47 protein-coding genes are annotated in these 48,425 nt (G+C 44.4%); 26 read left to right on the forward strand and 21 right to left on the reverse strand.

Annotated features, from left to right (window positions below; translation table 11 throughout):
- The first annotated feature begins 39 nt into the window (after positions 1-39).
- Positions 40-255 (forward strand): KTSC domain-containing protein, encoded by a 216-nt coding sequence (locus ACE5CV_RS16350; protein WP_374951266.1) that lies wholly within the window; start codon positions 40-42, stop codon positions 253-255.
- Between the two features lie 54 nt (positions 256-309).
- Here the strand turns inward: ACE5CV_RS16350 and ACE5CV_RS16355 are convergent, their stop codons facing one another.
- A complete protein-coding gene (locus ACE5CV_RS16355; protein WP_374951267.1) occupies positions 310-2,736 on the reverse strand; it encodes a TonB-dependent receptor domain-containing protein in 2,427 nt (808 codons plus the stop codon).
- 200 nt (positions 2,737-2,936) lie between these two features.
- Between ACE5CV_RS16355 and ACE5CV_RS16360 the strand changes: the two genes are divergently transcribed.
- The gene (locus ACE5CV_RS16360; RefSeq protein ID WP_374951268.1) at positions 2,937-4,223 is read left to right on the forward strand and encodes an alpha/beta fold hydrolase; all 1,287 of its coding nucleotides are present in this window, start codon (positions 2,937-2,939) and stop codon (positions 4,221-4,223) included.
- A gap of 132 nt (positions 4,224-4,355) precedes the next feature.
- On the opposite strand, the gene ACE5CV_RS16365 is transcribed toward ACE5CV_RS16360, so the two are convergent.
- A complete protein-coding gene (locus tag ACE5CV_RS16365; protein WP_374951269.1) occupies positions 4,356-4,829 on the reverse strand; it encodes a DinB family protein in 474 nt (157 codons plus the stop codon).
- A gap of 95 nt (positions 4,830-4,924) precedes the next feature.
- Here ACE5CV_RS16365 and ACE5CV_RS16370 point away from each other — a divergent pair, with 95 nt between their 5' ends.
- The 3 genes from ACE5CV_RS16370 to ACE5CV_RS16380 all read left to right on the forward strand — a co-directional run bounded on the left by ACE5CV_RS16370 (position 4,925) and on the right by ACE5CV_RS16380 (position 7,537).
- Entirely contained in the window at positions 4,925-6,697 is a 1,773-nt protein-coding gene (locus ACE5CV_RS16370; protein ID WP_374951270.1) for a DUF885 domain-containing protein, read from the forward strand.
- 4 nt (positions 6,698-6,701) lie between these two features.
- A complete protein-coding gene (locus ACE5CV_RS16375) occupies positions 6,702-6,896 on the forward strand; it encodes a DUF5808 domain-containing protein (RefSeq protein ID WP_374951271.1) in 195 nt (64 codons plus the stop codon).
- A gap of 251 nt (positions 6,897-7,147) precedes the next feature.
- Complete coding sequence (locus ACE5CV_RS16380; RefSeq protein ID WP_374951272.1) at positions 7,148-7,537, forward strand: hypothetical protein; 390 nt, start codon at positions 7,148-7,150, stop codon at positions 7,535-7,537.
- A 158-nt stretch (positions 7,538-7,695) separates the two neighbouring features.
- Here ACE5CV_RS16380 and ACE5CV_RS16385 read toward each other — a convergent pair whose 3' ends face one another.
- The 12 genes from ACE5CV_RS16385 to carA all read right to left on the reverse strand — a co-directional run bounded on the left by ACE5CV_RS16385 (position 7,696) and on the right by carA (position 18,210).
- On the reverse strand, positions 7,696-7,992 hold the full coding sequence (locus ACE5CV_RS16385) for a septum formation initiator family protein (protein WP_374951273.1): 297 nt from the start codon (positions 7,990-7,992) through the stop codon (positions 7,696-7,698).
- 153 nt (positions 7,993-8,145) lie between these two features.
- Positions 8,146-9,498 (reverse strand): DEAD/DEAH box helicase, encoded by a 1,353-nt coding sequence (locus ACE5CV_RS16390; protein ID WP_374951274.1) that lies wholly within the window; start codon positions 9,496-9,498, stop codon positions 8,146-8,148.
- Positions 9,499-9,665: 167 nt separating this feature from the next.
- Positions 9,666-10,187: a signal peptidase II gene (gene lspA / locus ACE5CV_RS16395; protein WP_374951275.1), complete on the reverse strand. Its 522-nt coding sequence runs from the start codon at positions 10,185-10,187 to the stop codon at positions 9,666-9,668.
- Positions 10,188-10,354: 167 nt separating this feature from the next.
- Positions 10,355-11,653, reverse strand: a complete 1,299-nt coding sequence (eno, locus tag ACE5CV_RS16400) for a phosphopyruvate hydratase (RefSeq protein WP_374951276.1) — start codon at positions 11,651-11,653, stop codon at positions 10,355-10,357.
- 162 nt (positions 11,654-11,815) lie between these two features.
- Positions 11,816-12,541, reverse strand: coding sequence for a DUF2490 domain-containing protein (locus ACE5CV_RS16405; RefSeq protein WP_374951277.1), 726 nt, complete (start codon positions 12,539-12,541; stop codon positions 11,816-11,818).
- Between the two features lie 16 nt (positions 12,542-12,557).
- Positions 12,558-13,670 carry an ABC transporter permease gene (locus ACE5CV_RS16410; RefSeq protein WP_374951278.1) on the reverse strand — a complete coding sequence of 371 codons (1,113 nt, stop codon included), beginning with the start codon at positions 13,668-13,670 and terminating at the stop codon, positions 12,558-12,560.
- A 94-nt stretch (positions 13,671-13,764) separates the two neighbouring features.
- The gene (locus ACE5CV_RS16415; protein ID WP_374951279.1) at positions 13,765-14,529 is read right to left on the reverse strand and encodes an ABC transporter ATP-binding protein; all 765 of its coding nucleotides are present in this window, start codon (positions 14,527-14,529) and stop codon (positions 13,765-13,767) included.
- A gap of 104 nt (positions 14,530-14,633) precedes the next feature.
- Positions 14,634-14,846, reverse strand: a complete 213-nt coding sequence (locus ACE5CV_RS16420) for a DUF2945 domain-containing protein (RefSeq protein ID WP_374951280.1) — start codon at positions 14,844-14,846, stop codon at positions 14,634-14,636.
- 295 nt (positions 14,847-15,141) lie between these two features.
- The gene (locus ACE5CV_RS16425) at positions 15,142-15,999 is read right to left on the reverse strand and encodes a hypothetical protein (protein WP_374951281.1); all 858 of its coding nucleotides are present in this window, start codon (positions 15,997-15,999) and stop codon (positions 15,142-15,144) included.
- A gap of 21 nt (positions 16,000-16,020) precedes the next feature.
- Positions 16,021-16,407 (reverse strand): VOC family protein, encoded by a 387-nt coding sequence (locus tag ACE5CV_RS16430; protein WP_374951282.1) that lies wholly within the window; start codon positions 16,405-16,407, stop codon positions 16,021-16,023.
- A 61-nt stretch (positions 16,408-16,468) separates the two neighbouring features.
- The gene (locus ACE5CV_RS16435) at positions 16,469-17,005 is read right to left on the reverse strand and encodes a hypothetical protein (RefSeq protein ID WP_374951283.1); all 537 of its coding nucleotides are present in this window, start codon (positions 17,003-17,005) and stop codon (positions 16,469-16,471) included.
- 101 nt (positions 17,006-17,106) lie between these two features.
- A complete protein-coding gene (carA, locus tag ACE5CV_RS16440) occupies positions 17,107-18,210 on the reverse strand; it encodes a glutamine-hydrolyzing carbamoyl-phosphate synthase small subunit (protein ID WP_374951284.1) in 1,104 nt (367 codons plus the stop codon).
- Between the two features lie 609 nt (positions 18,211-18,819).
- On the opposite strand from carA, the gene panB reads away from it, so the two are divergent.
- Both panB and ACE5CV_RS16450 read left to right on the forward strand, forming a co-directional pair.
- Complete coding sequence (panB, locus tag ACE5CV_RS16445) at positions 18,820-19,635, forward strand: 3-methyl-2-oxobutanoate hydroxymethyltransferase (protein WP_374951285.1); 816 nt, start codon at positions 18,820-18,822, stop codon at positions 19,633-19,635.
- Between the two features lie 98 nt (positions 19,636-19,733).
- Entirely contained in the window at positions 19,734-20,456 is a 723-nt protein-coding gene (locus tag ACE5CV_RS16450; protein WP_374951286.1) for an RluA family pseudouridine synthase, read from the forward strand.
- A 24-nt stretch (positions 20,457-20,480) separates the two neighbouring features.
- Here ACE5CV_RS16450 and yiaK read toward each other — a convergent pair whose 3' ends face one another.
- Entirely contained in the window at positions 20,481-21,467 is a 987-nt protein-coding gene (yiaK, locus tag ACE5CV_RS16455; RefSeq protein WP_374951287.1) for a 3-dehydro-L-gulonate 2-dehydrogenase, read from the reverse strand.
- Positions 21,468-21,562: 95 nt separating this feature from the next.
- Here yiaK and ACE5CV_RS16460 point away from each other — a divergent pair, with 95 nt between their 5' ends.
- From ACE5CV_RS16460 to rodA, 8 genes are all read left to right on the forward strand, one after another.
- Entirely contained in the window at positions 21,563-22,072 is a 510-nt protein-coding gene (locus ACE5CV_RS16460) for a DUF5004 domain-containing protein (protein ID WP_374951288.1), read from the forward strand.
- A gap of 45 nt (positions 22,073-22,117) precedes the next feature.
- A complete protein-coding gene (gene purN / locus ACE5CV_RS16465) occupies positions 22,118-22,696 on the forward strand; it encodes a phosphoribosylglycinamide formyltransferase (protein ID WP_374951289.1) in 579 nt (192 codons plus the stop codon).
- A 114-nt stretch (positions 22,697-22,810) separates the two neighbouring features.
- Entirely contained in the window at positions 22,811-24,337 is a 1,527-nt protein-coding gene (gene purH / locus ACE5CV_RS16470; protein ID WP_374951290.1) for a bifunctional phosphoribosylaminoimidazolecarboxamide formyltransferase/IMP cyclohydrolase, read from the forward strand.
- Positions 24,338-24,529: 192 nt separating this feature from the next.
- Complete coding sequence (locus tag ACE5CV_RS16475) at positions 24,530-25,552, forward strand: rod shape-determining protein (RefSeq protein ID WP_067054626.1); 1,023 nt, start codon at positions 24,530-24,532, stop codon at positions 25,550-25,552.
- 92 nt (positions 25,553-25,644) lie between these two features.
- Positions 25,645-26,478 carry a rod shape-determining protein MreC gene (mreC, locus tag ACE5CV_RS16480; RefSeq protein ID WP_374951291.1) on the forward strand — a complete coding sequence of 278 codons (834 nt, stop codon included), beginning with the start codon at positions 25,645-25,647 and terminating at the stop codon, positions 26,476-26,478.
- Positions 26,471-26,989: a rod shape-determining protein MreD gene (locus ACE5CV_RS16485; protein WP_374951292.1), complete on the forward strand. Its 519-nt coding sequence runs from the start codon at positions 26,471-26,473 to the stop codon at positions 26,987-26,989. The genes mreC and ACE5CV_RS16485 overlap by 8 nt, the downstream gene beginning before the upstream one ends.
- Positions 26,986-29,007, forward strand: a complete 2,022-nt coding sequence (mrdA, locus tag ACE5CV_RS16490) for a penicillin-binding protein 2 (RefSeq protein WP_374951293.1) — start codon at positions 26,986-26,988, stop codon at positions 29,005-29,007. The genes ACE5CV_RS16485 and mrdA overlap by 4 nt, the downstream gene beginning before the upstream one ends.
- Positions 29,000-30,268, forward strand: coding sequence for a rod shape-determining protein RodA (rodA, locus tag ACE5CV_RS16495; RefSeq protein ID WP_374951294.1), 1,269 nt, complete (start codon positions 29,000-29,002; stop codon positions 30,266-30,268). The genes mrdA and rodA overlap by 8 nt, the downstream gene beginning before the upstream one ends.
- Here the strand turns inward: rodA and ACE5CV_RS16500 are convergent.
- A complete protein-coding gene (locus ACE5CV_RS16500; RefSeq protein WP_374951295.1) occupies positions 30,259-31,305 on the reverse strand; it encodes a hypothetical protein in 1,047 nt (348 codons plus the stop codon). The genes rodA and ACE5CV_RS16500 overlap by 10 nt on opposite strands.
- 69 nt (positions 31,306-31,374) lie before the next feature.
- Here ACE5CV_RS16500 and ACE5CV_RS16505 point away from each other — a divergent pair, with 69 nt between their 5' ends.
- The 3 genes from ACE5CV_RS16505 (at position 31,375) to ACE5CV_RS16515 (ending at position 32,836) form a co-directional block, all read left to right on the forward strand.
- On the forward strand, positions 31,375-31,965 hold the full coding sequence (locus tag ACE5CV_RS16505) for a thymidine kinase (RefSeq protein WP_374951296.1): 591 nt from the start codon (positions 31,375-31,377) through the stop codon (positions 31,963-31,965).
- Between the two features lie 75 nt (positions 31,966-32,040).
- Positions 32,041-32,331 carry a putative quinol monooxygenase gene (locus tag ACE5CV_RS16510; protein ID WP_374951297.1) on the forward strand — a complete coding sequence of 97 codons (291 nt, stop codon included), beginning with the start codon at positions 32,041-32,043 and terminating at the stop codon, positions 32,329-32,331.
- Between the two features lie 136 nt (positions 32,332-32,467).
- The gene (locus ACE5CV_RS16515) at positions 32,468-32,836 is read left to right on the forward strand and encodes a PleD family two-component system response regulator (protein ID WP_374951298.1); all 369 of its coding nucleotides are present in this window, start codon (positions 32,468-32,470) and stop codon (positions 32,834-32,836) included.
- Between the two features lie 95 nt (positions 32,837-32,931).
- Here ACE5CV_RS16515 and ACE5CV_RS16520 read toward each other — a convergent pair whose 3' ends face one another.
- Both ACE5CV_RS16520 and ACE5CV_RS16525 read right to left on the reverse strand, forming a co-directional pair.
- Positions 32,932-35,112: a TonB-dependent receptor family protein gene (locus ACE5CV_RS16520; protein WP_374951299.1), complete on the reverse strand. Its 2,181-nt coding sequence runs from the start codon at positions 35,110-35,112 to the stop codon at positions 32,932-32,934.
- Between the two features lie 91 nt (positions 35,113-35,203).
- On the reverse strand, positions 35,204-35,755 hold the full coding sequence (locus ACE5CV_RS16525; protein ID WP_374951300.1) for a hypothetical protein: 552 nt from the start codon (positions 35,753-35,755) through the stop codon (positions 35,204-35,206).
- A gap of 190 nt (positions 35,756-35,945) precedes the next feature.
- On the opposite strand from ACE5CV_RS16525, the gene ACE5CV_RS16530 reads away from it, so the two are divergent.
- From ACE5CV_RS16530 to ACE5CV_RS16565, 8 genes are all read left to right on the forward strand, one after another.
- Positions 35,946-37,364: an alkaline phosphatase family protein gene (locus ACE5CV_RS16530; protein WP_374951301.1), complete on the forward strand. Its 1,419-nt coding sequence runs from the start codon at positions 35,946-35,948 to the stop codon at positions 37,362-37,364.
- 130 nt (positions 37,365-37,494) lie between these two features.
- Positions 37,495-38,298, forward strand: a complete 804-nt coding sequence (locus ACE5CV_RS16535) for a phosphatidylinositol-specific phospholipase C/glycerophosphodiester phosphodiesterase family protein (RefSeq protein ID WP_374951302.1) — start codon at positions 37,495-37,497, stop codon at positions 38,296-38,298.
- A 50-nt stretch (positions 38,299-38,348) separates the two neighbouring features.
- Complete coding sequence (locus ACE5CV_RS16540; protein WP_374951303.1) at positions 38,349-39,443, forward strand: YbhN family protein; 1,095 nt, start codon at positions 38,349-38,351, stop codon at positions 39,441-39,443.
- A gap of 152 nt (positions 39,444-39,595) precedes the next feature.
- Positions 39,596-40,261, forward strand: a complete 666-nt coding sequence (locus ACE5CV_RS16545) for an epimerase (protein ID WP_374951304.1) — start codon at positions 39,596-39,598, stop codon at positions 40,259-40,261.
- 1 nt (position 40,262) lies between these two features.
- Positions 40,263-40,961: a response regulator transcription factor gene (locus ACE5CV_RS16550; RefSeq protein WP_374951305.1), complete on the forward strand. Its 699-nt coding sequence runs from the start codon at positions 40,263-40,265 to the stop codon at positions 40,959-40,961.
- Positions 40,945-42,306 (forward strand): ATP-binding protein, encoded by a 1,362-nt coding sequence (locus ACE5CV_RS16555; protein ID WP_374951306.1) that lies wholly within the window; start codon positions 40,945-40,947, stop codon positions 42,304-42,306. The genes ACE5CV_RS16550 and ACE5CV_RS16555 overlap by 17 nt, the downstream gene beginning before the upstream one ends.
- A gap of 238 nt (positions 42,307-42,544) precedes the next feature.
- The gene (locus ACE5CV_RS16560) at positions 42,545-43,036 is read left to right on the forward strand and encodes a hypothetical protein (RefSeq protein WP_374951307.1); all 492 of its coding nucleotides are present in this window, start codon (positions 42,545-42,547) and stop codon (positions 43,034-43,036) included.
- Between the two features lie 21 nt (positions 43,037-43,057).
- Positions 43,058-43,990, forward strand: a complete 933-nt coding sequence (locus ACE5CV_RS16565) for a bestrophin family protein (protein ID WP_374951308.1) — start codon at positions 43,058-43,060, stop codon at positions 43,988-43,990.
- A gap of 227 nt (positions 43,991-44,217) precedes the next feature.
- On the opposite strand, the gene ACE5CV_RS16570 is transcribed toward ACE5CV_RS16565, so the two are convergent.
- From ACE5CV_RS16570 to ACE5CV_RS16580, 3 genes are read right to left on the reverse strand one after another with little or no spacing between them, the layout of a single operon-like run.
- Positions 44,218-46,125, reverse strand: coding sequence for a hypothetical protein (locus ACE5CV_RS16570; protein WP_374951309.1), 1,908 nt, complete (start codon positions 46,123-46,125; stop codon positions 44,218-44,220).
- 1 nt (position 46,126) lies between these two features.
- A complete protein-coding gene (locus tag ACE5CV_RS16575; RefSeq protein ID WP_374951310.1) occupies positions 46,127-47,341 on the reverse strand; it encodes a glycoside hydrolase family 88 protein in 1,215 nt (404 codons plus the stop codon).
- Between the two features lie 18 nt (positions 47,342-47,359).
- Positions 47,360-47,965 (reverse strand): YhcH/YjgK/YiaL family protein, encoded by a 606-nt coding sequence (locus ACE5CV_RS16580; RefSeq protein WP_374951311.1) that lies wholly within the window; start codon positions 47,963-47,965, stop codon positions 47,360-47,362.
- Between the last annotated feature and the right edge of the window lie 460 nt (positions 47,966-48,425).

Here is a 48,425-nt window from a genome sequence, read left to right on the forward strand (position 1 = left end):
TTTTTGAAAACCGTTTTTATTTTTAATTGCTTCTATCATATGCACAGGCATGAAGTAAAATCATCTGCATTGCAAAGTGTTGGGTATGATCCCAACTCCAAAATCCTTGAATTGGAATTTAAGGATAATGGCGGGGTGTGGCAGTACTTTGGGGTTGGCAAGGCTATATTTAAAAGGTTTATGACCAGCGACTCGCTCGGCAGATTCTTTGTTACGAAAGTGAAAGGTAAATATCCGGAGCTAAAAATTATCTGACAGCAACTGTTTAGCTAATACAGCTAAGTATTTGTTTTAATCCGTTGGTGACAATTACTTCATTCGCAACTGCTCCGACTCATTGCCGGTTTTGCGGTTTTCGGTAGGCGTTAATGTGGTTTTGCCAAAACGGTAGCTGAAATTTAACCTGATAATTCTCGATTCCCTTTTATCTGTTTGACGCAGGTCCAGTCCCTGGTAGTCAGTAGCGTACCTGTCGCGCAGGGTGTTGAAGATGTCGGAAACGTTTAGCCCCAATGAGCCGCGTTTGGCCAGTATCTTCGCCTTTAAACCTGCATCAACAGTATACTGTGCCTTAAAGTAATTTACCCCATAAGCATTTGGCGTTTCGTAGCTTCCGTAAACTTCTGCAGATAATACCTTATTTATGGCAAAACTTTGGGTTCCGGAAACCAGCATATCCCCGGTTTTTTGATTCAGGTTGCCGTTACCGGGATAAGCTTTGTAGCGCTGATAAGATGCGATCAGGTCATAATTGCTGGCCCACCAGCTGGTGATGGTAACAGGGATGTTAAATGTAACCCCAATTGCAGTAGTAGTGCCCAGGTTTCGAAAATTCAATACCGCTATTTTGTTAACGGCGTTTTGTGTATAAAACGGCAGGATAACATCCGTGCTTAACGACGCGTAAATTGATGACGATATACGGTCATTGTAAATATGGCCAAAAGACAGTGTGTTAGCGTATGAAGGTTTGAGGGTTGGGTTGCCCGCCTGATAATTATACAGGTCTATAAATGTAAAAAAAGGGTTCAGGCGCTCATACTCGGGCCGGGTGATGCCGCGGGTAAATGTAACGTTAAACTGGTTTTTGTCGTTACGGCGATAATTCAAAAGTAAGGATGGGAACAGGTTAAAATACTTCCGGTCTAGTACCTGGTTGTAAGTAATAAAAAGCCCTTCTGATTTGGTGTACTCGCCGCGTAGCCCCGCTTCCAGATCATATTTTCCAAATGTGTTTTTATAATTCAAGTAACCGGCGCCAACATTTTCGGTGTAGGAGAATTCACTGCTCAGGAGAGGACTTACAGTGTAGGTAGTACCAACCAAAGGCCCAAATACAAAGTTATTATCGCTTTTGGTGCGGCTGTATTTTAAACCGGCTTCTAACTTGCCCGCTTTTGAAAACGGTTTGCCATAATCAAGCAGGGCTGTAAAATTGTTACGGTGCGATGGCGACAGGTTTTGCAGCAACAGGGGTTCACGGTATTGATCACCAGCAGCATTAAAAAAGTTATTGCTGATGTATTCATCGTTACGGCGGTTAATTGGGGTGTAGTTAAGGCTGGCCACTATATTGTCGCCTGCTGCGCTCAGTTTGCCGTTGTAATTTATGTTATAGTTAACATTGTCTAATTCCCTGTCTATGGTTGATGTTGCCCTGATCACCGAATCGAGGTTACCCTGATTGGTGATATTTAAGTTGTTATGCTTATCTATATTCACATCACTTGCGGTACCATTTATCACAAAGCCGATTGTATGGTTGGCACTAATGTTATAATCGGCGCCAATTTTAAAAGTGTGATTTATAAATTTCTGATCGGTGTAGTAGCTGGAATTATAGTTGCTCAGCAGGCCTGCGTTAGTGATGTTTCGGTCGGTAAAAATATTACGGTATGTTTTGCGCGCCTCGAAGTTATAGTTGCCAAAAAAATTGATGTTTTTGTCGCGGCTGTTAAATAATATCCCCGTGTTGGTCTTATAGTATTTACCATAACCCACCATAGCAGTAAATACACCATTAGTGCCTACGTTTTTTCCTTTTTTTAGCACGATATTGATAATGCCCCCACTGGCTGCGTCGTACCTGGCCGAGCCTGCCCGGATGATCTCGATCCTGTCGATAGTAGTGCCTTGCGTGCTTCTCAGCAAGTTTGTAAGTTCGGCACCTGTTAAATTGGTTGTTTTGCCGTCTATTAGTATTAAAGTCCCCTGCCTGCCGCTTATGCTCACATTATCGCTGTTATCAACCTTAATTCCCGGAGATTGCTTTAAGATCTCCAATGCCGATTTGCCATCGGCAGTGATACTGGCCTGCGGGTTAATGATCACTTTACCGGGGCGGGTTTCAACAAAGGGGCGGTTTGCCGTTATGGTAACTCCTTTAAGCTCGGTATTGGCGGCAGTTAAAATAACGGGTGACAGGGTAAGTACCTGCCCGGGGGCAAGTTCAAAATTTTTGGAAAATGTGCGTTGGTAGCCCAGGCGCGTAGCAAGCAAAACGTACTTGCCAGGTTTTAAATTTAAAAAATTATACGTGCCGTTACCGCTAACCAATGCCGACGCCGCAACAGACGAATCGGGTTGGTTAAGTAAAACTACGGTAGCAGCCTGCGCCGTAACATTATCTGGTAAAAAAACGCTACCACTTACTGCTGACGGCCTTATTTGGGCGTAACTGAAACTATACAAACATAAAATGAACGCTACTAAAAAGCATCCGTATTTAACCCTCATTAATTTTTGGTAGAATTTTTTGCGATAGAATTGCTTTGAATGAAAGCTTTAAATATAACAACATTATTACAATGATGTAAATTTAACATTTCCTTTTACGCACATTTTTTATAAATGTTGCCGTAAGTAATAAGCAATTAGGAAACGGCGTTCCAATTTTTGTTATTTTCGTGCCAAACGTTTGTACACCTGATTATAAAATGAAGATATTTTACAGTGTTATTTTAGTATTGTTAACGGCTTTTACTGCCAGCGCACAAACCCCTCCGGCCAATTATCTGGTTGTGCTAAATAAGTTTAAGCAATTTTACAATGGCAACAAGCCAGACAGTGTATATAATATGTTTAGCCCCGAATTAAAGGCCAGCATCACTGCCGATAAGTGGAACACAACCACCAGCCAGTTAAAGGCGCAGTTAGGCACCTTAAACCAGGCGGAGCCGGTTGAATATATAGCACCTACCGCTATTTATAAAGCGGTATTTGCCAACGCGACTTTCCTGCTAAACATTTCGCTGAATAACCAGAATAAGCTTATCGGGATATTTTTTAAGCCATATAAAGATCCATTCGTAACCATTCCGGTTGATCCGTCTTTAACCGAGTCGCCGGTTGCCTTAAAAACCCTTTCCGGTACAGTTTCTGGTACGTTATCGCTGCCAAAAGATGCTACAGGTAAGCTTCCTGTAGTTCTTATCATTGCCGGCTCTGGCCCTACAGACCGCGACGGAAACAATAACCAGGGCAGCTTATCAGGTAACACTTATAAAATGCTGGCGAACGAGTTAGGCAAAAACGGCATTGCCTCATTAAGGTATGATAAGCGTGGCATTGGGCAAAGCGTGTCATCAACCAAACCTAAAGAGATGCGTTTTGATGATTATGTTGATGACGCCGTAGGGTTGATCAACATGCTGAATGATGATTCCCGTTTCTCTAAGATAGTTGTTTTAGGCCATAGTGAAGGGTCATTGGTAGGCATGCTGGCCTGCCGCGATCAGCCCGCGAAAGCATTTATATCTATTGCAGGTGCAGGCCAGCCTGCGGATAAGATCATGACCGAGCAGATGAAGGCCCAGCCGCAGTACATTGCTGATAATTTTAAGCTGATGCTGGATAGTTTGAAAAAGGGAAAATTTACAGATAAGATTGACCCGAAGATCTACGCAATAGCAGGGCCCGATATGCAGCCTTACCTTGCGTCCTGGTTTAGGTATGACCCTGCCCGCGAACTAAAAAAGATCAAACTGCCTATGCTGATCTTGCAGGGAACTACTGATATACAGGTTACCGTTGCCGATGCAGAGAAACTTAAGAAAGCGGCACCATCTGATGCCAAACTGGTAATTATCCCGGGCATGAACCACGTTTTGAAAGAAGCCCCCGCAGACAAGGCCCTAAACACTGCAACCTACACAAAACCAAATCTACCGCTAAAACCCGAATTGGTGAGTAGTATAGTCGATTTTGTGAAGGGCTTAAAATAGATCAGTGTAATTAACTGCAAGGAACGAAGCAATCTTTAGATTAATATAGCTGATATGAAATTTAAAGCCTGCTTCGTTCTTCGTATTCTCTGTTAAGTATCACAAAACTAATTTTCGTGTTTCTGCAAACCTTTACGATTTCCAAATCCCCAGCAGGCGTCTTAATAAGATGATCTCTGCAGTATGGTAGGCGGTATGATCGGCCATTTGCAGTGCTTCGCGCAAGATAGTTTGGCCGGTACCGTGTGGTATATTGGCATAAATGTCCTCGCTCTTTAGCAATTCTATAAAGGCATCCCTGTCAGTATTGATACTTTCAATGGTCTTTTCCCAGGTAGCATCGTTAGCCGGGCTGCTTTCTTCGGGCCAGTATTTGTCAGGCCATTTGGGCGATTCATGGCTGCCGTCTTTACTAAACTCCAGCATATCCCATTGCGCTATCCGGATGTGCTCTGCCAGTTGCCAGATACTGTAAGGCAAATTATCAGGCTTTATACCGCGTTTATCTGCAGGGATATCTGCAAGAGCGTCTTCTAAGGTAGCATGCGCGCCACCACCCTCTAAAAGTTTAATAATTTCTGCTATCAGGATCTGGTGCTCGTCCATAAAATGTTTTTGTTATATAACAATTTAAGCGGGGGTTTGATTTTATTTGGATCAAATGTTTTAAGTTTATCCATTATAGCTAATACACACTTACTGTGATTAAAAAGATACTTTTATTATCGCTTTACGTAGCCGCTTTTTCGGCATGTAAAAAAGACGGCCAGGGCAGCGAGCAGATCACCACTAAAGATGATGCCGCTTTTAGCCTTTATGAAGAGCACTTTTTAGATGAGCTTTGGAAACAAAACCCTGATTGGGCAACAAGCGTTGGTTACCACAAGTATGATAGCCTGATGGTTATTCCAACCGATAAAAATCGCAATGAGGCTATCCATTTCAGTAAGAAACAAATGGATTCATTGAGCCGTTTTGAGGTAAACAGCCTTTCTGACGCCAACAAAATGGATTATCATTTAATTCAAAACCAGATGGAATCTATCCAGTGGAACCTGGAGCAGTTAAAGGATTACCAGTGGAACCCATCGTCATACAACGTCATCAGCACCTTTGCCTACATCTTAAATGAACATTACGCGCCTTTAAGTAAGCGCATGCGTAATTTTTATCAAAAGATGGCCTTTATCCCGGCCTATTATAAGGAAGCCGAAAAGCAGATCAAAAATCCGGTGCCCGAACTTACCTCACTGGCTGTTGATCAGCATCTGGGCGGAGTAAGCGTGTTCAAGAGCGACTTTGCAGACTCACTTAAGAAAACCAATATACCGGTCGCCGAGCAAAAGTTAATGCTCGACCGAGCCAAAGTATCTGCAGAAGCTATTCGTAGTTTTGCGGCTTATTTAAAGGCCCTTAAAAATGATAAACCCCGCAGCTTCCGGCTGGGTAAAGAACTGTACGAAGCCAAGTTTAAATACGACATCCAGGCCGAGGGAACCGCCCAGCAAACCTACAACTCTGCAGTTGAACGTAAAAAGTTTTTGCACCGCGAAATGACCAGGCTAAGCCGCCAGCTTTGGCCAAAGTATTTCGGTACACGCAGTGCGCCTAAAGATTCGCTAGAAGTGATAGCTCAGATGATAGATACCTTGTCGGCCAAACACGTTGCCCCTGGTGAGTTTCAATCGGCCATTGAGAAGGAATTGCCAAAGCTTACCGCCTTTATTCGTACAAAAGATCTGCTCACGCTTGATCCGTCTAAACCGCTGGTGGTACGCAAGGAGCCGGGTTACATGGCAGGTGTTGCCGGTGCGTCGGTAAGTTCGCCGGGGCCTTACGATAAAGAGGGTAACACCTATTATAATGTAGGCAGCCTGGCGGGTTGGGCGCCGGAACGTGCCGAAAGCTACCTGCGTGAGTACAACCAATACATTTTGCAGATACTGTGCATCCACGAAGCGATACCGGGGCATTACACGCAGCTGGTTTACGCTAACAAAGCGCCAAGTATCATCAAATCTGTTTTCGGTAACGGAGCGATGATAGAAGGTTGGGCGGTTTACACCGAGCAAATGATGCTGGATGCCGGCTTTGGTAATAACGAGCCCGAGATGCGCCTGATGTGGTACAAGTGGAACCTGCGATCGGTATGTAACACCATCCTGGATTATAGTGTGCATGCCAATAACATGGGTAAAGAACAAGCAATAAAAATGCTGACCAAAGAAGCCTTTCAACAACAGGCCGAAGCCGAGGGCAAATGGAAACGGGTAAGTGTGAGCAGCGTGCAGCTCACCAGCTATTACACGGGTTACAAAGAAATTGTGGCATTGCGCGATGAGTGGAAAAAGAAAAAGGCCAACGCCTATAAGCTAAAGGAGTTTAACGAGAAGTTCCTGAGCTATGGCAGCGCCCCGGTTAAGTATATTAAAGAAGCGATGTTCGCTGTACCTAAAATAGAAACCCGTAACTAACCCAATGAACGAATTAAATAACGACGACAACAGCCATTGGAAATGGGGATTGGTCTATTACAATCCGCTTAACCCTAAGCTGATCATCAACAAGCGCTATGGATTAGGCTGGACATTCAATTTTGCCCATAAAGCTACTTGGTTATTTTTATTGGCAGTGGTGGTGATAACAATAGTGGTGAAGGTACTGGTCAAGTAAGCTCTCTGAATGCGAATTTTAAGAATTAAAAGAATTACAAATACGCAATCAAAATTCCTTAATCCCCAAGATCTGCTAAATCCGTTATCTTTTTTCATCTCGCACGTCTTAGTGGGTCTCCATACCCTGCACTATGAAAGATCGCAGATTCATAAAAGAGAGACCCTGCGGCGACGAGATTGCACTAATGCGAATGCAACCCCTAATGGTGCTCCGCAAGGCCATGGGCCATGTAATTAATTTAAAGTCAAATGAAATTTTTATTAATGTTATTAATTATATTCTCTCTTTTGATAGGAATACCTATCAATGGAGGCGAAAAAGGTTGGATATCTATTTATGGCGTCGAAGTATCCGCCCCGATGTCGTTGCTTAAGGCAGGCTTAATGACAAATTTTGAGTTTATAACTTGGATATTATTGTTAATTACTCATATGTCCATTTTCAGCTTGCCATTTATAACCAAGAGTAAGCATTTTAAAAAAGCCCTTTATTTTTTTCCAACGTCCTATTTGATATTGTTTTTACTTGTTGGAAATGTTGCAATTTTGTTGTTGCTACCTTTTATTATTACGTGGATCATTGTAATGTTTATAGCAAATGAACGAATTGCTGTCACCGGTCGAAGAATAAAACTTTAATTAAGGATAACGGCAAGGCGTGTTGCACTACGTCATGCCGAATTTATTTTGTCATCTCAGATGCATAGTCGCCACTTATCAAGAAGGATTCTGAAATAAATTCAGGATAACGGAATGTTTAATTCCATACAAATACTTAAAAATCTGCTGAATCTCGGTTATTGTTTCTTCTCATGTTCGATAACAAAAACGTCTTCGTTATCTTTTTTCATGAGGTATTTTTCGCGGGCGAATTTCTCAAGTTTTACCTTGTCGGATGTGAGTTCATCCAGGTCATTATTTACCTTTTCGGTTTCGGTTTTGTAGAATTGCTGCTCCTGCTTAAGTTTGCTGAGCTGCTGATGGTATTCATATTGAGAGAACAGATCGTTCTTATCAAAAAAGATCATCCAGATAACAAATGCCACCGTTGCCAGAAAGAATTTATTCTTGATAAGGTCAAAAAGGCGTTTCATTTGTCCGGGCTGAATTTTCACTTTAAAGCTATTTAATTTCTTTGAGGGATGCAAATAAATTTTCTGGTGAGTAGTGAGTAGTAAATAGTGAGTGGTGAGCAGATAACAGGATTTTTAGAACTTAAAGCCAATGCCCAACACCCACTACCTAACTTAATCCCTGCGCCTTTGGCCGGATGACCTGCTGCCGCCGCTCATGCCGCTGGCACCGCCACGGCTATTGGTGGCACCGCCACTGCGATTACCGCCCGGCCTTCCGCCGCTGCGTTGACCGCCACCACCACCAGACCTACTGCCGCCACCGCTTTTGCTTTTAGCAGGAGCGTTTTTGGCTTTGCTCAGCATCTTCTCCGTCATGGCTTGTATGCTCAACGGGTAAGGGTGCCCTTCTTCAATCGGTATTTCTTTAGCTATCAGTTTATGAATATCTTTCAGGTAATCAATTTCTTCTTCGCCATCGCAAAAAGTTAAAGCGATACCACTTGCGCCGGCACGGCCTGTACGGCCAATACGGTGAACGTAAGTTTCTGGTATATTAGGTATCTCGTAGTTGATCACGTGGGTCAAATCGTCAATATCAATACCACGGGCAGCAATATCGGTAGCTATCAAAACGCGCGTAGTGCGGTTCTTAAAGTTAGTTAACGCACGCTGGCGGGCATTTTGTGACTTGTTACCGTGTATGGCTTCGGCAGTAATACCGGCTTTCACCAGGTCTTTCACCACCTTATCCGCCCCATGCTTAGTACGGGTAAATACCAGTGCGGTTTTAATTGCCTTATCTTTTAAAATATGATTAAGCAACAGGCGCTTATCGTTCTTTTCAACAAAGTATAAAGATTGTTGAATGGTATCGGCTGTTGATGATACCGGTGCAACTTCCACACGTGCAGGTTTTTGCAGTATAGAATCGGCCAGGCTCTGAATTTCGATAGGCATGGTAGCGCTAAAGAAAAGTGTTTGCCTGTTTTGCGGTACTTTGGCAATTATCTTTTTAACATCGTTAACAAAGCCCATATCCAGCATACGGTCGGCTTCGTCCAGTATCAGCATTTTTATATGCTCTAAATGCACAAAGCGCTGGTTCATCAGGTCAAGTAAACGGCCGGGGGTAGCTATTAAAACGTCCACTCCGCGGCGCAGGGCATCTGTTTGCGGGCCTTGCGATACACCACCAAAAATAACCAGGTTTTTTAAGCCGGTGTTTTTGCCGTAAGCGGTAAAGCTTTCGCTGATCTGGATAGCCAATTCGCGGGTAGGGGTAAGGATAAGGGCCTTAATTGATTTTTGCTCTTTATGCTTTTGCTTGTCTAAAAAAAGTAACTGCAAAGTTGGGATTGCAAAGGCAGCTGTTTTACCGGTACCGGTTTGTGCGCAGCCTAAAAGGTCGCGGTGTTGTAGTATGTAAGGTATTGCTTGTTCTTGTATAGGCGTAGGGTTTACATAACCCTCAGTTTTTAAAGCCTTTAATATAGGCTCAATTAAATTTAAATTTTCGAATGACATGTAATGTTTGTAATGTATATGTGCTAACGCGAAGCATTAAGAGGATTCTGAAGAGTATGTATTGATCAAAACCGTAAATCGACGGGTATTTACGGCAAAGATACGCTTTTATTATTAAGTAAGGTATGATTGCTGAGTTGTGAGTTTTAGGTGACGAGGGAGGGACTTTATTCTGCAGCCAAGGCTTCCTGCTCTTTCCCGTCCTTATTCTTCACAAAGCCATCAACAAATATCAGCCCGACACCTATCATAATAGATACATCGGCAACATTAAAAATACCGGTTTGAAAAAGGCCGAAGTCGATATGCATAAAATCCGTTACTGAGCCGTGGGCGATACGGTCGTATAGGTTACCCATGCCGCCGCCGATAACAAAAATGATCCCGAAAAGCGTAAGCGGGTTAAAATTGCGCTTGATGAGGATGTAAAGCAATCCGCCCAAAAGCGAGAGCACCGGCAATAAGGTAAGCAAAATAAAACGGTAAGGGTTGGCTAGTTTGTCGCCAAGGCTAAGGAACGCGCCGGTGTTCTCTACCTTTAAAAGCGTAAAATGGTTGCCAATAAAGCTGTACCGGTCATAAACATCCAGCTTTGTGCGCACAATTGATTTAGACACCTGATCGCACCCAATGGTAAACGCCAAAACCAATAAGATCACCACAACCCTGACTATACCCCTGCCTTTCATCCCGGCTAAAGTATAAAGAGATCGGGAGAATTGAAAATGGGATAGTATTGCATTATCTCGGCAATAGTGAATATCCTTTAAATGGTTATCTGCATTAAAAGCGTAGATACATAAAAAAAGCCCCGGTTACCCGGAGCTTTTAATTTTCCCTTACGGCTTTAGCTTTTTTATCTTTTCTTCAAAAATTTAAAATCTTTACCAATAAAACGGGCCGAAGTACCTAATTCCTCTTCGATGCGCAGCAATTGGTTGTATTTAGCGATCCTGTCGCTGCGTGATGCCGAACCGGTTTTGATCTGGCCGCAATTTAAGGCTACCGCTAAATCGGCAATGGTAACATCTTCTGTTTCGCCGCTACGGTGGCTCATTACCGAGGTGTAACCGTTGCTTTGTGCTAAACTTACTGCGTTGATAGTTTCAGTTAATGAACCTATCTGGTTTACTTTTACCAGGATAGAATTGGCAGTATCGTTGTCAATACCTTGTTGTAAGCGTTTAACGTTGGTTACAAACAAATCGTCACCCACTAACTGGATCCTGTCGCCAATTTTTTCGGTCAGCATTTTCCAGCCATCCCAGTCATCCTCAGCCATACCATCTTCAATAGAAATGATCGGATATTTTGCAGCTAATTCAGCAAGGTATTCTACCTGCTCGGCGCTGGTGCGGATAGCACCTTTTTCGCCTTCAAATTTGGTATAATCGTATTTGCCGTCTTTGTAAAACTCAGATGCAGCACAATCAAACGCGATAAAGATATCTTCGCCCGGTTTGTAACCTGCTTTTTCAATCGCTTTCAAAATGGTTTCAACGCCATCTTCGGTACCTTCAAAAGTTGGGGCAAAGCCGCCTTCGTCGCCAACAGCGGTAGATAAACCACGGTCATGCAGGATCTTTTTGAGGTTATGAAACACTTCGGTACCCCAGCGGATAGCCTCAGAAAAGGTTGAAGCGCCAACAGGCATGATCATGAACTCCTGGAAAGCGATAGGCGCATCAGAGTGCGAACCACCATTAACAATGTTCATCATCGGGATAGGCAGGATGTTAGCGTTAACACCGCCAATGTAACGGTATAAAGGCTGGCGGCTTTCCTGAGCGGCAGCTTTTGCAACGGCCAAAGAAACACCCAGGATAGCGTTAGCACCCAATTTACCTTTGTTTTCGGTACCATCAAGCTCTATCATTAAACTATCGATAGCGTTTTGCTCAAATACGTCAACGCCTTTCAGTTCGGCAGCGATGATCTCGTTTACATTATCAACGGCTTTTAAAACGCCTTTGCCCATGTATACCGCTTTGTCGTTATCGCGAAGCTCAACAGCCTCATGCATACCGGTTGAGGCACCAGACGGTACCGCAGCACGGCCAAGAACACCGTTTTCTGTAATTACATCTACTTCAATTGTAGGGTTGCCACGAGAGTCAAGTATCTGGCGCGCATGAACATCAATTATTAAGCTCATAGTTTATTTTATGATTTTGTGAGTGATATACTAAGTAATTTGCAGGGCTAAGTTAAGCGCAAAATCAGGAAACTGCAATTGAAATTTTGTATTTATACCGATTAGCAGCCAATTGTGTTAAAAATACACCAACGGGCTCATTTGATCTTGCTGATGAGTATATTAATCGGTTGTGGTAGGCACCTGCTCATGCTCCTTACTGTTTTTGCGGTTAATGCGATACATTAAAGTAAGTATCATATTGTTTTTTGCACTGCTGGTGTTTGCGGTGTAGTTGCGCTGATTAATCCACCCGGCCTGCGCTATCCACTTTTTATCGAACTGGTAACCTATTGCTGCCAACAGCCGGTTACGCTCAAAGTTGGGTGTTTTATTGGTGAAGAACACCTCATCGTAAACAGAGAGAAACCAGGTTCTTGCTACGATCTTGGTGTTGTTAAGCGGGATGAACATGTTAAGCCTGTAGCGAAACCGGTTGCGGTATAAGCCATCTACCCAGCGCTGTTCTACGCGGTAGCGGTGCTCAAACTTTAACGGGGTAAGAAACTGGTTAATGGTCATTTGTTCCCAAACGCGGTACTCGTTTATGGTTGGCCCGTCGCTTACGTTAAAGTAGTCGTAAGTGTGGTAAGTACCGGTGCCAACCAGTGCCACAAAATTTTTGTCGATGTCGTAACTTACGCCGGCCTTTGCCTCATAATATTGGAACTGACTAAAAAATGCGCCGTTGGTACGGGTTTGAAACTCAGCGTAACCACCCCAGCGGTGGGCACTATCGCCCGGCATTACCGCCGTTACAATACCCCAGGTACCAGGTTTTGAGTCCTGTGCCTTTAAGGCAACCGATGAAAGGGTTAAGATTGCCCAGATCCCTAAAATTTTACGCATATAACCGTAACTTTACCTACTCCCATTTAAATGTTTTAACAGCCACCGCGTAAACCACTATGCCCCAGATAAGCAGGATGAGCAATTGATGGCTAACATCTGCAAGGCCTGCGCCTTCAAAGGCTACCTTACGCATGGCGTTATTTAAATGCGTAAGCGGCAAAGCATTACTTAAATACTGCAGCCACTTAGGGAATGCGGTTACCGAAAAGAAGGTGCCCGACAGTAAGAATTGAGGAAGTGTAATGATGTTGGATATAGGAGGTACCGAACTTTCGTTTTTAGCAATCCCTGAAATGGTGAACCCAAAACCCATAAAAATAATAAGCCCGATTGCCGACAGCACCAACATATTAAGCACCGTGACGACACCGTGTATGAGCGTGAAGCCGAACATGAAGTGCCCAACACAGATGATAAATAGCGCACCTATCAGTGAAAATACAAGACGGGCTAAAGCTTCGCCTAATACAATGCTGTATTTTTTAACCGGTGTAGCAAAAAAGCGTTTGATCACCAGTGTTAACCGCAGGCTGATAAATACGAAGGCCGTGCCAAACACGCCGCTGCTCAGCAGTGAAAAGCCCAGCTGACCGGGCAATATAAAATCGATGTATTTGTACTCGCGGCCACTGATAATGGTTTCCTGCAGGTCTACCACTTTCGGTAATTCGATCCCGGAATAAGATTGGATCCGTTTGAGCAACTCCGATTGCATGCGGTAGAACACATTGTTTAACACCGACTTTAATATTCCGCCTTTTCCCTCAGACGCTTTACTATATTTAACATCCATACCCAGCGCTTTGCCCGGCGTGTAAGCTTTGATATCAATAATGGCATCTATGCTGCCCTTAGCCAGGTTCTTTGCCATCTCATCGGGTGCCTGGTCGCGAATAAGGTGCATCACCGGGTTGCTTTTCAGCGCCTGGTAAACGGGATTAAGGGTGTCACAACCTTTTGCCACACCCACATCTACAGAAACGCCGCTGCCGCCAATGTTGGCAAACACCAATATAAAGATGAGGGGAAATGCCAGGCTAAATACTACCGCCGATGGGCTGCGGATGATGGAACGAAAACTTGCCTTGGCAATGGCCAGCGTGGCGCGGGTGTTACTGTATTTCATAGAAAATTGTCATTAAGTCATTCGTCATTGAGTCGTTTGCTGATATAAGTATCTGCTACTGCGGCTGATTCCCCTTTAGCGGTTCGGGGACGGCTTATGCTTCCCGCCACTCTTTACCGGTTAGGTTGATGAACACATCCTCCAGGTTGGCACCTTTGGTTTGCTTTTCGCGCTCAAAGCCGCTGGCTACCAGTTGGTCAATAAACCTGTCGGGCGTATCTATACCAATAATATGGCCGCCATCAACAAAAGCTACCCGGTCACACAGTACCTCTGCTTCGTCCATATAATGGGTGGTGATCACTACCGTTGTCCCTGCATCCCTGATCTCGCGGATCAGGTCCCAAAGGTTACGGCGCGCCTGCGGGTCAAGGCCGGTGGTAGGTTCGTCAAGGAAAATAATTCGTGGATTATTAATGAGGGTAGTGGCAATGGAAAAGCGCTGTTTTTGCCCGCCCGACAAATCTTTGTATTTGGCCTTGGCCTTATCGTTAAGGGCAACTTTCTCCAGCATCTCTATCGGGCTTTTTGTTATGCCATACAGGCCGGAAAACAAAACGATAAGTTCTGATAGGTTAAGGTTGGGGTAGTACCCGGCGGCCTGTAGTTGTACGCCTATACGCTGTTTAATGCTCGCAGCATCTATTTCGATATTAAAGCCATCAACGGTGATCTCGCCCGAGGTTTTCTCGCGCAGGGTTTCAATGATCTCCAGCGTGGTAGTCTTGCCGGCTCCGTTGGGGCCAAGCAGCCCGAAGATCTCGCCCTGGAACACCTCGAAGCTAATGCCTTTAACGGCCTTAAAATCGTCGTAGTTTTTTACAAGGTTTTTTACAGTGATGATTGGTTGGTTTGCCATACTGTAAATATGGGATGTATTTGGCTAATAACCATATCACCACCGGCGAAATACGCTAAATTCCCGGTAAAAACAGGTGCACATAATTTATTTATGATAAAAGGCTACTTTTTTCCCTTATTTAACTCACTTTCCGATTTCAATACTTTGCTCCCATTCTCTTGTTCAATGTCAAACGCGGGTTCATCTTTACTGGCATTGCGTTTAACTTTTGATCCTTTAATGGTTTTGGTAACGGGTGCTGTATGTTTGCCTGTTATTTTGCCTTCGGCTTCGGCTTTTCCCCACTCCCAATGTACTGTGTCTCCCTTTTTCATAGCGATATTTTAGCAGGGATATCGCAATAGCTTTGCCAAAATCAGCAAATGAGGCTGCCAATTAAATTGAACAATATTATAGCGTATTGAACTATACAAATAACAGCGTAAATAAATGTGGCGGATAAGATGGTGCTCATGATGTTTAGTTTTAACATCACAAAAGTGTATCAAATCGGCTTCTACCGTTAGTGCTATTAGGCGAGCAGCGGTAAATTGTCGGTAAAGGTATTCCCGAGGGGAGTAGATAGAGGATACTTTTGATCTGCTATCAATGTCTTAATCCAATCATCTGCTATTGTAATTGCATGATCTGGCTTAAGGTGGGTTCAATAGCCAGCACATGCCAGCCGCCGTAAATCACCAAAACCCTGTCATGAATTTTCAATTGAGCGGCAATTTGCTTGAGCAGATAGCGGTCACGCAGTTCTTTTGATTTGCGGGTAACCTCATTAAAGTGACTCGACCTGCCGAAAGGGGTAAAGTTATGCTGATCTATGGTGTGCAGGTTAAAATCCTGATGAAAATATTTTCGATAGGCTACTTTGTAATAGCTCAGTTGCTTTTGTTTAGGGGTTATGCTGATGTTCTCTTTTTCGAGGTAGCCTTTAATAAAGTTATTGGCGTATTCGTTTTCTAAAGTTCCCTTATATTGCCCAAATACAAAAGGAAAAATAAACCGCTCGGAGGCAAAAAACACAAATGCTTCCTCTTCAGAGAAAGCGGCGGTCAGTTCTTCAAACTCCTGCTTATCGGGCTCGTCGCCTGTTATGGTTTTTATGCCGGCCTCGTCTGCCAGGAATTTTTCGAGCCCTAACTCACCGTCGGTTGCGATAGCCTGACTACGGGAAGTATAAGCCTTGCTCAGATTGGGGCCTTCGTTTATCACTACTTGTGGCCGGAGAGTGATAAATGCATTTTCAATGCCGGTAAACATGGGGTTGAGCGTATCGCGGGTATGCTGTGTACCGATGACGATTAATTGCTTGTGATGATTTTTAATGTTGATAATGTATGGGTTGCGGGGCAGGTTGCCGTTGCTATCCACTTTAATATCCAGGTAGGAGAGCAGTTTATATTGCTGGCCGATTGCACTATTCAGGCACAGGCAAAAAACAAGCAGGAAAGCAAAAAAGCGTTTCGTTAACCTCATATCGTGTCTGGGATGAGTACACTACAACGGCTTGCCAATTTCCCAATGATGGCCAAAAGGGTCAATAAAGTGGCCAAGCCTGTAGCCGTAGTCCTGGTCGTCAACCGGGTAAACAACGGTAATGCCTGCTGCTATGGCGCGCTTGGCTAAAGCATCCGGGTCGGCAACCATTAAGCCGAGCCGTACACTTATGCTGGTTTGTTTATCCGGCCCCAGGTTGCCATGCTCCGGCGATTCATCGGCCACGATCACCTGTACGCCTTCTATAGAGATGATACCTACGGTATGGCCGTCGCTCACATTGCGCATTATCTCCATCGCGCCAAAAGCTTCTTTATAGAAATCCAGCGCAGATGCTGCATCATTAACCGTAAGGGTAGGGAGGATGTGGGGTTGAAAAGTTGTCATACATGCTGGTATTAGTTGGTTAAATTTAACTATTTAACAATACATACAACCGCATAACAAACTATTTATCTGCAAACCTAAACTTGTAAGCCACCGCCAACCCCAATATCGGTCTAAATTCATGATGGGTAGGCCGCCAAAAATCGGACCTTGCCGATACTTCGAGCAAATTGCGTCCTGATAGGGGAATGTCATATCCTGCGCCAATTAGGGCGCCTATCTGGCCGCCGGTATTTAAATATGAGTCTTTTTCAAGTTGTACAAAAGCCCCGGCACGTACAAAGAACGGATTACTTAAATAGTACTTGCCGCCTAAACCGAACTTGTACAGTTTCCAGTTGCGGGTTTGGAAATTATTAGCAGGATTTAATTCGGCGTAGCTTAAGGCAGGGTCTATATATAGTTTGTCGGCCAGTTTGATGTTGTATTGCAGGCCGGCTTCCCACCCAATGCCAAAACCCGATTGTACCGGTTGGTTGATACCGGCGCCAATACTCACCGAGCTTTGGGCTGATGCATATAAAGCGCTCCAGAACACAAACAGCAAACAACAGCCTGCTTTGATATAAAAAAACGAACCAGCAAGAAAATTTTTCATAGGTACGGCAAATGTACATTGCCGAAGTTAAGCGTGTGTTAATTATCGGCATCCGGCTTAAAACAAAACAGCCTGTAATTAAGCTACAGGCTGTTTAAAGATTATTTTTTCATCAGCCCGATAAAATCATCAAACAGGTAACGGCTATCGTGCGGGCCGGGAGATGATTCGGGGTGGTACTGTACCGAAAATGCTTTTTTATCTTTTACACGGATACCTTCAATCGACTGATCGTTCAGGTTCACGTGGGTTATCTCAACCTTATCAGATGCGCGCACAGCATCCTGCACTACACCAAAGCCATGATTTTGCGAGGTTACTTCGCAATGGTTAATGATCACGTTTTTAACCGGGTGGTTTAAGCCGCGGTGGCCATTAAACATCTTTTTTGTCGGGATGTCGTTAGCAAGTGCCAGCAACTGGTGGCCAAGGCAAATTCCAAACAAAGGTTTATCAGCAGCTAAAATGTCTTTTACGGTATCAATAGCATAAGGCATTGCCGATGGATCTCCGGGGCCGTTGGAGATAAAATATCCTGAAGGAGAAAAATCTTTCTCCATTTCTTCGAAGGTAGTTTTAGCCGGATAAACTTTTGCGTAAACGTCGCGGTCGTCAAAGTTGCGCAGAATGTTTCTCTTTACTCCAAGGTCAAGCACGGCCACACGGTAGGCGGCGTTTTCATCGCCAAAGGTATAGGTTTCTTTTGTTGACACCTGTGATGACAGTTCCAGTCCGTCCATATCAGGTGCCTCGGCAAGCTTGGCTTTTAATTCTTCAATGTCTAATATCTCTGATGAGATAATTGCATTCATGGCACCCTTATCGCGAATATGGCGTACCAGCTGGCGGGTATCTACATCAGATATCCCTATAATATTTTGCTCCTGGAAGTAATCTTGTATCGATTCATTAGCTTGTTTACGGCTGTACGCGATGTTGTAGTTCTTGCAAACAAGGCCGGCTATCTGGATATGGCCCGATTCCACCTCGTCGGTATTGATACCGTAGTTGCCAATATGCGCGTTTGTGGCTACCATTATCTGCCCAAAGTAAGATGGGTCTGTAAAAATTTCCTGGTAGCCGGTCATGCCGGTATTAAAACAGATCTCGCCGGTGGTAGTGCCAATTTTACCGGCGGCCTTACCATAAAAAGCGGTTCCGTCGGCCAGTAACAATACTGCAGGTAATTTGGTGAAATGATTCATTTTGCAAAAAAATTGAAAGGATGAAAATGCCGGTTTGCCTGTTGCAAGGCCCCGTGAAACAATACCGGATGGCGGAAGTAGGATACCTCTTTGTTCACGGCGCAAAAATAGACTTTTATTTGTAATGTCCGAAGCTAAATTTCGATTTTTTTGCAGGCAGTATAGGCGGTGTCTACTATCCCGAAAGGGCTGCTATAGGTTTAATCCTTACCCCAAACAAGACGTTTTGCCAGGCATTTGCTGCAAAAAAATACCTTTATCGGTAAAAACGGTAAAAATGTTTTCATGATTATGCCGCGCGAAAGGCGGTCTTTTAGCGGCCGTTTGCACTTGTAGCAATTGTGTTTCATCTTCTATGAGTATAAGGTGTTACTCACAAATCAAGTTTTATACTGGTTAGGTGGCATAAAGGTATAAAATATTCCTAAATGTTTTACCAAGAGTTAATAAATATTTTGACACAACATAGTATGCATATTAATTAACGTAGCAGATACTTTCAAAGCCTGATTTGCTTTGAACAATACAGGAAATTATAGCGCACCTGATTTAATGCAAATTAGTTTTTACATTTGCGAACCCACTTAAAGTCACTATCATAAAATACGCATGTCGGTAAATAAAGAAGTTAAACGGATAACCACTCATATACTGCAGGAAATGAAAAACCGTGGCGAAAAGATAGCCATGCTTACCGCCTACGATTACTCAATGGCCGCTATTGTAGATAATGCGGGGATGGATATTATTTTGGTGGGCGATTCGGCATCTAATGTAATGGCCGGGCACGAAACCACCCTGCCGATAACCCTGGATCAGATGATCTATCATGCATCGTCGGTAGTTCGGGCCGCAAAACGGGCGCTGGTAGTGGTCGATCTTCCGTTTGGCTCTTACCAGGGGAATTCTAAAGAGGCGCTATCATCAGCCATCCGTATCATGAAAGAATCTGGTGCGCACGCGGTGAAGATGGAGGGTGGTGTAGAAATCGCGGAGTCTATCAGCCGGATTTTAACTGCAGGAATACCCGTAATGGGCCACCTGGGTTTAACGCCGCAGTCGATTTATAAGTTTGGCACCTACACCGTTCGTGCAAAGGAAGATGCCGAAGCCGCAAAGCTTCAAGAGGACGCTTTAAAATTGCAGGAACTGGGCTGCTTTGGTGTTGTGCTTGAAAAAATTCCGGCCAAACTTGCCCGCCAGGTGAGCGAAAGCCTGAGTATACCCACTATAGGTATTGGTGCCGGACAGCACTGCGACGGCCAGGTATTAGTGATACATGATATGCTGGGAATCAACAAAGGCTTTAAGCCCCGGTTTTTACGCCAGTACAGCAATATGTACGATATCATGAACGATGCCATTCAAAACTACGTTGGTGATGTTAAAGCCAAAAGTTTCCCCAACGAGAAGGAAGGATACTAACAGTGTGCAGATATGCTTCGCTCGAAACTCTAAAAAACAAATTGGGTGGATGCGCGGAAGCGCAGCTATCTAAAATCGTCAATATAAAATAGAAGTAATTGGCCCGACCAGAACATAATTATACCAGCCAGGATATTACAGATAAAGATATTCTTTATGAGGATAATCACCTGATAGCAGTAAACAAACGCGCGGGTGATATTGTACAGCTTGATGATACTGGTGATGAATCGCTGGATGAGAAGGTGAAGAAATACATTGCCAAAAAATACAGCAAGCCTAACGGCGCTTTTTTAGGTGTGGTGCACCGGTTGGACAGGCCGGTAAGCGGCGTGATCCTTTTCGCCAAAACCAGTAAGGCGTTGGATAGGATAAACAAAATGTTTAAAAACCGCGATATGCATAAAACCTACTATGCTATTGTTCGCAAGCGCCCTTACCCGGAAGCCGGTACTTTGGTGCATTACCTGATCAAAAACCCGCAGAAAAACGTCACAAAGGCCCACGATAAGGAGGTAACCGGCAGTTTACGGTCCGAACTGAGCTACAAACTTGTAGGCGAACTGGATGGCTATTACGTAATTGAAGTCGACCCGATAACAGGCCGTCCACACCAGATAAGGGTGCAGCTATCTACCCTGGGATGCCCGATAGTTGGCGATAATAAATACGGCTATCCGCGCGGCAGTTTGCGCAAAAGCATTTGTTTGCATGCACGCCGCCTTCAATTTATCCACCCGGTAAAAAATGAACCTATAGAAATTTTAGCCTCGCTGCCTAAAGACGGTTTCTGGGAAAAGTTTGAGGGATTGATCAGGTAGAATTTACAGTGGAAATTTTTGACGCTACAGGCTTAGCAATTTATCCCACGCTTCATTATCGACCCAAACCCCCTGCGTTAAGTTTTGCTTGCGCGTGCGGAGCATGTTTTCGCCGGGGTAAAGAATCTCCTGGCCTTCGATCGTCTCGCCGCTTTTGGTGTAAGTAATAATCTCATTTATCAGTTCTGCATTCTTTTCGGCATCGGTTTTTATAGCTATAAAAACTTGTGAGACACCGGTTTCCTTTTTACCCGACTGCGAGATAGACGCCGTTGAGTTGCCGCCGCTAAGTACTGTCGCCAACAGATCGAGCACGATTGATAAGCCCGAACCCTTCCAAAACCCGATAGGCAACGCGCGCCTGCTTTGTTTTATCGCGGTTGCATCGGTAGTTAAATTTCCGTCGTGGTCATACCCGCCCGCTACAGGCAGCGGCTTTTGGTCGTTTTGATATTGCCCAAGCTTGCCAAAAGAAAACTGGCTCATCGCCATATCCAGCACAACATGACCACCCGCTTTAGGTATAGCAATAACCAGCGGATTATTGCCCAGGCGTGGCTCGGTGCCACCCCAGGGCGGCATGTTGGCAGTAGTATTAGTAAAACATAACCCTATGTAACCGGCTTCGGCAGCCTGCAGTCCGTATGTGCCGCCGCGCATCCAGTGATTGGTGTTTTTAAGGGCTATACAGCCGATGCCATTATTTGCTGCCAGTAACAGGGCTCTTTCCATACAAAAGCCGGCATTCAGCATACCCGGCCCCAGGTTACCGTCCCATTGTTCCAAAGCACCCAATGAACCGGTCAATGTCGGCATCGCATGCGGGTTAACCAGTCCTTCTTTTATATACTGCACAAATACAGGGAAGCGGTTTAAACCGTGACTTTGCACACCATCGCGGCTATTATCTGCAAACACAGTCGCGCATTTTTGCGCAATATCAAAGCTGATACCCAGAGACATCAACACACGTTCAAACTCGGCTTTTAATTGATCATAGGGTACGCGCATGTTGCAAATATAACTTGTGTAAAATATTATACCGTATAAACAGTTATACTAAAGCAGCTTTTCAATTGTGTTAATAAACTATCTTTGCAGCGTAAATGAATACTAAACACATCTGCTTTTTATCGGTATGCATTATTGCAATTGCCGTTTTTATTAATTCGTGTAAAAAAGAAGATAAAAGCAACATCCCTAATCTGTTAACAACTGGTACCTGGCAACTGGCATCGTTACAGGTCGACCACTATATAGGCGACTCGAAGATCAAAACAGATACATTAAACGCTGATTGCGATACCACCCAATTGCTTACCTTTTTTAAAGATAATACCTGTACCTATACCAACTTTGATTGCAAGGTTCAGCCTACGGCAAAAGGCAAATGGACGCTGGCAGATAACCGGCTTTACCTTACCTCGGATATTACTGTGCTAGATGCAACCAAGGCCGGTAAATCGCAGCCCTTTACACAGGTGCAGATCGCTAACCTCGGCCAGTTTTCACTGGTGTTTAATACAGGAGATATCGGGGCGTATTATACTACTACACAACCGCGTACCATAACACGTTATGGCTTTATCAGGCAAAAAGCAACTTCTGCTAAATAAGCAACTAAAAATTTATAATTTGCAGTACAAAATCTACCAGCTATTTTGAAAAAGAGAATTGCCATTTTTGCTTCAGGTTCCGGATCAAATGCCCAGAAGATTATGGAGCATTTTAAGCGAAACGCCGATGCCGAGGTAGTATTGATACTCACTAACAACCCGCAGGCGTACGTTTTACAGCGTGCCGATAACTTTGAAGTACCCTCGCATATTTTTACCCGCCATGAGTTTTACGATACCGACGATGTAATTGCACTCCTTAAAAATTTGCAGGTAGATTTAATTGTACTTGCCGGGTTTTTATGGCTGGTGCCACCAAGTTTGCTTAATGCGTTCCCTAATAAGATCATCAACCTGCACCCTGCGCTGCTCCCTAAATTTGGTGGTAAAGGTATGTATGGCGATAATGTACATAAAGCGGTTTTAGCCGCCGGCGAAGAAGAATCGGGCATAACGATCCACTTTGTCAACACCCAGTTCGACGAAGGCGAGATCATTCATCAGTCTAAATTCAAAATAGAACCCGGCGATAATCTGGAGATGGTTAAATTTAAAGGCCAGCAGTTAGAGCATCAACATTTCCCGAAGGTTATTGAGGGATTATTGAAGAAGATGAGAAGTTAGATTTAGAGGCTGAAGATGTTGCTACCCATTGGGTTTAAATCAAAAAAACTAAGTCCTTACCTCTAATGTCTAAACTCTAATTACTACCTTTGCGGCTCAAAAAACGCATCACAAATGAGCCATTCTGTTCAAATAAAAAATGCCCTTATTTCTGTTTATTACAAAGACAACCTGGAGCCAATAATCCACGAGTTAAACCGCCTGGGGGTGAAGATCTATTCAACCGGTGGTACCGAAACTTTTATCAGGGATTTGGGTGTTGATGTTATTGCTGTTGAGGACCTCACCTCGTACCCATCTATTTTGGGCGGTCGTGTAAAAACATTACACCCAAAGGTATTTGGCGGAATTTTGGCGCGCCGAAGTTTCGATAGCGACGAGCAGCAGCTGGTGCAATACGATATCCCGGAAATCGATCTGGTTATTGTTGACCTTTACCCATTCGAAGAAACGGTAAACTCCGGTGCAGGGCAGGAAGATATCATTGAAAAGATAGATATCGGCGGCATTTCACTGATCCGTGCAGCAGCCAAGAATTTTAAAGACGTGTTGATCCTTGCTTCTAAAGATGATTACAGCGAACTGGAAAATATCCTGAAAACACAGAACGGTGCAACTACTATAGACCAGCGCCGCCGTTTCGCGCAAAAGGCGTTCAATATTTCGTCTAATTACGATACACACATATTCCAATACTTTGACCGCAGCGAACCAATGCCGGTGTTTAAACAAAGTATTCAAACCAGTCAGGTTTTGCGTTATGGCGAAAACCCGCATCAAAAAGGCATTTTTTACGGTAACCTGGATGCCATGTTCAATAAACTGAACGGTAAAGAGTTATCATACAACAACCTGGTTGATGTGGATGCTGCCGTTGCCCTGATAGATGAATTTACCGATCCGACTGTAGCTATATTAAAACACACTAATGCCTGTGGTATTGCCACGCGTTCGTTCATTAAAGAAGCGTGGGTCGATGCGCTGGCCTGCGATCCGGTATCGGCTTTTGGTGGTGTGATCATTGCTAACGACGAAATAGATGCGGCCACCGCAACAGAGATAGATAAGATATTTTACGAAGTATTGATTGCCCCGGCTTACACAGACGAGGCGGTACAGATCCTGTCGGCTAAAAAGAACCGTATTGTATTGGTGCGCCAACCGGTAGAATTGCCGGCTAAGCAATTTAAAACACTTTTAAATGGTGTAATTGAGCAGGATAAAGATAATACCGTTGAAGGCCCGGCTCAAATGAATGCCGTTACTAATGCCCGGCCTACAGAGCACGAAATGAAAGATCTGTTCTTTGCTAATAAAGTGGTTAAACACACCAAATCAAACACTATTGTTTTTGCTAAAAATAATCAACTGATGGCAAGCGGTGTAGGCCAGACATCCCGTGTAGATTCCCTGAAGCAGGCTATTATAAAGGCAGAAAGTTTTGGCTTCGATCTTAAAGGTGCGGTAATGGCCTCTGATGCTTTTTTCCCATTTCCGGATTGCGTGGAGATAGCTGCAGATGCGGGCATCACCGCGGTTCTGCAGCCGGGGGGATCGATAAAGGATCAGGATTCTATCAATAAATGTAATGAAAAAGGCATTGCGATGGTAACCACCGGCGTGCGCCATTTTAAACATTAATAAATACACTAATTACACCAAAGTGGAGTTATTAATTACTAATTTACACCAATAAAATACCTACAAGAGCGGGTTATTTTAGAATCTGGATTGCGACACATATGCCTTAGGTGGTGTAGGGGCAGCAGGCTTCGTCGAAATTCGTGTTCATTATTATTGTTAACTTTGCAAATTATTTGAAATATACACCACATGGGTTTATTTAATTTTTTTACACAAGAGATCGCCATTGATTTGGGTACCGCAAATACCCTTATTATACATAATGATAAAGTGGTTGTTGATGAGCCCTCAATTGTGGCTTTTGACCGTACCACCAACAAAGTAATTGCCATTGGCCGCCAGGCTATGCAGATGGAAGGTAAAACCCACGATAATATCCGCACCGTTCGCCCGCTTAAAGACGGCGTAATTGCTGATTTTAATGCTGCCGAACTGATGATACGCGGGATGATCAAAATGATCAACCAGGGTAAAGGATGGTTTTTCCCGTCGTTGCGTATGGTGATCTGTATCCCATCGGGCATTACCGAGGTAGAGAAACGTGCCGTACGTGATAGTGCGGAAATTGCAGGCGCTAAAGAGGTTTACCTGATCTATGAGCCAATGGCTGCCGCGGTAGGTATTGGTATTGATGTTGAGGAGCCTATGGGTAATATGATCATCGATATTGGTGGTGGTACTACCGAAATTGCCGTTATAGCCTTATCAGGTATTGTGTGCGACCAGTCTATCCGTGTAGCGGGAGATAACTTCGACTCAGATATCGTACAATACATTCGCCGCCAGCACAATATCATGATAGGTGACCGTACTGCCGAAAAAATTAAAATTGAAGTGGGTGCCGCTTTACCAGAACTGAGTGAGCCACCTGCAGATTTTGCCGTACAAGGCCGCGATTTAATGACAGGTGTACCTAAACAGATCACTGTTTCCTACACGGAAATTGCGCACTGCCTGGATAAATCCATATCCAAGATTGAAGAAGCGATTTTAAAAGCGCTGGAGATAACCCCGCCCGAGCTTTCTGCAGATATTTATCAAACCGGTATTTATTTAACCGGCGGTGGTGCTTTATTGCGTGGTTTAGACAAGCGGGTAGCTGCTAAAACCAAACTACCGGTACATGTTGCCGAAGACCCGCTGCGTGCGGTAGTGCGTGGTACCGGTACTGCCCTTAAAAACATAGGTAACTTTAAGTTCTTAATGCAATAGCCGATTTGTGAGCGGTGATTAGTTGATTGAGTGAATGGTTTAGCTGCACTCTCAACTAATCACCACTTACGTAATCAACCACTTACCCACAGATGCGCAACCTCCTGATATTTATCACTAAGTACAACGCATTTTTCTTGTTTCTCATTTTCGAGATCAGTTCCCTTATTATTTACATCAAGTACAACTCTTTTCAAAAGGCCAGTGTAATAAATAGTACCAACAAGATCACCGGCAATTTTTACGCGCGGGCTGACGAGTTGAAAGGCTACCTTACCCTGCGCGAGGTGAACGATAACCTGGTCCTTGAGAATGCCCGTTTGCGTAACCAGCTTAAAACATCATTATATGTTGATACTGCCGGAAAGAAGATGGTAAACGATACCAACTACAAACAGCAGTACGAGTACGTACCCGCCAAGGTGCTTAACAACTCCGTCAACAAGCGCAACAACTACATCACCATTGACCGGGGCAGTAGTAACGGCATTGCCAAAGGCATGGGTGTAATTACCGATGGCGGGGTAGTAGGCAAAGTTGTTTTAGTGGGGCAGCATATGGCCATTGTGCAATCGCTGTTGCATAAGGATACCCGCTTTAGCGCTATGCTGGCCAACAATAAAGAGATTGGGTACCTGCAATGGGGCGAAGATATGAACCCCCATAAAGGTTTGCTGATAGATGTATCTAATAATGCCCAACCCAAAGTTGGTGAGATGGTTGTAACGTCAGATCTTTCACTGTTTCCGGCGGGCATCCCGCTTGGTAGAGTTAGCAGCCTGAATGCAAAGGGCGGCGGGTTCTTTTTAAATATGGAAGTAACCCTTTCTGTAGATTTTAGTAAGCTGCAATACGTATACGTGATCATTAACAGGTTTGCCGTTGAGCAGGCGGGACTGGAGGCCCAGGAGAAAAAAGATGAGTAGAATAATCATCATTAACCTTATCAGGTTTATCATGCTGGTTTTTTTGCAGGTGTTTTTACTCAAAAACATCTCGTTATACAACCTCAGCACGCCTTACCTGTACATTTTATTTATTCTGTTGCTTCCGTTCGAAATTCCTAACGTGTTGCTTTTTGTACTGGCATTTTTACTGGGTTTAACCATCGATTCTTTTTATGATACGCCCGGCCTGCATGCAGCCAGCTGCGTTTTACTGGCGCTGGTCCGTATCTTGTTTATCAGCGTAACGGTACAGAAAGACGGTTTTGATAACGAGCCTGAGCCCACCTTAAGTATAATGGGTTTCAGGTGGTTTTTTAGTTACGCACTCATTCTTACACTGTTCCATCATTTCTTTCTTTTTAATTTAGAGGTTTTTCGTTTTTCTGAATTGGAGTACACACTAACACGCTTTTTATTGAGTTCAATATTTACCGTATTTTTGATGCTGGTTTCGGGCTTGTTATTTTTCAGAAAGAAAGAACGTAAATGAACAGTTTTTTTGAACGGCGATACGTTATAGCCGGTATCTTTATCACCTTTGTACTTATCTTGCTTGCCCGCCTGTTTTATATCCAGGTTATTGACGATCGCTATTCCTTATATGCCAGCCGCAACGTTGTACGCCGGTTTTTAAAGTATCCTGCCCGTGGGCCCATCCTTGACCGTGCCGGTAAGATCATGGTACAAAACGAGCCGGTTTATGATATTACCGTTGTGCCCAAACAAGTACAACCATTTGATACCGTGGAGTTTTGTAAACTCCTGGGCATTGACAGGGAGGGGTTTGATAAGCGTATGATCAAGGCGCGCAAATACTCGCCTTATCGCTCATCAGTTTTTGAGAAACAGGTATCGGCACAGCAGTATGCATCTTTCCAGGAACGGTTGTCGGAGTTTCCGGGCTTTGATACCCAGCAAAGGTCTCTACGCACTTACCCGGATACCGCCGCCGCGCAATTTCTTGGTTACATCGGCGAAGCCACAGATGCCATTATTAAAAGATCTAACGGATATTATAGTCCGGGTGACTATGTTGGTATTACCGGTGTAGAAAAATCGTACGAAACCGTTTTACGCGGTCAGCGTGGTGTTGAAAATATTATGGTCGATTCGCGCAATGTGCGTAAAGGGCGCTACGCCAACGGCGCATTTGATACCGCCGCTGTTGCCGGCGAGCGGCTGATATCGTCGCTGGATATGAAAATCCAAAAGTTGGGTGAAAAATTAATGCAGAATAAAGTAGGCAGCATTGTTGCCATTGAGCCGTCAACCGGCGAAATCCTTTGTTATGTAAGCAGCCCCACTTATGACCCTAACTTATTGGTGGGCAGAGAGCGGGGCAACAATGCTGCTAAATTATATAAAGACCCATACAAGCCATTTTTTGCACGGCCGGTACAGGCTTACTATCCGCCGGGTTCATCATTTAAACCGTTGAGCGCGCTGATAGCGATGGAAGAAGGAGTCATTACGCCGCAAACGGTTTACCATTGCCGGGGCTATTACCAGGCTGGTAACCGCCGGGTTCCCTGTTTCCATCATGAAGTGCATGGCGATGTAACCCTTAGCGGTGCCGTTGCGCACTCCTGTAACGGCTATTTTGATATGGTATTCGAGAAATTGATCAACCGTAACGGGGCCCGCCAAACCGATACCTCATTTAACTACTGGCGCAATAATGTGGCCAAGTTTGGCCTGGGTACAAGGCTTGGCCTGGATATGCCGAGCGAAGGCCGCGGTAATTTGCCTAAAGCTGCCTATTATGATAAAATTTATGGCAAAGGGGGCTGGCGCTCAAGCACCGTTATTTCATTAGGCATAGGGCAGGGCGAATTACTAGCAACCCCCCTGCAATTGGCCAATATCGAAGCTACCATCGCTAATCGCGGGTTTTATTATAAGCCGCATTTGATCAAATCCATAGGCGATAAACAGGTTATTAAACATGAGTACACAGTTCGTAATTATGTAGGGATAGATTCGCAATATTTTGAACCGGTTATTAACGGTATGCAAAATGTAGTTGATTTTGGTACTGCAGATGGGTCAAAAATACCTGGCATCATTATGTGTGGTAAAACCGGTACTGCCGAGGTGAAAAACCGTGAAAGTAACTCCGTGTTCGTAGCGTTTGCGCCTCGCGATAATCCAAAGATAGCCATTGCCGTAGTTGTAGAAAATGCGGGACAGGGTGCTACCTGGGCGGCGCCGATAGCCAGCTTTATTGTAGAGCAGTATTTACGCGGTAGCATCAGTAAGCGGCCATCCGGTATCTATCCTGAATATTATATGGATAAGAACCTGCTGCCCGAGATTGTTATCACTCCAACCCAAAAAGCTAAATTAAAAGCAGATAGCCTGAAAAGATTAAGTCTGGATTCGATCCGGAAACAAAAGCAGGATTCGATAAACAAAGCCAGCTTAAAATCGGCACAAAATAAGCCGCGTAAACATACAGCCGGGAACCCGTTAACCGCAATGCTGCCAAAACGAAAGGACAATGAATAACCAGCGCAGTTTCTTTTTTAACGTAGATTGGCTAACGGTGCTGTTATACCTGTGCTTGTGTACCATTGGCTGGTTCAATATCCATGCGGCGGTTTTTGATGAGAATCATCCAAGCATTGTTGATATGGATACCGAGTATGGTAAACAATTCATCTTTATTATATCGGCACTGGTAATTGGTACGGTTATACTGCTGTTAGAGAGCCGTTTCCTCTCGGCGCTTGCGCCGGTGATATACATTGGAACAGTGCTGCTGCTTATGGTGGTGCTTATTGCCGGCCATAACGTTGGCGGTAACCAGGCGTGGATAGATATGGGGGGCGGGTTCAGGCTGCAGCCATCAGAATTTGCCAAATTTGCCACCTGCTTATTACTGGCACGATATCTTAGTGCAACCAATGTAAAGGTTACTGATCCAAAATCTTTCCTGATAGCCGGTGGGATAATATTGCTGCCCATGCTGCTCATCAAAATGCAGCCCGATGACGGATCAACGCTGGTATTTTGTTCGCTGATTTTTGTGTTGTACCGCGAAGGATTATCTGTTTATTTCCTCATCGTTATCGGGTTATTAGCCACTCTGTTTATATCCTCATTATTACTAAACACATGGGTTATTATAGTAACGCTTATAGTTGTTGCAGCGTTATTGCTGTTTATGTTTGGCCGTAACCGCAAGTTTGCAACAGGGCTCGTTATCGCGCTGGTACTATCCATTGGGTTTATATTTTGCGTAAAGCCTATTTATTATCATGGCTTAAAACCGCATCAGCGTGTGCGTATTGATGAAGTACTTGGGTTAAGTAAGGATCTACGCGGAGTAGGCTACAACCAAAACCAATCTAAAATAGCTATCGGCTCGGGACGGGTTTGGGGCAAAGGATATTTACAGGGCACGCAAACCAAGTACTCATTTGTGCCGGCGCAAAGCACCGACTTTATATTTTGTACTGTAGGCGAGGAATGGGGGTTTGCCGGTTCTGTGGTCGTCTTAGGCTTATATCTTTTCCTGCTGCTGCGGATAATCCTGATTGCCGAGCGGCAGCGTGCGCCGTTCTCGCGCATATACGGCTATGGGGTGGCATCAATTATTTTTTGCCACGTTATTATCAATATTGCTATGGCTATTGGTTATATGCCGGTAATTGGCATCCCGCTCCCTTTTATTAGTTATGGTGGATCATCGTTGTGGAGCTTTACCACCCTGCTGTTTATCCTTCTGAAACTTGACTCGAACCGGATGGGGATTATTTATGCGTAACGCCTTTTAAGCAGCGCGTAGAATTTTTCGTAGGCGATGGTTTTGGCCTCCCAGTTGTTTTTGGTAACGTAGTTGGTTTTTAAAAAACGGTCCGCCTCTTCAAAACTCTTGAAGCGGTTAACAATCTCAATAGCTTCGCTGTAAGATAAAGGGTAACCATTAAAAAGCTCTTTTATAAAAAGCATTTTGTCATTCAGGTTTATAGCTGCCTTAATATCAGTAATAGGTGCTTCTGCAGTGTGTTCAGTTCCTGCGGTTTGCTTGTCCTTTAATTGCGCTGCAATGCGCTGGTTCAGGCTAAGAGGTTTATCATCTGCAGCAGGTATTGGATCGGGCTTAGGCTCCGCCGCTGTCTTGGGCTGATTTTCAATGATAGGCTCCGGGTTTGTAGGTATCGGTTCCTCCGCTTCGGTAACTTGTTCGGCAGGCTCAATTACCGGCAACGCTACCTTGGGCTCTTCTTCTTCTTCAATATTTTCAACCTCCGGTTCCTGATCCAACGGTTCTTCTACATCCTCGTCTTCTTCCCATGTCTCGGCCTCATCCATTATTAATTCATGCCGGATAGTTTCGGGTTCCTGCCGCTCAAAGGAGTAGTCGTCTTTTGTGCTGCCTAAATCTATCTGTGGGGCCGGCTCCTCAACTGCAGGTGGTATCAATTCAAACTGGACAGCCTCGGCAGGAGCGGGCTTTGGTGCTTCAGGTTTAAAAGGCGGTCGCTCAATCGGTTTCTGAATAACTACAGGCTCAAAATACTTAGGCTCATCCGCAATCGAGCGGATCTCCGGCTGGGCAGGTTTCACCGGTTCAGGTTTTGCCGGTTCGATATGTAATGGAAGTTCGGGCTGTTGCTGTTGTTTTAGCAAATTCAGCTTGCGCAATATCTCGGCGTGGTCTTTTAAAAAGTGGGTATTAGCTACAAAAAGTTCAAGTTCCAGATCGTTAAAATTGTCGGCATTGGTTTGCAAATAGTCATACTGCTCCTGTAATTCTTGTATAATACCGCCTATCTTTTTAAATACTTCCGGCTGCTTCATGGCTCTATTTGTTAGGAAATTGCTTATCAAAAATACTATAAAATTCTGATATTAGCTGTTCACAAAAGATTGAACACATTGTACACCGAGGAAGTTTTTAGAAGGAGAAATGAGATTGGAGGGAGTATTGAAGTCATCTGCGGATCAATGTTTTCGGGCAAAACCGAAGAGCTGATAAGGCGTGTTAACCGTGCCCGGATCGCTAAAGTTAATGTTGAGATCTTTAGCCCGGTTGCCGATACGCGCTATGACAAAAGCGCCCTGGTATCACACAATTTAAATTCCATTCCATCTAAGGCGGTAGATAGTTCATCGGCCATTTTGCCCCTTGCAAATCACATACAGGTTGTTGGGATAGATGAAGCCCAGTTTTTTGACGATGAGATTATAACAGTTTGCAGCACCCTCGCCAATAGCGGTGTACGCGTCATAGTAGCCGGGCTGGACATGGATTTTAAAGGCCGTCCCTTTGGCTGTATGCCCCAGTTAATGGCGATAGCCGATTCTGTTACTAAATTGCACGCCGTTTGTGTTAAATGTGGCCAGCAGGCCATGTTTTCATACCGTTTAGTACCTAACGAAAGTAAGATCTTGTTAGGTGAAAAAGAAAGTTACGAAGCCCGTTGCCGTAACTGCTTTAATTTAGATGGGGCGATTTAAGTGCAATAACTTAATTACAGACTGCTGGTAAACAAACCACACTTAATCGGGTTTAAAAGGTATTAATTATATTTTATGAGCGTGAGTTTACTGGCTTGTTTGCATTGTAAAAAAGATGCAGAGACAGCGTTTGACGTTGAGTTAAAAAAACTTGTTGAAGCCTCTAAGCAGGAAGAAGGCTGCCTGGCTTACGAATTGTATCAATACAAGGACGAGCCTACCCGGTATGTAATTGAAGAGGAGTGGGCAGACGAGGATGTACTGGCCCGCCATATGGAGACGCCCCACTACAAGTACTTTGTACATATATCGCCTGCGTTGCTTACCGGGCCTGCCGATGTTAAGATATTAACGAGGTTAGTTTAGAGTGTGTTAAGGTGATATCTCAAATGTCGATGTAAACAAAAAAACAAGTAGGGCGTTATAGTAATCGTAACTAAAGATGCTTGGTAATTAAACGGCATTATTAACAAAAACAACAAATACAAGGCGGATAAGGATTATGGCTAATAAAACAATTTTAGTTATTGAAGACGATAAAGACATCAGGGATACGGTGACCTACGCACTCGAGCAGGAAGGTTATAACGTGATCTCGTCAGAAAATTCAAAGATCCTTAAATCATTGGAGCACCATAAGCCGGACCTTATATTGTTGGATAACTGGCTTACCGACTGGAAAAGTGATGCCAATGGGCAGCAGTTAAGTAAAGAGCTCAAAGCCGACCCTAATACCAGTCATATCCCGGTGATCATCGTATCAGCAGTTAGCAACATTGCCGAAATTGCCGAGGCCGGTCAATCCGACGGTTATCTAAAAAAACCATTTGACCTGATTGAACTGTTCGATGTAGTTAAAAGACATATTTAATGCACGCGTCTTAAAAGCATATATAATATCATAACAACAAAGCCCGTCTTAATAAGTCGGGCTTTGTTGTTATCGAGTTTTTGGTAGTATTCGCTTTAAATCTTCATCCCTAAGCCGATGTTAAATCCAATACCATCGGCAGGTAAAATGCCGGGGCCTGGGTACATGTTAATGCGGCGGGTAAAATATTTAGCGTTAAGTACGTTGTTTAGGTTAAAATTAACATGATAGCTTTTCAGGAACCGGTAATTAACAGACCAGTCTACCACATGATAAGCGGGTACAATGCCTGTTGCACCTGTTGGGTTGTTAACCGTGTTGTTGGCATCGCTAAAGTTCTTACTTACATAACTAATCAATAAGCTGGTAGTAATATGATTGTTCAGATAAGTAAGGCCGGTACGGTTGGTCCACTCCGGGGTGCCTTCAATGTAATTGCCAATCAAACTTGTGTTAACACCAGCGTTATTGATAGCACCACTGGTATACCTGCCATGTGTATACGCCAGGCTGTTAAACAAACGCAGGTCGCTGCCGGCTGCCGGGTTAAACCCGCGGATAAGTGACAATTCGGTATAAGCCTCAATTCCTTTAGCCACCGCGTTACCAATATTTGTAAGGTAAAGGTGATTTGCATTTGCCGCATCTTTAATGGTAAGCGTGCCGGGCCTGTTGCCGTAATAAACGTAAAATCCGTTAACATCAAAGGTAAACACATTGTTGATATGCCCGCGGTAGCCCAGGTCGATGTCGTATCCCCTTGTATCCTTTATATTTGGGTCAACAATGGTTAGCTGATCGGCAGGGGTAACCGCCGCGTAAAGATATGGGCGGTATGCTTGCGATACATTGCCATACAATTGCGTACTGCTATTTACCTGGTATTGCAAGCCGGTGCCAAACAACGGAAACTTACGCGTAGCCTGATACTTCACCGGCACTGTGCGGTTTACTATTACCCCGGTAAGATCTGTTTTGATAACCTCGTAACGTGCGCCCGGCGTAACCGAAAACCTGGGCGAAATCCTGAAGATGTTTTCAATAAATGCGGCATAGTTGCGCGTTTGCGCATGCAGGTCTATCCCGTAATCTTTGGTAAGCGACAAATCAAAATCGGTAGCGGTAGTGCCGAGCCCGCGTTGCTTGCGTTTGGTAAGGCCGTCAGAAAACCTTAGTCCGGCACTTAGCGTGCTTTTCAAATCACCCAGATCATAAGAGTGGAGCAACCGCGCCTCGGTAGCAATACTGGTATAGTAATCACGGTCGACCTGGCGGGGATTGAACGTTTTAAGCGTGGTATTAAGGGTATCATTTACGTTTGATGGTGCAATGAACTGTACGCTGTTACGCTGACCAATAACCATATTAGACATTATTTCGACGCGGGTATCATGGCTAAATGTGTAGTTAAATTTTAGAGCCGGGATATTTATCACCGGATTAAAAAAGTTACGGAACCGGTTAGACTGCCTGCTGGTTACGGCGTATTGTGCATCGGTTAAACCTCCCGCGATTTGCTGCACATAATCGCTTCGCGAAAACTGGAATGTGATGCTGCCCTTTGAATTGAACTGGTATTTAAGGCTGGCATGGTAAGCATGGTAGTTAAAAGCTGCATCGGGCCGCCAGCCATCGCCGCTACGGGCGCTAAAATAAGCGTAGTAGCTAAGCTTGCCTACCTTGCCGCCAATGGCATTATATGAATTTAGGAAGCGGTTAGAACCGGCTGATTGTTCCGTTTCGAAGCCGAAAGCTTTGGTGCTGTCTCCTTCCTTTAATTTAAGGTTATACATACCGCCAAACTGTGGCCCAAACTGCAAAGCTGCCGATCCGCGAAGTATCTGTACTTGTTCTATTGCCTGAAAGGGTACGTTATAATGATTTTCCGGGTAACCAAAGGCATCCGAGTTGGTTGCATAGCCATTCTGGCGCATATTGGTCTCAATAGAGCGGTGCATATCTGTACCCCTCGTACCAATGTTTATCTGTAATCCGGCGCCATCCATTTCCCAAACGTTGATTCCCGGCACTTGCGAAAATAGTGTTCGGGCCACATTACCGGCTAAATTTGCTTTACCGGGATCAGCATAAATAATATTTGTTTTTTTACCTGAATAAATGAACATGCCGCTAACATCGGGGAGGTGTTTACTGCGCGATTCTTTGATGATCACGCTATCCAGTTTTACAGTATCGTTTTTTAAAGTTTGTGCTTGCAGCTGGTAAATGCCGCTAAAAAACAGGCAAGCCAGCATCATTTTTTTTTGATGTGTCATTATAATTCTGTTGAATAAAAATAAAAGAATGCAATGCGCTATGCATAGCGAGGTTGCTACGCAGTCGGAAACATTGCTTTAAATCCGGGCGTTAGCCGAGTTGCTCGGGAGGCTGGCTTTCAACAGAAATTAATGGAGTAATTATGTGGGTATTAGCCGGCGTTAAAATAAGCGAACGGACATTTACAAACAACAAAAACTGATATTGTAGTTCCGTATGGCTGTAGTTGTTATCGGCACCGCCTTTTTTTGTGGCAGAATGGTTGTCTTTACTATCCTGCGGTATGTCGTTTACTTCTTTAGCGTAGATGATATTACTCTTAACCAGCTTGGTTTTTTCATAGTTAGGCACGCACAAAACGTACAGTGTGTCTTTGGTAAATTTTAATTTTACGTAATTATAACAAGCCTCTTTTAACTGTATCTGGCCGTTAACGTTTTTAAAATCGGGCCACTCGGTTATACCGGGAAGGTTTTGTTTAACCTTAATTTCTATAAGTGTATTGGGGTTGTACAGATTCCTGCTGATCAGTTCGTTCATGAACTTATCTGACTGTGCCAGGGCGTAAAGGTGCAGTAGCAGGTAACCACCCAAATTAAAAAAATGGATCGTCAACAAACCAATAGCAACCAATCGCTTCATTTATTCACACTTGTAAATAAATGCAATCTTAACAATTTTCCGTGAAATTAAAAGAGATTACGGATCATAATGGTATGGGTTTCAATTTCACAAGCGTTTAACTTTCACTCAATTTATTTACCTTTGCACACCCCTGCTAAATTGCGCATACAGCTGTATGCGTTCTCTTTTAATATATTTTTTTTAATCAATGCAGAGCAAGAAGAGAGTGCTGTTTTACCTGGTAGATGGTGCTCATAGTGAAGTGTTGCCCGAGCTGATACAGCAGGGGCTGCTACCAAATATTAAACGGATAATTGACGAGGGTACGTACCGTAAAGCTACTACCTGTTTCCCATCTACCACCGGCCCGGCTTATTTGCCGTTTTTAACAGGGCATTTCCCGGGAACGATGGATATAACCGGCATCCGTTGGTTTGATAAAAAGGAATTCAAGCGCACTCGTTTCAATAAAAATGCCATGCGCAGTTATTGCGGGCCCGAGGCTGCCTGGTTCAATACAGACATGCCGGCAGATAAGCCTACCCTTTTCGAACTGATGGGCGAATCATACAATTTGTATAATATGATAACCCGCAACGTGCCCGACGAATATGACCTGGGTAAAAAGGGCAAAGGCTGGATGTATACACGCGCACATTTTAAATTGCGCCACCACCCGGTAGATATTGAGGGCCACAGGCGAATTATGGAGTTACTAAACTCCGATAAAGACTTCGATTTCCTGTTCGCAGTATTTCCAAGTGTTGACTGGGATTCGCACTATCACCACATTCGCGATGAACGCACCATTGAAGCTTACAAAATTGTAGATAACAGCCTGGCCGAAGTGCGTGCCAAACTAGAAGAAAAAGGCTGGTGGGACGATACCCTTTTTGTGATGACATCTGATCATGGGCTTACCCCGACAACCAAGCACCTTGACCTGGGCGACTGGATGACCAATCACGGGCTTAAATCGGTTTACTACCCCGTGATATGGAAAAGTAACCCCAAGTCGGCGGTTATGATCTCTGGTAATTCATTTGGCAGTATACACCTGCTTAATCATACCGGCGATGAGGTTTTGCGCGAGCAGGGCATTATTGATGCCATGGGCGCTGATAAATTGCAATTACTTTTGCTGGAAGATGCTGTAGATTTTGCTATTTACCGTGGCAACGAAGAGCAAACCTTTATTGTTCATAATCGAAATGGTAAGGCAAAAATTGCCGTAAAGGATGATGTATTTACTTACGAACCTCTTACTGCAGATGTGTTAGCATATGGTGGCCCAATTTCGGCAACAGGGCACCGCGCCATATTGGAAGCTACTTTTGAAACAGATTATCCTGATGCGGTATTCCAAATTTATCAATTGTTTCAAAGCCGAAGGGCAGGCGATATCGTGATCAGCGCGACGGTTGGTTATGATCTCCGCGAATTTTGGGAATATCCGGAGCATATAGGATCACATGGATCGCTGCATAAACATCACATTCATGTACCGCTTATTTATAATCAAAAAGGTTGGGCGGAGCATGCTGCACGCACTGCCGATCTGTTTGATACCATACTGAAATGGAAAGGCATCACCCCTAAGTCGTCAGAAGGTGAGGCACTGAATTAAAGCGTAAAAATAAATGGTGATTTATGAAATAATATGACAGTTTAATGTTAATTTAACTCGCAATTAATTTGCTTGATGTAGATTTGATTGTTGCCTGACAGCGTAAGCTGCGCTGAGTTATTTAAACTGTATGATATTTCGTTTTAAACGAGCTTTATTCCTGTTACTGATATTAATTGGTGCTCACACTGCCGTATGTGCACAAACTGTGCTGGAAAATGCATTCGCGCATAATGACTATAAACATAAACGCCCGCTTAGCGATGCCCTTGATTATGGTATAGGCAATATCGAGGCTGATATATTTTTGCATAAAGGCAACCTTACCGTAGCACACCTGCTACCCTTCTTCCGTAAAGGAAAAACATTAGAAAATTTATACTTGCGCCCACTTTTTGAGCGCTTTGCCATACAGGAGAGTATCTATTCGGGATATAGCAAACCGGTAATTTTGATGATCGATATTAAATCTGATGCCGACAAAACGTACATCGAACTTGCTAAACAGCTGGATAAATACCGTTCGATATTAACCAGTTACGAGGATGGTATAGTAACGGAGCGGGCGGTTACCGTTATCATTTCGGGACACAAGCCTTATGAACTGATGGCCCGCGAAAACCTGCGTTACGCATTTATTGATGACGATCTTAAAAAGAGCCGCTCCGGCAACTTTCTAAGCGACCTTTGCTTAATGGCCAGTGCCAAGTACTCCAAAATACTAAACTGGAACGGAAAGAAACCGATTACAACACTTCAGAAAGAAAAACTTTGTAAATTTGTTAACAATGCGCACATTGCAGGCGAAAAGGTAAGGCTTTGGGCCATTCCTCAAAACCCTGCAGTATGGGCAACGTTAATGGATTGTGGGGTTGATCTGATCAATTCAGATAACCTTGCCGGTATGAAAACCTTTTTCGATAAGAAAAAGTAATTGCCGCTACCCCGCATCTGCAAATAAAGTTTTTAGCTCTCGAATAATTAATGGCATCGTCTACCCAGGAAGCAATAGCGCAAGATAAACAGGAAGTTCAAACGGTATTTAACAAGAATATTATTATTAAAGGCGCATTTTGGTTTGCGCTGATAACGGTAATAACTATTGCCGGCATTTTTTTTTATACCAATACCGGTAACACGGTAAAGGCACTTAGCCATATATCCTACAAATACATTGCAATTTGTTTTGTTATGCTCTTTGCCGATCTGATGCTGGGCAGCTGGCGCAACCATATTTACATCCGTAAACTGGCACCGGCGGTATCGCATTGGGTAAGCTTCAGGGCAAATGTGGCAAACATGTTTATGGGGGCTGTAACGCCTGCACATGGCGGGGCAGGGCCGGCGCAAATATTTGTTTACACCAGTGCCGGGGTAGGATTTATAGATGCGTTTGCCGTTAGCCTTATTAACATGGGCGCCACGCTTATTTTTATGCCGCTTGCCGGCTTTGTTGCCATTATGCTGATGGATACCAGTTCTATAAGCGGTATCATCCCGGCCATGCTCAAATATGGCTTTAGTTTCTTCCTGTTATTTTTAATTGCTTTTTTACTGGCGTTCTGGAAACCGGTTTGGGTAGGCATCATCATTAAAAAGATCGCTAACGGCCTTTCGTCCATCTTCCCTAAGCGGAAGGAGCGGTTGGCTAAATGGGCCGATAATTCTTTTTTAAGTATCAGCAAATACCAGCAAACTTGTAGTGTGATCATTAAGCAGCACCCGTTTTTGTTCCCGCTTAGTTTAATTATTACCACACTGCTTTACCTTAACAAGTATTGCATGCAGTATGTTATCCTTTTAGGCCTGGGCGTAAATGCCAGCCTGGTGCAGGTGATATCGATGCAGGTGCTTATTCAGTTCATGATTTATTTTGCACCAAGTCCCGGCGGCAGCGGTTTTGCAGAGGTAGGCATATCGGCCTTGTTTGGCGGCGGCAATGTGGTTCCTAAAGCAATTCTGCCTATCTTTACTTTGTTGCAGCGGTCGTTCCTGTTATTTTTTCCGGCAATTGTTGGCGCCTATGTAGTGATCAGCCTGCTACGGAAACATACGCTTAAAACCGCACCCAAGGCTTAGTATTAAACCAGGTCGGTTTTTCTTATCTGCATCAAAGCCCCATTTGATATAGCGTTTAGTACCTGCTGGGTTTGCGGCATGTACAAACATTATGCGATATTTTAAATTATAGCATGGCAGGGCCCTGTTGCCTCCATTGTAATTACAAACACATGAGCAAAGCTATTAAAGTAATAATAACCGGCACAACCGGCATGGTAGGGGAGGGTGTTATGCACCAATGCCTGCTTAACCCGGATGTTGCCGAAATACTGATCATCAACCGCAAACCTGCCGGGTACGTGCACCCTAAATTAAAGGAGATAGTACATCAGGATTTTTTCGACTTGTTGCCTGTCGAGGATGAACTGGTTGGTTATGATGCCTGTTACTTTTGCCTCGGTATTTCATCGGTGGGGGTAAGCAAAGAAGATTATTACAAAACCACCTATATGCTTACTATGAGCGTAGCGCAAACGCTTTACGGCTTAACGCCCGACATTACATTTTGCTACGTATCCGGAGCGGGCACCGATAGTAACGAAAAGGGCGACGGCTGGGCAGCTGTTAAAGGCAAAACCGAGAACGAACTCATCGGCCTTTTTAAGAATGCATACGCTTTTAGGCCGGGCTTTATTAAACCTATAAAAGGCCTCACCAAAACGCATAGCTTTTACAAGTTTATCAACTGGCTGTTTCCGCTGGGGCGATCAGTTTACCCTGCCGGGTTTTGCACGCTGCAGGAACTGGCTGCGGCTATGCTGAAGGTAACTATAAGCGGTTATGACAAAAAGGTATTGGAAGGTAAGGACATCATCGCGTTAGCAAAAACGTCATAATATGAAGGTACTGGTTGTTGAAGACGAGCCGGGGTTGGTATCTGTAATAAGCAGGGGGCTTACAACCGCCGGCATGGAAGTAAGTGTAGCGGCCGATGGCAACATGGGCCTTGACATGGCGCTTAACCACCAGTTTGACGTTATTATACTGGATATTATGTTGCCGGGGATGAATGGTATCCAGGTTTGCAAAGAGATCCGCAAGCAAAACGATACGGTGGCAATTTTAATGCTGACGGCCTTGTCCAGTACCGAGAACGTAGTGACCGGCCTTAACAGCGGCGCTGACGATTATTTGGCTAAGCCTTTTAAGTTTGCCGAGCTGGAAGCCCGTATCCGCACGCTCGCAAGGCGCAGCAGGGCGGTAAATGCTCCTAAGAGCGTGGTTAGCATTGCCGGGCTGGAGGTTGATACGTTATCTAAAACCGCTAAACGATACGGTAAAAATATTAACCTTACGGCTACTGAATATCACCTGCTGGAGTATTTTGTAAAAAATCAAAACATGGTGCTCTCCCGCATTCAGATCCTGGAAAACGTTTGGGATATCGATTTTAACATGGGCACCAACGTGGTAGATGTTTACGTAAATTACCTGCGCAAAAAAATAGATAACGGGTATGATATCAAGCTGATCCACACTGTATTTGGTATGGGCTATATGTTTAAAGAAAATACCCCGGATGAAGCTTCAAACTAAGATCACTTTACTGTTCTTTGTTATATCAACCTTCGGGCTGGTGCTGCTCAATGCTTCGATATTCTATTTTGTTTCTGAATTTAACTTTGAAGACTTTTTTAAGCGATTAGAGGCGCGGGTTAACCTAACGGCCGAGATCAAAATAAAACCCGACAAAAACTCGGCAGCCTACCAGCAGGTACGGATGCGCTACTTGGAAAAACTGGCTGACGAAACCGAATACATCATTAAGCTGGATACCACGCGCAACCCGGTTTATACCCGGGTGGTCGATCTGCCCGACCAGTTTTATCTCAACATCCTCACCTTACGCAAGGCCCGGTACACCAATGAAAACCATTTTTATGCGGGCGGTTTGTTCAATATTGGTGGCGACAAGTACATCGTTATCGTATCTGCCAATGATCCCTACGGATTTAAAGAACTGGAGGAATTGAAAAAGGTATTGCTTATTATTTTTGTGGTATCTATCCTGCTTACCTATGTAGCCGGTACCATATTTTCATACTATACGCTACAACCTGTGAGGGGTATTATAAAAAGCGTAAAAAATATCTCGGCCAACAACCTGCACATGCGGCTGGATGAAGTAAAAGGCAAAGATGAGATTGCCGAGCTTGTTCTGACTTTTAATAATATGCTCACCCGGCTCGAGACCGCCTTTGAAACGCAGAACAACTTTGTAAGCAATGCATCTCATGAATTGCGGACACCGTTAACTATTATTACCGGCGAAACCGAACTGCTGCTTAAGGGGGATGGCGTAAGCGAACCTGCAAAGGCGTCTGTAAAAACCATTTTGAATGAAGCTGAAAAGCTTGGCAGCATTCTGGCCAGTTTGCTTGGCCTGGCCCAAACGGGTTTTGACGGTAAAAAGCAGAACTGGCAAAAGATAAGGGTTGATGAACTGGTTCTGGGCGTTGCAGAGTCGGTGAAACGGATTGACAGGGAAAGCGTGATAGATATCGACTTTTCGGCGCTGCCGGATAACGAGGAAATGCTTTATACTGAAGGCAACAGTAACCTGCTGCAACTGGCAATAAGCAATATAGTCCTCAACGCCTGTAAATATTCAGATAACCGCCCTGTCAAGATCAGGCTCAATGCCGAGAATGGCCGCATCCTTATAAAGGTTACAGACACCGGCATTGGTATACCGCAAGATGAGCAGCAGCAGATCTTTGAACCTTTCTTCAGGGCATCAAATACAGGTAAGTTTAAAGGGCATGGTATAGGCCTGCCGCTTACCCTTAACATCATCCGGCTGCACAAAGGCAGTATAGGCATCCGCAGCGAAGAAAAGGTAGGTACCGAGATACAGGTGCTGCTGCCGGTGGCGGGTTGACATTGCTCTGCTTCTTAAAATCTGCCGTTGGGCTTCTAATAACTTTCTAATAAATTGGTCAATCACAATAGTGTCGGGCACTCCCTGACGTTTTATTAGGTGTTAGTGAGTGAGTTGCACGCGAACATTTATTTTAAACTCTAATAAACTTCTAATAAGTGTCTTAATAGCCTTTAATGAGTGTGATGTTGATTTGTGTAAGTAAACAACACAACATTCATTATTAACACTACCACTTATGAAAACCGTTTTGATCCCCACCGATTACCAGCCATCTTCCTTAAACGTCGTATACGCAATACACAGCCAGTTCAACACCGGCGACCTTAACCTGATCTTCGTTCATGTTTTTAAACTGTCCGATTCCATAACGGACTTGCTCATGCTGAGCAAACGCAGCCGTGAGTATGAGCAGGTAAGCGACGGCTTTTATGAACGCTGTAACCAGTTGCGAGCCCAGTATCCGCGCATTAAAGATATCCGCATTGAGTTTTTGTACGGCAGTACCTTAAGCATGTTTAAAAACTTTTTAGAGGCTAATAAGGTACACGCCGTGGCTTATTCGGAAAACGCCGCTTACCAGCCTATCCATAAATCAAGCGTAGATCCGGCATTGCTGGTTCACAAATGCGGCTTGCCGGTTATAAGCGCCAATTCACAAACCTTTGCAAGGGTAAAAAACCAGGAGTTTGCCCCTGCATATCGCCAGGAATTATTAACCCAGGTTTAAACCATCTAAAAATTCTATCCTATGTTACTAAAAGAAAATATCCCCGCTAAATACATTTTCGGGAAGATCAGGAAAGACGTGATCATGGTGGCTGTATATTCTATACTGATAGCCATTATGTACAATAATTTTCATTTCACGCGCATATCCATACCCATTGCGGTGCCCACCATATTAGGTACGGTAATATCACTGCTGCTGGCCTTTAAATCAAACCAGGCTTATGACAGGTGGTGGGAGGCACGTACGCTTTGGGGAGGAATAGTCAACGATACCCGCACCCTTACCCGCCAGTTGATGACCTTTGTAGATACGCCCTATGGCGAAGGCGATGAGAAAGCTTTTTGCGAACGCGTTGCCAAAAGGCAGATAGCCTGGTGCTACAGCCTGAGCCAGCACCTGCGTAAACAAGATGCGTTAAACGGCCTGGAACGGCTGATAAGTGAAGAGGACATTAACCATGTTAAAAAATACAGCAACGTGCCGGTGGGTTTATTGGAGCTGCAGGGCGCCGACCTGCGCAGTGCCTACAAACTCGGCTGGATCAATGAGTATCAGCAGGTGCAGTTAGATGAAACGCTGGTACGGTTCTCTAACGAGATGGGCGGATGCGAGCGTATTAAAAATACGGTGTTTCCTGCTACCTACAGCACTTATATTCACTTGTCGGTTTGGCTGTTTATTTTGCTGCTGCCTTTTGGCTTGATCGAGTTTTTTGGTGTGGTAGAGGTGCCTCTGGTTATCGCGATTGCTTCCTCGTTCTTTTTGATCGAAAGCATGGCCATACACCTGCAGGACCCGTTTGAAAACAAGCCTACCGATACCCCAACCACCACCATATCGCGCAATATTGAGCGTGATATCAAACAAATGCTGAAAGAAAACTTCAAGCAGGAAGATGAGGTTCCGGTTGGTGCCAGCTACAACCAGTCAAAGATTTTTTACATCCTTTAGTAAATTGATGATTGCTTACTGCCCGGCCGCTTTCCTATCGGAGAGCGGCTTTTTTTTGCGGACATTTCCACAAATTCGTCTCGTAGTATTTAGCCAATGAACCGGGCTGAAAAAACGTGTTAACTATTAACAAAGGTTTACACTTTTTCTAAAATATATATTTAAATAACTGATTATTAATTATTTGTGAAAAATATGGGTTAACATAAAAATCGACTTGTAAATGGCTAAGCCACCTCAATAATAACTGTTGCACTGTTGGCCGTGATACATACCGGAATGGCCTCAAAACCCGGCACAAAATTAAATATCCTGTTTTTACTGGTGGTTGCCAGTATATCCATTTTACGATTAGTTTTTATACGGATGGTTGCTTTGGGGCGGTAAACGCTTAACAGCTTATCCGTATGCGTATATCGCTCTGTCGACGCTGAAACTACCGGGACCACGATCCTGACGAGGTGGTCATGAACACTTTTATCGATATCATATTGAATGGTTACCCTGGCTGCGCTAAAGGCATAAGTTACCCGGCAGCCAATTTCGCCGCTATCGGGGTTATGCTGGTCCATATCAACCAGTTTGGATCGGGTGCTGATCACCACATCGCCATTAACGCTATTCGTCTCCAGTTTAGCGGATAGGTCGTTGATGTTCATATAAACCTTATCACCTTGTTTAAGTTCCACGCGAGGCGTTAAGGGCATGCTTAGCGGGTCGGTATCTGCCTGCATATTGTCCGCCTCAAACAGCTGATATTGGTTCATACTGCCGCTAAGTATAGTTCCAGTCTTTTGGTGCCACAGCATGGTTAAAGCCCCGCCGGTAGCATGGCCCTGTTTAAATTGCTTGTACTCGCGGTCGTAACCGGTAACGGTTGCCTTAAAACCACCCGTTGCCACCAGGTGGGTTTGAATGTCCCTGAAAAACCTTCCGCCATAGCTCTGCTCACGGGGTAAGGTCACCTTGCTGCTTACCGGTTTTATATGTTCATGCGGATGGTCCAATATAACGGTAAGTGCCTTAATGTGCGAAAAAGTGTGGTGCACGCAAGGTGCTACCCCGTAGCTTACATTATGCAGGCCTCCGTATAACAAACCGCCGTGGGTACTGGCCTGCAGCAGTTGGGTGCTTTTCAAAGCCACTTTATAAAAACGCGGATCGCGGTTGGCCAACAGGGCATAGGCGGTTTGGCAGCCGTCTGTTGTACGGCTGCCCCAGTAAGTCCATTTATAGTTGCGGGTACCCCAGCTGTTATCCCATCCGCCATCAGGCAGCATAAACTCCATATGCGTTTGCATGCAGCGGGTAACCACATCCAGCACCTCGGCATCCTTAGCAAATAAACCGTACAATACCAGCGATGGCAGGCTTTCCTCTACGTTATAACCCAAATCTACCGAGTAACAGCCTTTGGCGCTGGCCTTATCATAAGGCCCGCCTTCGCCTTTCAAAAACGCGTTGTTGGGTGTAATGAATTTTAAGGCCTGGTGCGCAAAATCGCCGCCCTTTGTAATAAATCGCGGCACATCCAGCAGGGTACCAATTAACGATAACGCATACGATGCGGTAATTGGGTAATTGATGTTACCATAATCTAACGAAAAGTTGCCGTACACATATTCGGCCGCTTTCATCAGGCGCTGGCTCAATTCAGCTCTAAAGCGCGCGTTCATTAAATGGCTGTAGTTCTTTAGGGTTTCGGCCAGGGCGATAGCCAAAAACACCGTAGTACCTTTCCATGATTTATTTACGGCTTCGTTAAGCCAGGAACCATCCGGCTGGCTAACACGCCGGTCCGTCCAACGGTAAAGCAACATGGCCGAGTCGAGATATTTGCTCTCTTTGGTTTTATCCGCAAGATGAAAAAACGGATAAATGGCATCGCCGATGCGCCCGTGAACCAGTTTATTGGCCGGGCAATAAATGCCGCCATAGTTATCCGTGTGGCTTTTATCGGTTATCTGCAGTTTTAACAAGGCCCCGGCCCATTGCTTTAAAAGGCTGTCACTTAAAATATAGAGGTCATCCGCAGGCGCAATAATATCAAGCGCATTGCCAGGTGTAGCAGACGCCGTAAGAATACCCGCGGTGCTCAAAGCAGTCGCCGAAATAAATTTTCTTCTGGTGATCATATTAGCGTATCACTACCGGCCGGCGTTTGGCCAGGCGGTCTTTCCTTAGCAAAGCTTCCATGTAGTAATAGTCTGCATAAATGATAGGCACATCTATTTCGCTTTTGGCCGGTTTATGCCCCATGCTGTGCAGCAGTAAAAAACCGTGGTTTTCATCCGGTTTAGATTGATAACGATCCGACAGGCTTTTTACAATTTTATCTGCGGTAGTTTTATAAAGTTTGCTGTTTGCCGTGCTATAGGTGCTCAGCTCATACAATGCCGAAGCCATGATAGCAGCAGCCGATGCATCCCTCGGAACGTTGGGGATAGCCGGGTCGTTAAAGTCCCAGTAGGGCACCAGGTCGGCGGGTAAATTTGGGTTGCTTAATATAAATTTAGCTATTTTTTGCGCCTGCTCCAGGTACGCTTTATTCCTGGTTTCGCGGTAGCAAAGGGTGTAGCCGTAAAGGCCCCATGCCTGGCCACGTGCCCAGGCAGAGCTATCTGCAAAACCCTGATGCGTTACCCTGTGCAGTATTTTGCCGGTCTCCGGATCATAATCTACTACGTGGAATGAACTGTTATCTGCCCGGAAATGGTTTTTCATAGCGGTGTTGGCATGCGCTACCGCAATTTTATAAAAGCTGGAGTCGCCGCTTAAATGAGTCGCCTCGAACAATAGCTCCAGGTTCATCATGTTATCAATTATCACGGGGAATTTCCAGCCGTTACGGGCGTTCCATGATTGCAGCGAGCCCACAACCGGGTTAAAACGTCTGGATAGCGTTGTGGCGGCGCGGATAAGTACCTCTTTATAATGCGGGTCGCGGGTTAGGCGGTAAGCGTTACCTGCGCTATTATAAACTTTAAAGCCAACATCATGTGATGTAGCATCATCCTTTTCGCGTTCAATGTTGGCTGTATAATCTTTGGCAGGCGCAAGCCATTTGGCATCTTTGGTGTACTCGTATAAAAACCAAAGTTCGCCGGGGAAAAAGCCGCTGCACCAATCTTTGGAATTGATCAATCCCAAAGTACCGTCGGGTTTTAAATTTCGCGGGCTCACCAATGCCGGGTTGTTTGCATGCGCCTTTGCCGAATCTACCTCTTTCAACATAAATGTGGTTTGCTTTGCAGCGAAACTAAAAGCTTTGGCAACATCGCCCTGCGCAAATACAGGTGCTGCGAGGCAGGTTATCGAAAAGGAAAGGATAAGGGTTTTATATTTTATCATACGGGTCACGCTATGGATTTAGTTTACTTTGATCTTGATCACGATTTTCTTCACCACATCAAAACCATCAACCTTAATGTTAGGGCGGTGTACATCGGCAGGGAAAAATAAAAAGAAGGTGCCCGGCGATGCGGTATAGTATTCACCCTCCGCAGTGTAGTTGGCGCCGTCGCTTGTTTCATTATAGGGTTTGGATACCGTAGCTTTATCTATAGTGACTACACCTATCTTTTCCTGCCCCTCTATTACATATTGCAGGTCGATGTATTTGCGGTGCGATTCCCAACCGGCTTTATCCAGCTCTTTAGAGGGGCCTTTTGTTACGCTGGCAAACGCCTTATCACCATCGATAGGATACTTGCCGGGCGCAATACTGTCCAGATTTGTAGTGGCCAGGTAGGTGAAAACTTTATCCCACAACGCTTTGTCTGCGTGGTATTGTTTGTCAAATTCAACCGCATTTACAGATGGGTGCAGCTTAAGTTTAACACCGTTGCGCCACTCGTTTTTTTTAACCCATTTTTCCGCACTCTTTTTGTCCTTGCTGGCAGTACTTTGGGCGATAGTGCTATTGGATAATATTGCAGCGGTGAACAGCAAAATTAAATATTTTAAATTTTTCATCAGGTTAATACTTAATAAAAGCGCTTTAATTGGGGCTATGCGCAGCAGTTAATTGGTTTGTAATTTCAATATTACAAGTAATCGGCTGCATAAAACCGTTTGCCCTTATTAATATTTGCGAAAACGTTTTAGTTAATTAGCGCTTATTACAATAGGTCAGGCAAGTAACTGGTATTACCTGCAATTGCTACAACGTTTGCGTAGAAATATGCGTTTGCGCCGACTTAATTTATAGCCGATGTTTGTAAAATTGTTGCTTGCCCGTTAACTAAAATCATAAAGTATAATATTTTGAAAATTCTACACAGCGTCCATCCCGACGATTTTAAAGCCTACCCAACCGATTTGATAAGGGAGCGTTTCCTGCTCGGCGGCCTGGTAAAGCCCGATGAAATTAACTGCGTTTACACCCATTACGACCGCATGATTGTTGGTGCCATACAGCCGGTAAATAGTACTA

Origin of the sequence: Mucilaginibacter sp. (assembly GCF_964263795.1) — a bacterium.
Lineage (GTDB): Bacteria > Bacteroidota > Bacteroidia > Sphingobacteriales > Sphingobacteriaceae > Mucilaginibacter.

Excerpts from the sequence above, each read along its gene's own strand:
- ACE5CV_RS16350 (WP_374951266.1), top strand. The coding sequence starts at position 40 with ATGCACAGGCATGAAGTAAAATCATCTGCATTGCAAAGTGTTGGGTAT.
- ACE5CV_RS16355 (WP_374951267.1), bottom strand. The coding sequence starts at position 2,736 with ATGAGGGTTAAATACGGATGCTTTTTAGTAGCGTTCATTTTATGTTTG.
- ACE5CV_RS16360 (WP_374951268.1), top strand. The coding sequence starts at position 2,937 with ATGAAGATATTTTACAGTGTTATTTTAGTATTGTTAACGGCTTTTACT.
- ACE5CV_RS16365 (WP_374951269.1), bottom strand. The coding sequence starts at position 4,829 with ATGGACGAGCACCAGATCCTGATAGCAGAAATTATTAAACTTTTAGAG.
- ACE5CV_RS16375 (WP_374951271.1), top strand. The coding sequence starts at position 6,702 with ATGAACGAATTAAATAACGACGACAACAGCCATTGGAAATGGGGATTG.
- ACE5CV_RS16380 (WP_374951272.1), top strand. The coding sequence starts at position 7,148 with ATGAAATTTTTATTAATGTTATTAATTATATTCTCTCTTTTGATAGGA.
- ACE5CV_RS16385 (WP_374951273.1), bottom strand. The coding sequence starts at position 7,992 with ATGAAACGCCTTTTTGACCTTATCAAGAATAAATTCTTTCTGGCAACG.
- ACE5CV_RS16390 (WP_374951274.1), bottom strand. The coding sequence starts at position 9,498 with ATGTCATTCGAAAATTTAAATTTAATTGAGCCTATATTAAAGGCTTTA.
- lspA (WP_374951275.1), bottom strand. The coding sequence starts at position 10,187 with ATGAAAGGCAGGGGTATAGTCAGGGTTGTGGTGATCTTATTGGTTTTG.
- eno (WP_374951276.1), bottom strand. The coding sequence starts at position 11,653 with ATGAGCTTAATAATTGATGTTCATGCGCGCCAGATACTTGACTCTCGT.
- ACE5CV_RS16405 (WP_374951277.1), bottom strand. The coding sequence starts at position 12,541 with ATGCGTAAAATTTTAGGGATCTGGGCAATCTTAACCCTTTCATCGGTT.
- ACE5CV_RS16410 (WP_374951278.1), bottom strand. The coding sequence starts at position 13,670 with ATGAAATACAGTAACACCCGCGCCACGCTGGCCATTGCCAAGGCAAGT.
- ACE5CV_RS16415 (WP_374951279.1), bottom strand. The coding sequence starts at position 14,529 with ATGGCAAACCAACCAATCATCACTGTAAAAAACCTTGTAAAAAACTAC.
- ACE5CV_RS16420 (WP_374951280.1), bottom strand. The coding sequence starts at position 14,846 with ATGAAAAAGGGAGACACAGTACATTGGGAGTGGGGAAAAGCCGAAGCC.
- ACE5CV_RS16425 (WP_374951281.1), bottom strand. The coding sequence starts at position 15,999 with ATGAGGTTAACGAAACGCTTTTTTGCTTTCCTGCTTGTTTTTTGCCTG.
- ACE5CV_RS16430 (WP_374951282.1), bottom strand. The coding sequence starts at position 16,407 with ATGACAACTTTTCAACCCCACATCCTCCCTACCCTTACGGTTAATGAT.
- ACE5CV_RS16435 (WP_374951283.1), bottom strand. The coding sequence starts at position 17,005 with ATGAAAAATTTTCTTGCTGGTTCGTTTTTTTATATCAAAGCAGGCTGT.
- carA (WP_374951284.1), bottom strand. The coding sequence starts at position 18,210 with ATGAATCATTTCACCAAATTACCTGCAGTATTGTTACTGGCCGACGGA.
- panB (WP_374951285.1), top strand. The coding sequence starts at position 18,820 with ATGTCGGTAAATAAAGAAGTTAAACGGATAACCACTCATATACTGCAG.
- yiaK (WP_374951287.1), bottom strand. The coding sequence starts at position 21,467 with ATGCGCGTACCCTATGATCAATTAAAAGCCGAGTTTGAACGTGTGTTG.
- ACE5CV_RS16460 (WP_374951288.1), top strand. The coding sequence starts at position 21,563 with ATGAATACTAAACACATCTGCTTTTTATCGGTATGCATTATTGCAATT.
- purH (WP_374951290.1), top strand. The coding sequence starts at position 22,811 with ATGAGCCATTCTGTTCAAATAAAAAATGCCCTTATTTCTGTTTATTAC.
- ACE5CV_RS16475 (WP_067054626.1), top strand. The coding sequence starts at position 24,530 with ATGGGTTTATTTAATTTTTTTACACAAGAGATCGCCATTGATTTGGGT.
- mreC (WP_374951291.1), top strand. The coding sequence starts at position 25,645 with ATGCGCAACCTCCTGATATTTATCACTAAGTACAACGCATTTTTCTTG.
- ACE5CV_RS16485 (WP_374951292.1), top strand. The coding sequence starts at position 26,471 with ATGAGTAGAATAATCATCATTAACCTTATCAGGTTTATCATGCTGGTT.
- mrdA (WP_374951293.1), top strand. The coding sequence starts at position 26,986 with ATGAACAGTTTTTTTGAACGGCGATACGTTATAGCCGGTATCTTTATC.
- rodA (WP_374951294.1), top strand. The coding sequence starts at position 29,000 with ATGAATAACCAGCGCAGTTTCTTTTTTAACGTAGATTGGCTAACGGTG.
- ACE5CV_RS16500 (WP_374951295.1), bottom strand. The coding sequence starts at position 31,305 with ATGAAGCAGCCGGAAGTATTTAAAAAGATAGGCGGTATTATACAAGAA.
- ACE5CV_RS16510 (WP_374951297.1), top strand. The coding sequence starts at position 32,041 with ATGAGCGTGAGTTTACTGGCTTGTTTGCATTGTAAAAAAGATGCAGAG.
- ACE5CV_RS16515 (WP_374951298.1), top strand. The coding sequence starts at position 32,468 with ATGGCTAATAAAACAATTTTAGTTATTGAAGACGATAAAGACATCAGG.
- ACE5CV_RS16520 (WP_374951299.1), bottom strand. The coding sequence starts at position 35,112 with ATGACACATCAAAAAAAAATGATGCTGGCTTGCCTGTTTTTTAGCGGC.
- ACE5CV_RS16525 (WP_374951300.1), bottom strand. The coding sequence starts at position 35,755 with ATGAAGCGATTGGTTGCTATTGGTTTGTTGACGATCCATTTTTTTAAT.
- ACE5CV_RS16530 (WP_374951301.1), top strand. The coding sequence starts at position 35,946 with ATGCAGAGCAAGAAGAGAGTGCTGTTTTACCTGGTAGATGGTGCTCAT.
- ACE5CV_RS16535 (WP_374951302.1), top strand. The coding sequence starts at position 37,495 with ATGATATTTCGTTTTAAACGAGCTTTATTCCTGTTACTGATATTAATT.
- ACE5CV_RS16540 (WP_374951303.1), top strand. The coding sequence starts at position 38,349 with ATGGCATCGTCTACCCAGGAAGCAATAGCGCAAGATAAACAGGAAGTT.
- ACE5CV_RS16545 (WP_374951304.1), top strand. The coding sequence starts at position 39,596 with ATGAGCAAAGCTATTAAAGTAATAATAACCGGCACAACCGGCATGGTA.
- ACE5CV_RS16550 (WP_374951305.1), top strand. The coding sequence starts at position 40,263 with ATGAAGGTACTGGTTGTTGAAGACGAGCCGGGGTTGGTATCTGTAATA.
- ACE5CV_RS16555 (WP_374951306.1), top strand. The coding sequence starts at position 40,945 with ATGAAGCTTCAAACTAAGATCACTTTACTGTTCTTTGTTATATCAACC.
- ACE5CV_RS16560 (WP_374951307.1), top strand. The coding sequence starts at position 42,545 with ATGAAAACCGTTTTGATCCCCACCGATTACCAGCCATCTTCCTTAAAC.
- ACE5CV_RS16565 (WP_374951308.1), top strand. The coding sequence starts at position 43,058 with ATGTTACTAAAAGAAAATATCCCCGCTAAATACATTTTCGGGAAGATC.
- ACE5CV_RS16570 (WP_374951309.1), bottom strand. The coding sequence starts at position 46,125 with ATGATCACCAGAAGAAAATTTATTTCGGCGACTGCTTTGAGCACCGCG.
- ACE5CV_RS16575 (WP_374951310.1), bottom strand. The coding sequence starts at position 47,341 with ATGATAAAATATAAAACCCTTATCCTTTCCTTTTCGATAACCTGCCTC.
- ACE5CV_RS16580 (WP_374951311.1), bottom strand. The coding sequence starts at position 47,965 with ATGAAAAATTTAAAATATTTAATTTTGCTGTTCACCGCTGCAATATTA.